Origin of the sequence: Rhodococcus sp. 15-725-2-2b, assembly GCF_002259075.1 — a bacterium.
Taxonomy (GTDB): Bacteria; Actinomycetota; Actinomycetes; order Mycobacteriales; family Mycobacteriaceae; genus Rhodococcoides.
This window is the reverse complement of the sequence record NZ_NPFL01000004.1, coordinates 1-56,441: the sequence shown is the minus strand read 5'-3', so window position 1 is coordinate 56,441 and position 56,441 is coordinate 1. Positions and strand designations below refer to the sequence as shown.

Below are 56,441 nucleotides of genomic sequence, written 5' to 3'. Positions count from 1 at the left end.
TCGGGGTGCAGGTGGTGCGCGGGCCGTCGGTCGTCCTTGTCGACGACGCTGCGGCCGTCGACGGTGCGCACCACCACATCGGGCCGGTAGGCGTCGATCAGGCCATCGAAGTGGGCGGGATTCTCGCCCGGAGCCATCAGCACCGGATGCCCGGCCCGCAACGCCGCCAGATACGTGACGATCACGTCGACGTCGTTGGAACCGGCGATCACCACGAGACGACGCGTCGTTCCAAGTTCCGATGCCCGATGCTCGACGCGTTCGTCGAGGTCACGGTAGGTGAGCGTCTCGTCGGTCGTGATCAGAGCAGGGTCGTCACCGAAGCGGCCGAGGTCGCGCGCGAAGCGCACGCCGGGGCGGTCGAGGTAGGTCATCTCGCTGAGCACCGACGGAGTCTATATAAGGAATGCCGAACCTAACTAGACGGCAGTGCGCAGCAAGCTTCAGGCGTCGGTCGCCGGCTCCAACGTGTCGGCGAGCATGTGCATTGCCGCGGTGGTGGACAGTGCACGCACACTTGCCCGGTCGCCGGGGAGATGAAGAGTGCAGGTGACAGTCGGCCGGCCGGTGGAGGCGATGGCAAAACAGACGGTGCCGACCGGTTTTGCCTCGGTGCCCCCGCCCGGGCCTGCGACGCCACTGGTCGATACCGCGATGTCGACATTCAGTCGGTTCAGCGCTCCCTCGGCCATCAGCGCAGCCACCGGCTCGCTCACGGCTCCGTGTTGCTCGATGACCTCTGCGGGGACGTCGAGCAGGCCGGTCTTGGCCTCGTTGGCGTAGGACACCACCGCGCCGATGACGTACGCCGACGATCCTGCGCGATCGGTGAGACGTGCGGCGATCATCCCTCCGGTGCACGATTCTGCCGTGGCGATGCGATGCCCGGACAGACGGTGTGCCACGATGTCGTCGATCGTGGAACCATCGGTCGAAAAGACCTGTGTGCCATGGATTTTTTCGATGAGACGTTCGAGATCGGCGTAGGCAGTTCTCGCCGACTCGGTATAGCGGGTCACCATTTCGAGCTCGCCGAGGCTCAGACAGGTGGTGATCTCGAGATCGCCGAATCCCGTGATCTCGCTTTCGGCTGTCCGCAGCGTTGCGGCAAGGTCGGCCTCGGACAGTCGATAGCCGCGAATGGTGTCCTGACGCATCTGCGTGCGGCGTGCGAGAACCTCGGCGACGGGTGCGCTGTCGAGTGCCTCCGGCCACATCGCCTGCAGTTCGCGAGGTGGGCCGGGCAGGATGAGGACGGCGGGTAGCGACCTGGAGTCGTCGGCGGGTATCGCTACCCCGGGTGCGGTTCCGGTCGGTGAAATCGACTGCGCGCCTCGAGGAACCATCGCCTGCTTTCGGATACCGGCGCGCAGCGGCTCGGAGTCGGCTGCAGAACTCATTCGGCTTCGCCACCGCTGCACGATCGCGTGGATGCGATCTTCGAGCTCGGTGTCCAGTGTCAATTCGCGACCGTACAGCGCGGCGACGGTCGGGACGGTGAGGTCATCGGCAGTCGGACCCAAACCGCCGGTGGTGACGATCAAGTCGACGCGTTGATCGGCCAGGAACCGAACCTGCGCCGTCAGATCGTCCGGCCGATCACCGCAGACGGTGATGTGTGCGACGTCGACCCCCATCTCCAGAAGACGCTGAGCCACCCACGGGCCGTTCCGGTCTGTGACGCGACCGGCCAGAACCTCGGTTCCCGTGACCACCACACCTGCTCGCACAGTCATCCCTCGACCTTACTGATCGGGGCGCGGGCGGTGACTTTTGCGGTTGGCCCGGGTCCAACACGAGACATCTACCGCTACCGAGGAGACAGCCATGACCACCACCCACACCACAACGCCGGGCAAGATCGCCCCGCGGATCGGCCTCGTTCTACAGATCCTCGTGATCGTCTTTCTTCTGTTCGACGCGATCAGCCATATTCTGAATCTCCAGGTGGTGAAGGACGCGTCGGTCGACCTCGGTCTGCGCGACGAGATGGCGCCGATCACCGGCATCGTCATGCTCGTCATCTTGGTTCTCTACGCAGTTCCCGTGACGTCGATCCTGGGTGCCATCGTGCTCACCGGCTATCTCGGCGGTGCGGTGCTGACCAATTGGCGCGTCGAGAAGCCGCTGCTGAGCACAGTGTTCTTCGCGATCTACGTGGGCATCGCAGCGTGGGGAGCGCTGTGGCTGCGGGACGAGCGGGTTCGCAGCATCATTCCGTTGCGCCGAACATAGAGATCGCCGCAAACGCGCGCGCGTTCGCTCGGGTGGCCGAGCTTCTCCCTGTCCACCGCAAACGCGTGCGCGTTCGCCGAATGCTCGCGGAATCGTCGATGAACCTGCGCGCGCCTGGCGAATGCGCGCGCGTTTGCCGCGACTTCGTTGTCCACGAGTCGAACTCGGGCAAGCCGGCCGTGCAATTCGAGCTCGAATCCGGCCACCGGTCAGGTTGCTTCTTCCGCGCGGCCACCGCCCGTGAACAGATGGTCGTCCATCCGAGCGTCGACGGCGATGATCGTCAGGTCGAGGTCCGGTGCTGTGGTCGATTCGTCGCCAGGAGAGCCGACGTAGGCGCAGATGCCGGTTTGGACGTCCAGTCGCACGGTTTCCGGTGGTCCCGGGACCCAGCGGTCCGCCTCGAAGTCGTAGTGCCCGCTGAGCAGAGCACAGCACTCGCATCGGGCGTCGTATCGGTTCGTCGTGACGACAGTCGCCTGCCAGGCCGGTCGGCCGTGATGCTCGACGGCCCTCACCTCGGACAGTTCCGTGACCGTCTCGGTGGACGAATGATCGTGAGCAGAGCGGGTGAGTTCGATCGGGTTGAGCATGGCGATCCACTGGTAGTTCTCGTAGAACGGATCGTCGTAATCCACGAGCCATGAATTGGTGATGGACGGTAGAGCAGACACGAGGCCGTCGGAGTCGAACGTCGGTGAAGTGTCCGACGGCCAACGCCCCTCCGCCGGACTACATGCACCGTTCGAGTACTGCACGACCGTGTCGGCGAACGGCACACCAGCGCACACTCTTTCGACAACCTTGCCCTTGGCGTCCTCCACGCGCATATTTCCAGGACGACGAATCCATGCGTGCACCGGCAGTGTGTGGCGAGAAGGTAGGAGCTCGAACTCGACGGTCTTCCACCGCCACGGTGACGACTGTGCCAACCTGCGGAACTGTTCGACGGACGGGTTCGTGATCATGTACCGATCATGCCGTCGACTCGCGGTTCAGTTCTGCACGTTTCCGTTCTCGGGAGGGTGTGGCACGTTCTCGTCGTCCACGTGTGCGCCCTCGACCGCGTCCGTTTCGGCGGTGTGCTCGCGTGGGCCGTCGTTGCTGCCTTCGGACGGAACTGCATCGCTTGCGTCGGTCGGCATTGTCATGAAGTCTCCACAGGGTCGGGGCGAGGAGTCGCCATAGGTTGGACAATGTGGGTGTGCCCCAGTGAGCACAGAACTACACCCCGCGACACGCAACGTTCCGAAAATGACAAGGACCGTATGACATCGACAGGCGCACGGGGCTCGGTATGGTCGACGGTTGCAGTGATTGTCGGGATTGTTGCTGTCGGCACGGTTGTTGCCGGACTGCTGCACGAACCGCAGCCCGACCCGATCACGATTCCAGGTTGCGCGGAGGTCATTCAGCCCGAGGACTCCGTGCGAGTGAACTACGCATTCGCCATCGAGGGCGACGCCGACAACTCCGAAGTGCCGTGGAGATTCGACTCCAAAGCACAGTCGATGACCGATGCCCTGATCGCGGCACTTCCCACCGGAGCGACCGTCGAACCCGAACCGTTCGCACCGACCTTCGGTTTCGACGCGGGCGCAGTACGGCAGTCGCTCGACGGCCAGGCCGACGCGCTCGGAACCGTCACCGTCGGCAACCGGACCGGCACGCTGACAGTCACCGTCGGGTTGTCCGATCAGCCCGCTGGTCCGTGCTTCGCGGGCTTCGTCGACCAGCGGTCGACGCAATCAGACGGAACTGTGCTCGACATCCAGGACAGCACGCACACGACTCGCGTCGTTGCGAGCGCGATCGACGGCACCCGAATCGACGTGAACGCCAAGGGTGTACTGACGCTCGAGCAAGTCATCGATATCGCTCTGGCACCCGGACTTCGCGCAAGTACACCTGCCTGACGAACTGGGTGCTCCCACGGGCCGCAGCTGTGTGTTCACTACCGTCACTCACCGGCGGCATCCCGCGGATGACACCCGATGGTGAACAGTCACGTCCGCGCGCGTCCAGTGGCCTATCTTGAGTTCGATGCGAATAGCTGTGGTGGAGGACGACGACGGACTCGGTGATGCATTGGTGGACGCGTTGACCGAGGTGGGGCACACGCCTGTCCGCATGCGCCGCGGTGCCGACGCCCTGCTCGGCTATCACGAGATGGACATTGTGCTGCTGGATCTCGGACTGCCCGACATGGATGGCCTCGACGTTCTTCGAAAGCTCAGGACGCTGAGTTCGGTTCCGGTGGTGGTGCTGACGGCGCGAGACGACGAGCGCTCGGTGGTGCGGGCCCTGCGCGGCGGTGCCGACGACTACGTCGTCAAGCCGGCTCGATTGGGTGAATTGCACGCGAGACTCGAGGTGGCCGCGCATCGTCGAAGCGCGGCCACCGAACCCACGGCCGACAGGCTGACGCTCGGTGACATCGTCGTCGATCTCTCCGGCCGTGCCGTCGAAGTCAGCGGACGCGCTGTTGCGCTGACCACCAAGGAGTTCGACCTGTTGGCTCATCTCGTGACGCGACGCGGTGAAGCAGTGAGCCGGGAACAGTTGATGGACGCCATCTGGGGTGACGCCTACGTCGCGATCTCACGAACGCTCGACGTACACATGACGGCGTTGCGTTCCAAGCTTGCTCGCCCGGGTGCCATCGTCACGATCCGCGGCTTCGGCTACCGCTGGGATACCTGACGTGCGGCGGCGTGTCCTTTTGGTGTTGATGATCTACTCCACCGTGGTCGTGCTTGCTCTGTCGGTTCCCCTCGCGCTGTTGGTCGGTCGCGAACGAGCCCAACGATTCGGCGAGAATCGGGCCGCCGCAGCATCGTTCTTTGCGGAACTCAGCTCGCGAGAAGACGAATCCGGCGTAGCCCGTATCCGAGAATCGTTGCAGCGCTACAACAGTCTGTACGACGAGGGAGTTGCCGTCGTCGATCGCACCGGAGGGGTGCGGGCGGAATCAGGTCTGGACGTGCAGCGTGTCGACGTCCAGCAGTCGGTGGCAGGAGCGCTGCGCAATCAGCGCGGCGACCTACCGTCGAGTCTGACGCCGTGGTCGGATTCCTCGGTGTTGATTGCCGCCCCGGTCGGTGGGGGAACGCAAGTGGACGGCGCAGTGGTGCTAGAGGCGTCCACCGATTCTGCACGCAGGGACGTCGCGATTGCCTGGGTGGTCATCGCTGTCGGTGCCATGCTGATCCTCGCGACGGTCGCGGTGATCGCTGTTGCGTTGTCGCGCTGGGTCGTTCGTCCGCTGAGCGCATTGTCCTCGCGAGTCCATTCGTTCGGCGACAAGTTCCACGATCAGGTGTCGGTCGAGGGGTCGCACCGACTCGAGCCGGTGCCCTACGTCGGGCCACCGGAGGTGCGTGAGCTGTCCAGTGCCTTCGAGGCTATGGCCGACGACGTCGAGGCCGCCACCGCTGCGCAACGTCGATTGGTGGCCGACACCGCCCACGCTCTCCGGAACCCACTGGCAGCATTGCGAATTCGGATGGACGTGCTGGGAATGCGGGTGCCGGATTCGGCGACCGATGCGCACCGGCGGACCACACTCGAGGTGGATCGTTTGAGCTCCGTGGTGGAAGGTCTGCTCGTTCTCGCAGCTGCCGAAACCCCGGCGAGCACCCGGTCTCCCGGCTGCGATCTCGGTGCGGTTGTCGCAGATCGAGTCGAATTCTGGTTCAGCACGATAGTCGTGGCGGGAATGACCGTTCACGTCTCGGAGCCGGATGCCGATGCGGATTGTCGCGTTGCGATGTCGGAGGACGACCTGACTCGAATTCTCGACGCTCTGCTGAGCAATGCAACCAAGTACGCCGGCTCCGGCTCCGGCATCGAGATCGACTATCGAAGCAGTGATGCGGACGTCACGATGTGGTTGTCCGACAACGGACCGGGCGTGCCCACTGACGAACTCGGCAAGGTCGTCGATCGGTTCTATCGAGCGTCCGGTTCGCACGGCGACGGTACCGGTCTGGGTCTGTCGATCGTCCACGCCCTGACCGAGCGAGCCGGCGGATCCCTTCGGGTCATGGAGCGTCGGCCAGTGGGACTGCGGATCGAACTGCGCCTTCCGAAAGTCGTTTCCTAAGGGAGTGTTAGGAAATCCGAAACGGCTTGGTTCCGGGCTGTGCTTGCCGTCACAGTAGGGAGGCTTCGGTTGCCGATCGTTGACCGGCAGCCCAATTGTCCGCTGAATGTGGAAGGACCAAACCATGGCCAACGAGGCCACCTCGATCACCGGTTCGACGCTCCCGAGTCCACCCGTTTCCTCTCGCGCTGCCACCCGCCGTGCCGTCTTCAACACGCTGCGGGGGTCGTCCGGAAATCTGGTCGAGTGGTACGACGTGTACGTTTACACCGTCTTCGCGACGTATTTCGAGAATCAGTTCTTCGACTCCGCCGACAAGAACTCCACCATCTACGTGTACGGGATCTTTGCGGTCACGTTCTTGATGCGACCGGTCGGGTCGTGGTTCTTCGGCCGCTACGCGGACCGCAACGGGCGCAGGGCTGCACTGACGTTCAGCGTCTCGATGATGGCGGCGTGCTCGCTGGTCATCGCGCTCACTCCCGGACGGGAGAGCATCGGCGTATGGGCCGCCGTGATCCTGATCCTGTGCCGGCTGGTTCAGGGCTTCGCCACCGGTGGTGAGTACGGTGCGTCGGCGACGTACATGTCCGAGGCCGCCACGCGCGAGCGTCGGGGATTCTTCTCGTCGTTCCAATACGTCACCCTCGTCGGTGGGCATGTGCTCGCACAGGTGACTCTGCTGCTGATGCAGGTGTTCCTCGAGCGCGAACAGATCGAGGACTTCGGTTGGCGCATAGCCTTCTTCATCGGCGGAGTCGCGGCAGTGGTGGTCTTCTGGCTGCGCCGCAGCATGGACGAATCCTTGACCGAGGATCAACTCGACGCCGTTCGCAGCGGTGCGGACAAAGCCTCCGGTTCCTTGAAGGAATTGGTCGCCAACCACTGGCGGGCGTTGCTGATCTGCTTCATGGTGACGGCCGGTGGCACCATTGCGTTCTACACCTACAGCGTCAACGCACCCTCGATGGTCAAGACCGCGTACGAGGACCGGGGAATGACCGGTACCTGGATCAACCTCGCCGGCCTGGTCTTCCTTATGCTGCTGCAGCCCATCGGCGGAATGATCAGCGACAAGGTGGGCCGCAAGCCGCTGCTCGTCTTCTTCGGTATCGGAGGCGTGCTGTACACCTACGTACTCATCACGTACCTGCCGACGGCGACGTCAGTGGTGCAGTCGCTCGCACTGGTGTGCGTCGGCTACGTCATCCTCACCGGCTACACCTCGATCAATGCGATCGTCAAAGCAGAGCTGTTCCCCTCTCACGTCCGCGCACTCGGCGTCGGCTTGGGATACGCACTCGCCAACTCGGCCTTCGGCGGCACAGCACCACTGATCTACCAAGCCGCGAAGAACGGCGAGCACGTGGGTTGGTTCATCCTCTACGTGACGGTCGTGATCGCCATCTCGCTGCTTGTGTACATCTTCGTACTGCGCAACAAGTCCGAGACCGTACTCGACCGAGAGCAGGGTCGAGCGTTCCAGTGACCTGTGACGCCCTACAGTGACTGACATGGCCGAGCATGCAGCGTCGCTCTCGCGTAGAACGGCGCTGCAGGCCGGTCTGTTGGCACTGAGCGCTGCTTTCGCGGGTGCCTGCGCCTCGGATCCGCCGATGCAGCTGCGCCTCGCTGCAGGCGAGGTCGGTGGCTTCTTCTGGGAGTTCGCCGGACTGCTTTCCGACGCTGCCGCGAAAACCGCTGTAACGCAGATCGTTCCGCTCACCTCGGCCGGCTCCGTCGACAACCTCGAGGCATTGGGTTCTCGGCAGGCCGAGCTGGCACTGACGCTCATGGACGCTGCTTACAGTCATCCCAGCGGAGAGCTGGCGGCAGTCGGGTGCGTCTACGAGAACTACTTTCAAGTGGCCGTGCGAGCAGACTCGACTATCGAATCCGTGGACGATCTGAGAGGACGAAACGTGAGCATCGGTGCCCCGGGATCCGGTGCCACCGAAGTATCTCAGCGAGTCCTCCGCGCAGCGGGTGTTTCGGAAGACGGTGCTGTCGAACAGGTTCAGCTCTCGATGAGCTCAGCGGCAGATGCCCTGACGGCCAACGAAGTCGACGCCGTGATGTGGGCGGGCGGGTTGCCGACACCGGCATTTGCCCAGCCTCGAGCCGCGATTCGTCTACTCGATCTGGGTACCGTCGTCGCTGATCTCAGACGCGAATTCGGTACCGCGTACGAGGCTGTGCTGGTACCGGCAAACGTGTACGGCGAACATCAGGAGGTGACCTCCGTGGGCATTCCGAATCTTCTCCTGGCACATCCGGACGTGCCGGACCGCGTTGTCGCTGCACTGGTGGGTGTGCTTCTCGATCAGTCGTCCGGGCTGGTTCCCAGCCAGGCGATCGGCAGCCAATTTCTCGATGCGCGGTCGCTGGTCATGACCGGCAGCATCCCCCTCCACCCCGGAGCCGAACAGGAATATCGCAGACGACATGGATGATCGCCGACCTCACAACCTCGCTGCGAGTCGGTGATACGCCGCGTTCCATCGCAGTGTCTGTTGGAATCCACGCGTGGTGGTGCCCGCATCGATGGTGAGCAGTTCGACGCCGATCATGTCCGAGAATGCCTCCAGCACAGGCAGACCGATGGCGGTGCTCAGAACCGTGTGGTGGGGCGCACCGGCCGTCAGCCAGGATTCCGCCGACACCGCGAGTGAGGGCTGCGGTTCCCACACAGCGCACGCCACGGGTAGTTTCGGCAGCGCCTCGTCGGGCTCGACGACGTCGATCACGTTGGCTGTCAATCTGAATCGTTCACCGACATCCGAGAGTCCGACGACTACGCCGGGTCCTGGATCGGCGGTGAATCGCAGTCGCACCGGGTCTTCGCGGCCACCGATGGACAGTGGATGGATCTCCAGGGTGGGCCGCGAGGCGGTGATCGACGGGCACACCTCGAGCATGTGTGCGCCGAGGATCTTCTCCGCACCGGGAACGAGGTTGTAGGTGTAGTCCTCCATGAACGACGTTCCACCGTCGAGTCCCTCGGCCATCACCTTCATGCCGCGCAACAACATCGAGGTCTTCCAGTCACCCTCGCCGCCGAAGCCGTATCCGTCGGCCATGAGGCGCTGCACTGCGAGCCCGGGCAACTGACGAAGTCCGCCGAGATCCTCGAAGTTGGTGGTGAAGGCCTTGAATCCGCCGTCGGTCAGGAACTGCCGCAGCCCGGCTTCGACACGAGCACCGTAGCGGAGGGATTCGTGGCGGTCACCGCCCTTGTCGAGGCTCGGTGCGATGTCGTAGGACGAGCGGTATTCGTCGATCAGGTCCGAGATCGCCGAGTCGCTCACTCCGTCCACCACCTCGACCAGATCGTTGACGCCGTAGGTGTTGACGGAGACTCCGAATCGCAACTGCGCTTCGACCTTGTCGCCTTCCGTCACTGCGACGTCGCGCATGTTGTCGCCGAAACGTGCCAGGCGCAGTGACCTCAGCTCCGCTCGGCCGAGGGCCGCTCGCACCCACTGCTCCGCACGCTCCACAACCGCGGGATTGTCGACGTGGCCCGCCACGATCGTGCGCAGAACCCCCACCCGGGACTCGACGTGCCCGAACTCGCGATCACCGTGGGCGGCCTGATTGAGGTTCATGAACTCCATGTCGATCGTGGACCAGGGCAACGACATTCCCGCCTGCGTATGCAGGTGCAGCAGCGGAACGTCCAACGCATCGAGGCCGGCAATCCACATCTTGGCGGGGGAGAAGGTGTGCATCCACGTCACCACGCCCACGCATTCATCGGCGGCATTGGCCTCGCGCATGGTGCCGAGGATGGACGACGCGTCGAGCAGAACCGGCTTCCAGACCACCGAGACAGGAAGTGCCGCATCGAGTTTGTCCGCGATCTCGCGAGACTGGGCTGCGACTTGTTCGAGGGTCTCGGGCCCGTAGAGGCTTTGACTACCGGTGAGAAACCATACTTCGGACATGGGAGTACCTCCGTGGAGAGAAGATTCGGCGCGCCGGTCAGCGCTGGCCGTAGACGTTCTGATAGCGGTCGTAGAGCGCGTCGACCGATGCGCTCGGAATGCGAAGTGGCTGTCCCAGTTGGTAGGACAGATGTACCGATCGCGCGACGTCCTCGCACATGACAGCCGCCTTCACCGCCGATCGAGCGGTGGGTCCCACCGCGAACACACCGTGGTTCTGCATCAGCACGGCGGGAGATCGACTGTCCGCGAGGGTGTCGACGATGCCGCGTCCGATCGAGTCGTCGCCGATCGTGGCGAAGGGTCCGACCGGGATGTCTCCGCCGAACTCGTCCGCGCACATCGTGGTGACCACGGGAATCGGTTCTCCTCGGGCCGCCCACGCTACCGCGTACGGCGAATGTGTGTGCACCACACCGCCGATGTGATCGAGGTGTCGGTAGACGTAGGCCTGCGCTTCGGTGTCCGATGACGGCGCATGGTCACCCTCGACCACCTTGCCGTACAGATCGCACACCACCATGTTGCCGGGCGTGAGATCGTCGTACGAGACGCCACTGGGTTTGATGACCATCAGATCCCGGCCCGGAACCCGCGCCGAGACGTTGCCTGCCGTCCACACGACCAGTCCGTACCGCATCAATTCGGCGTGCAGGGTGCAGACGTCGCGGCGGATCTGCTCGATGGCCTCGCGCACGTCGTCGACGACGGTCATCGTGCATCCACCCTTCGGGTCAGCGCGTCACGTCGCAGTGCTCGCAGACGGCGCATGGTCGGCACGTCCCGGCCGAACCGGTCGTGCAATTCCAGATAGATCTCGAACAGGGAGTCGTAGGCTTTCGATCGCGATTCGTCGGGCACGAAAGCGGCCCGGTGTACCTTGCCCATCGACTTCGAGGCGACGGGCACGTCCGGGTAGCACCCGGCCGCCACCGCCGCGTGGATGGCAGATCCCAGAGCAGGTCCCTGTGCGGAGGCGATGACCGACAACGGCATTCGCAGCACATCGGCGTAGATCTGCATGAGCAGCGCGTTGCGTGCCAACCCGCCGGCGACGACGAACTCCTCGACCGGGACGCCACTGTTGCGGAAGGTTTCCACGATGACGCGGGTTCCGAATGCGGTTGCTTCGAGCAGCGCACGGTAGGTGTCCTCGGGACGCGTGGCCAGCGTGGTCCCGACGACCAGGCCGGAGAGCTCGTGATCGACCAGAACCGACCGGTTCCCGCTGTGCCAATCGAGCGCGACGAGTCCGTGCTCGCCCACGTCCTGCGCCTGCGCGAGGCGGGTCAGGTGCTCGTGCACCGACTCACCTGCCGCAGCAGCCGCCTCGCTGTACGCCGCGGGAACCGATGTGCGCGTGAACCATCCGAAAATGTCGCCGACGCCGCTCTGCCCTGCCTCGTAGCCGAACGATCCGGCGACGATTCCGCCGTCCACCACCCCGCACATGCCGGGAACTTCCTTCAGGACGGTCGAGCTCATCACGTGGCAGGTCGAGGTCCCCATGATGGCGACCATTCGGCCCGGTTCCACCGCTCCGGCCGCGGGTGCCGTCACGTGCGCATCGACGTTGCCGACGGCGACGGCTATGCCCTCGGGAAGTCCGGTCCATCGCGCAGCCTCGGCGGTCAACGTACCTGCACGAGAACCCAACTCGCCCAAAGGCTGATCGAGCTTGTCGGCGACGAAGGAACCGAAGCCCGGTGCCAGTTCGGTGAGGAAGTCCACGGACGGGTAGTGCCCGTCCTGATAGATGCCCTTGTAACCGGCGGTACAGGCGTTGCGTACGTAGTGTCCGCACAGTTGCCACACGATCCAATCGGCGGCTTCGACCCATCGGTCCATCGCGTCGTAGATCTCGGAATCTTCCTCGTGAATCTGCAGTGCCTTGGCGAACTCCCATTCCGAGGAGATCAGTCCGCCGTAACGAGGCAGCCAACTCTCGCCGCGACGCGCGGCGAGTTCGTTGATGCGGTCCGCCTGCCCCTGTGCCGCATGGTGTTTCCACAATTTCACGTACGAGTGCGGTCGATCGGCGAAGCGCGGATCTTCGCACAGCGGAGTGCCGTCGGCGTAGGTGGGCACCATGGTGCACGCGGTGAAGTCGGTGGCGATGCCGACCACCTGCTCGGCCTCGATGCCCGCAGCGGCCAGCGCGGCGGGTACTGCACGACGCAGAACGTCTCGATAGTCGTCCGGTACCTGCAGGGCCCATGCGTCGGGCAATCGGACCGTGCCGTCGGGCAGCGTCTCCTCGAGCACTGCGTGTCGGTAATCATGTACTGCCGAGGCGATTTCGGTGCCGTCGGACACCCGAACGACGACGGCGCGTCCGGACAGGGTGCCGAAGTCGACCCCAACCGTGTATCGGTCAACCGGCATTCAGATCTCCTTCGTGGGTCACCGACTGTGACGTGTGCAACACAGTGTGAGCGCTAACATCCTGTCGAGTCAAGTGCCTGCACCGCGAAGTGGGCGGATCCGACACGATGCGTTCGTCTCGGGTGGTCCTTGCCGCCTATGTCCGGATCGGAGTTACTCGCAGCGCTCGCATGCGCGCCTGTGCATACTGGTGTGATGCGGGCCACATGCGCGATCAGTTCGATGATCTCGGCCCGCCGGTCGCGCAACTCACTCACCGAAGAGGAGAACTCATGGCAGACAACAGAGCAGTGACGTACGCAGGACCGGGCAAGGTAGAGGTGCAGGACATCGCTTTTCCGGGCCTGGAGTTGACCGACGGCCCTGGCGTGAATCCGGCCAACGTCGGACGCAAGTGCGAGCACGGAGTGATTCTGAAGGTCGTCTCGACCAACATCTGCGGCAGTGACCAGCACATGGTTCGTGGGCGCACGACCGCGCCCGAGGGGCTGGTGCTCGGCCACGAGATCACCGGCGAAATCGTCGAGGTCGGACGCGACGTCGAGTTCCTGAAGGTGGGGGACATCTGCTCGGTTCCGTTCAACATCGCCTGCGGGCGGTGTCGAAACTGCAAGGAGCGCAAGACCGGAATCTGTCTCAACGTCAACCCCGATCGACCTGGCTCGGCCTTCGGCTACGTCGACATGGGCGGGTGGGTTGGCGGACAAGCCGAGTACGTCATGGCACCGTACGCAGACTTCAACCTGCTGAAGTTCCCCGATCGTGATCAGGCTCTTGAGAAGATTCTCGACCTGACCATGCTCTCGGACATCTTCCCCACCGGCTTCCACGGAGCGGTCACCGCAGGAGTCAAACCCGGTGCGACGGTGTACATCGCGGGCGCGGGACCGGTCGGCCTCGCTGCTGCGGTCGGTGCGCAGTTGCTGGGAGCGTCGGTGGTGATCGTGGGCGACATGAACGCCGACCGGTTGGCCCAGGCGCGAACGTTCGGCTGTGAGACCGTCGACGTGGGCAAGGGTGCACCGCAGGATCAGATCGAACAGATTCTCGGCGTGCCTGAGGTCGATGCCGCGGTGGATGCGGTGGGCTTCGAGGCCCGCGGTCACGGTGGAGATTCGTCGAAGGAGGCCCCGGCCACGGTTCTCAACTCGCTCATGGACATCACCACGGCAGGCGGCGGCATCGGCATCCCGGGGTTGTACGTGACCGGCGATCCCGGCGGCGTGGACGAGGCTGCTCAGCGCGGAGCTCTGTCGCTCAGCCTCGGCACCGGTTGGGCCAAGTCGCTGTCGTTCGCCACCGGGCAGTGCCCGGTGATGAGCTACCACCGCGAGTTGATGAATGCGATTCTGAAGGAACGTGTTTCGATCGCGAAGGCGGTGAACGCGACGGTCATCACCCTCGACGACGCACCGCGGGGCTACCGCGAATTCGACAGCGGAGTCGCCCAGAAATTCGTCATCGATCCACACGGCATGATCGCGAGCTGACACCAACCCTGCCGGCACGGTCACAGTCGAGAAGAACGCGACGGTGACCGTGCTGCGCCGAGTTCGGCAGATGTCCGTGACACCTATGCTGGGGTGATGTTCCTACTCTTCGGTTTCGGCAGCAAGCGCAAACACGTCGGCCCAGGCTCGACGCGGACCTGCCCGCGGTGCCACAACACCACGCAGTGGGCGCGCATGAAGCAATACCAGCAATTCACGCTGTTCTTCGTCCCCGTTGCTCGGTGGAAGCGGGTCGAGTTCGAGGAATGCGGAATCTGCGGTGCAACGGCCTCGATCTGAAGGCCGTTCCTCGACACTGCTGCGCGAACTGCAGGCTCAGTCGGTGAACCGAACAGGATGCAGGCATTCCTTTCTGGCTCCATGAGCGACGGCCCAACCCGAAATTGCGCACAGCTGAGGGCGGTTCGACGGCTCCAACACGATGGCGTGCGAACCGATTCGCAGCAATCCAGAGATGTAGTTCCACATCGCCCTACCTCATTCCACGAGTGTCCTGTGTCACATCATAGGGCCACATCTGCTGCTCGTACCCGTCTCGAGTGCTCAGCCCGTACGCGAGGACTCGCCGACGTCGCCGACCGTCAGGGCCACTGCGATCTCCATCGCGTGGTCGGGGCGTGCCAGATCCATTCCCGTCAACGTCTGAATTCGGCGGAGTCTCTGACCGACCGTGTTGGGGTGGATGTGCAGTGCGCGAGCGGTATCGCCGGACAGCAGTCCGCACGCGAGGTATGCCCGCAACGTTCCCATCAGATCGGTTCCACGTGCACTGTCATGCCTTCGGACAGGTCCGAGTACTCGGTCCGTGTAACGCAAGAGCTGCTCGGTATCGTCCAGCTGGAGCAGCAATCCGACCAGTCCGAGATCGTCCAGCGACAGCGAGGCACCCGTTCTGCGGGTCAACGCGAGCATCTCGAGCGCTCCCACCGCGGACCGGTGTGCGAGGGCGTAGTCCGCGAGGCCGGACCCTACTCCGATTTCTATCGACGTCGCAGCCGCTTTCGGAGTGGTGGGAGATGCGAGTCCTCGGATCTTCTCGGCGATGTCGTCCCGCGCCCGCCGAGTGAGCCCGATGTCGGGTACCAACACGACGATGCGATCGTGGTGCACCGCGGACAACGGCTGGGGCGTCATGGTCTCGGCCCAATCGTCGATTCGGCCGATCGCCCGTTGAAGGGCCGTGTCGACGAGTGCCCGGTCGATTCCGCTCAGCGCGACGACGACCATCCGATGATCGAGTGTCAGGTCATGGCCCAGTCGCCCGGCGCGTTCGACAACGGTGCCCATCGCTTCGGTCTCGCCGCTGAGTAGATCGCTCAGAAGATCCCCGTGCAACCTCCACCTCACTTCGTCCGCTGTTCTGGTGCGCAGAAGTTCCAGTGACGTGACAAGAGCGGCGTGTTCCACTGCGCGTTCTTCGATGGACGACAGTGGGGACCGCCCCGGCGCAATCCAAATTCGCGCCACCTCCATCTCGGCGAGACGGACCGAGTGGCAACGAAATTCGCTGCCATCGACGTTGTCGGACGTCGTTCGGACTCGATCGTCGGGGAACGGCTCGGTTCGGCTCGACCGGCCGAGTACCGCCCCGTGCGTGTCCTCGATCAGAATCGCGCGGGAGATCAGTATCGACAGTGCCGTCGTGATGCCAGGAACCCCGCCGCCACGCAGCGTGATCTCGGTGAGTCTGCGGTGGATGTCCTCCGATTTCTGTAGCAGGTCTCGCTGCTGGTGGAGCTCGTCGTTGAGGACCACCAACTCGTCCATCCGCTTCGATTCCTCGGACCGCAAGCGTGAGGTCGTGAGTGCGATTGCGGCATGGTCGGCCAACATGGTGAGCAGGGCGATCTCTTCTCCGGCGAAGTCGTGGATGGATCGCCGGTAGCAGTTGAGAGTTCCGATGGCCACACCCTCGGATTCCATCAGCGGCACCGAGATCATGGAGCGGTAGCCCTGCTCGCGTGCCACTCCACCCCATGGGGCGAACTGCGGTGTCGCTTCGATGTCCGAGATCGCCACCGGCGATCCGGTCCGGAACGCTGTACTCGACGGTGCCTCGACTGTCTCGGCTTGATCCAGGCGCACCGGCCGGTCGGCGTTGACCTGCGCTATGTAGTGAGCGGACAGCCCGCTGGACCCTTCGATCACGAGCGTTCGCCGTGTCGGGTCCGGAATGAGAACTCCGCAGAACTCGTATCCCATCAGTTCGGCGGCGGTGTCGGCGATCAGATCCAGCACTTCCGTCAGCGGACGGCCGGTAGCCACGGTCTTGGTGATCCGCTGAACGCTCGCGAGCCACCGGCGTAATTCCGGAAGCTCTCGAACGCCGAGGGAGGCGGTAGGCGCACTGGACGTGTGAATGGGGTCGGTCGGCATGTGTGTCCTGCTTCTCGATGGGCCGATGCACATTGCAGTCGTTCTTTTATGTTTGCACACACATAGTCACGCTGTGATGTGGATCGCACAATAGACGCAGACGGCAGCGGCACAGACGAAACGAGACTCACATGACCAAGCACTCGATGTACATCGCAGGCAAAAGTGTTCCGGCCGAAAGCGGCCGCGAACTCACCATCGTCAACCCGGCTACGGGATCCTCGATCGCAACCGTGCCCGACGGTGTCGGCGTCGACGTCGACAATGCGGTGGCGGTCGCCAAAGCAGCGTTCGAGTCGGGACCGTGGCCGCGGATGAGCCGGACGGCACGAGCGAAGGCGCTCCTGCGTGCGGCCGACGCGTTGGAAGCGGCGAGCGACACGCTGTACACACTGGAGACCCAGAACAACGGTCGACCGATCACCGAGACGCGTGCTCAACTCTCCCGAGTGCCGGAATGGTTCCGCTACAACGCGGGACTGCTTGCCGCGCAGCGTGATGCGGTGCTGCCCAGCGACGGGCCGTACCTTACCTACCAGAAGCGGGCACCACTCGGTGTCTGCGGCATCATCACCCCCTTCAACCACCCCGCCATGATTTTGGCTCGCAGTCTGTCGGCCGCTCTGGCGACCGGAAACACTGTGGTGGTCAAGCCGTCCGAACTCACGCCGCTGACGACCCTCGCCATCGCTCGCATCGTGACCGATTCCGGCATCCCCGAAGGTGTGATCAACGTGGTCACCGGTGGCAGGGACGCAGGCGTCAGGCTCACCGAGCACGAGGACATCGCCAAGATCACCCTGACCGGCGGTACCGAGGCCGGACGTTCGGCCGCGGGTGCCACGTCGAAGCGATTCGCCCGTATCACCGCCGAGCTCGGCGGCAAGACGCCCGTCATCGTCTTCGACGACTACGACCCCACCCGCGCAGCCGAGGGCGCTGCCTTCGCCGCATTCGTGGCTTCCGGTCAATCCTGCGTTGCCGGCGCACGATTCCTCGTCCAGCGTGGACGGTACGACGAGTTCGTCACCGCACTCGTCGCACGGGCCGAGAAGATCCGCCTCGGCGACCCGGCCGATACGTCCACCCAGATGGGCCCGATGATCAGCGACCGCCAACGCCGAAAGGTGCTCGAGTACATCGAGATCGGACGCGGCGAAGGTGCCCGCATCGCTGCGGGCGGCAGTGTTCCCGAACTTCCCGGAGAGCTGAACGACGGCTTCTTCGTGCAGCCGACCGTGCTGGCCGACGCCACCAACTCCATGCGCGTCTCGCAGGAGGAAATCTTCGGGCCCGTGGCAGTCGTCGTCCCCTTCGACACCGAGGAGGACGCGATCGAGATGGCCAACGACAACCGCTTCGGACTCGGTGCCGGCGTCTGGACCCGCGACATCGGACGCGCTCACCGCGTCGCCGAAGCGATCGAGTCCGGAATGGTCTGGGTCAACGACCACCACCGACTCGAACCGTCCCTTCCGTGGGGTGGCGTCAAGGAGTCCGGTGCCGGAAAAGACGCCGGCACAGAGTCGTTCGACGACTTCACCTGGATCAAGACCATCGTGGTGCGGACCGCCGACGACGACGTCGACTGGTACGGCTCCGACGAGCCCGGCCGCCTGAACTGATCATCCCTTCCCTCGACACCCAAGGACTTCATCGTGACAACGAACCGAACGAGCGCGGCCGAACCCGGCTGGCGCCAACAGATAACTCGAGTGCAATGGCTGGTGCTGTTCGGCACCACCATGGGCTGGGCCCTCGACGGTTTCGCAGGCAGCCTCTACGCCCTGGTGCTCGGACCGGCCATGACCGACCTGCTTCCGAACTCGGGGATCGACGTCGACGCGGCGCACATCGGACTCTACGGCGGCATGACCGTCGCACTCTTCCTGGCGGGATGGGCAACCGGCGGAATCCTTTTCGGAGTCCTCGCCGACTATTTCGGACGAGTGCGCGTGCTGTCGATCGGCATCCTCACCTATGCACTGTTCACCGCCCTGGCAGCGTTCGCGGACACCTGGTGGCAGCTCGGAATTCTCCGATTCATCGCCGGTCTCGGATCGGGAGTGGAAGCTCCCGTGGGTGCCGCCCTGGTCGCCGAGGTGTGGCGTAACAAGTACCGCGCTCGTGCCTGTGGCGTGATGATGTCCGGGTACGCAGGCGGATTCTTCATCGCCGCACTCGCGTACAGCATGCTCAGCAGCCAGGGCTGGCGCTTCATGCTGGTCCTCGCCGTCGTCCCCGCGTTCCTGGTCTGGTTTCTTCGCCGCTACGTCCCGGAGCCCGAGGAGATCAAGACTGTCATCGCAAGGCGAAAGCAACGCAAGGACAAGGGCATCGAGCGACCGGAGGATCAGTTCGTTCTCCGCCGCCTGCTTTCTCCACCGAATCTGCGTGCCACCCTGATCTGCACCGCCCTTGCCACCGGATCGTTGCTCGCCTTCTGGAGTGTGTCCACCTGGTACCCGCAGATCATTCGCACCATGGCCGGCGCCGAATCGCTCTCCACCGAGATCGCGAATCATCGAGTGGCCATCTCGTCCATGCTCTTCAACGCCGGCGGCATTCTCGGGTACGCCACGTGGGGGTTCCTCGCCGACGCGATCGGCCGACGCAAGGCCTTTCTCGTCAGCTTCGTGATCTCCGGAGTGAGCATCGCCTATCTGTTCCCCTTCCAGCATTCGTACACCACGTACCTGATCGTCATCCCCATCGTCGGGTTCGGGCTCTTCGGGGCACTGTCCGGCAACTTCGTCTACGGCCCGGAGATGTTCTCCCCGAGTATGAGAGCCAGCGGAATCGCGTTGGCCAACAGCATCGGTCGCTACATCACCGCCGCGGGGCCGCTCGTGGCCGGCGTCATCGCCACGTCGTGGTTCGGCGGCAACCTCGGCATCGCCACCGCGGTACTCGCGTCCACCGGCGTGATCGCCCTCGTCGGGCTGGCGTTCGCCCCGGAGACCAAGGACGCAGCGCTGCCCACCGACGCGCCCCTTCCCACCGATGCAATACATCCACACACCGCCGACACCACGCCGGCACCTTCCGCAGTGAAAGGAACGTCGGCATGAGCGTCTACGCAGGATCACGAGCAGTCGTCATCGGAGGGTCCATCGGTGGATTGACCTCCGCACTCCTCCTCCGAGACCTCGGGTTCGAGGTCGACGTCTACGAACGCACACCGTCGGACCTCGACGGTCGAGGCGGCGGCATCGTGCTGCAGCCCGACACCCTCCGGTGGTTCCGCGAGCGCAGCTCGCAACGCCCCGAGGACGTCAGCACGACGACGGATTGGGTCCAGTACATCGAGGCCGGTAATCGTGTCGTCGATCGGGACGCCCGCTCGTGGTCGCACACATCGTGGGGAACGTTCTACCGCGCGCTGCTCGCCGACTTCGGACGCGATCACTACCACCTCGGCGAATTCGCTTGCGGCTTCGACCAAGACGCGGACTCCGTGACCGTCCGATTCGTCAGCGGTCGCGTCGAGACGGCAGACCTCGTCGTCGTTGCCGACGGCGTGACGTCGGCGAACCGGGCTCGCATCGATCCCGACGTGGAGCTGACCTACTCGGGCTACATCGGGTGGCGCGGAACCGTGGACGAGGCAGTGCTCACCCCCGAAACCGCCGAGCTGCTGCACAATTCGATCACCTACAACATCGTCCCGAACTCGCAGATCACCATGTACCCGATCCCCGGCGAACGGGGCACGGCCGTCGGGGACCGCCTGATGAACTACGTCTGGTATCGCAACGTCGCGGAGGGTCCGGACCTGAACGAGATGCTCACCGACAAGCGAGGTTTCCAGGGCAAAGTGTCGGTTCATCCGCACCAGGTACAGGACCGCTACATCGACGAAATGCGCGACGCTGCGACGCGTTTGCTCGCCCCGGCGGCCGCAGAGGTGGTCACCTCGACCGAAGCGCCGTTCATTCAGGTGGTCTGGGACTCACGAGCGACGAAGATGGCCAGCGGACGCGTTGCCCTCATCGGAGACGCCGCGTGCGGAGCTCGCCCGCACGCAGCCGCAGGAACTGCCAAAGCCGCGGCAGACGCCTGGGCCTTGAGCGACGCGCTCACGTCGTCGGTCGGCAACATCGCCGAAGCGCTGGAGAAATGGGAACCCGGCCAGCTGGAACTGAGCAGCAACCTGTTGGCGCGCGTCAAGGCGATGGGGGAACGTTCGCAGTTCACCAACACCTGGACCCCGGGTGACAAGGACCTGAGATTCGGTTTGTACGGGCCCGGTCGCTAGAGACACGACGCCGAGACACCACGAGAGGAAACACGATGACCACGAACAGCTTTCTCAGCGATCTACCACTGGCGGGAAAACTCGTCGGCGAGAACTTCGAGGGATGGTCCGACGATCTCCGAGCGGAGTTCGACGCCCACGCCCACGACGGCGAGGTGGGATCGAGGCTCCTCAGCGAGAACGATCGCGTCCGGGTATGGGAGATCCGCTTGGCACCGGGTGAGCGGTGGCATGCCCACCGCCACGTTCTGGACTACTTCTGGACCGCGGTGAACGCCGGCACCTCCCGCCAACACACCTTCGACGGAACTACCCGCGACGTCTCCTACTCCGCGGGCGAAACCCGCCACTTCCGCTTCGGTGCAGGCGAATACCTTCTGCACGACATCGAGAACGTCGGCTCCTCCGACCTGGTGTTCACCACCGTCGAACACCTCGACTCGGCCAACGACCCACTGCCACTGGCGGCGTCGTGAGCACCGATCTGGTCGACGTCCACGCCCACTGGCTCCCCACCGAGCTGTTCGGTCTACCACCGAACTCTCCGTTCGGTGCCATGCGCGATCGGGACGGTCACCTTTTCCTGGGCGACGTGCCGTTGTCCATCCGGACGGAGGCGATGAGCGATGTCGATGCGATCGTCGCGGACATGGACGCCTCCGGCATCGGTCTCCGCGCGTTGTCTGCCCCGCCCTTCGCGTTCGCGGTCGACGCCGAGGTTCCGGCGGGGGAGTACACCGACGCGTTCAACGACGCACTCGCCCGCGTCGTGACGGACTCGGCCGGACGCCTGGCCGGCCTCGGGTCGGTGCGGTTGGACGACGCGGATGCAGCCGACCGACAGATCCGAGACATCGCCCGGCGCGGAACGCTTGTCGGCGTTGCCGTTCCACCGGTTCTCCGCGGCGGGTCACTCGACGTCGGTGTGCTGCGCTCGGTCCTACGATCGGCCTCGGCGCATCGGTTGGCCGTTCTGGTCCACCCGATGCAGTTGCCCCGGCCCGAGTGGTCGAAGTACTACCTTGCCAACCTGGTCGGCAACCCGGTGGAGACGGCCACGGCGGTGGCGTCGAGCATTCTCGGTGGTGTCCTGGAAGAGTTGCCCGATCTGCGGATCTGTTTCGTGCACGGCGGCGGATGTGCGCCCGATCTGTTGGGTCGATGGGCGCACGCCTGGGACGCACGTCCCGACGTTCGGGCGGGCAGCACGGCCTCGCCACGAGAGTTGTTTCGCGCGGCCTACTTCGACACGGTGACGCACGATCACGCAGCGCTCGAGCTCCTGCGTGTCCACGCGGGCGAGAACAAGGTCCTGTGCGGTACGGACTACCCGTTCGACATGGCCGAGTCCGACGTCGCACCGTTCGTCGACGACGCCGGGCTCGACCGAGCGGCACTGGCCGACGCCGGGCGAGACTTCCTCGGCCTCGAGATTCTGTCGGAGGTGTCGGGATGAGCGCACTGTTCGAGCCGTTGACGCTGCGCGCGTCGACGATCTGGAATCGTGTCTGGATGTCACCGATGATGCAGTTCGCCTCCGACGCAACGGGTGTGGCGACGGACTGGCACTTCCAGCACTTCGCCGCTCGCGCGCTCGGTGGGGTGGGGTTGGCCATGGTGGAAGCCACATCGGTCATGCCGGACGGACGAGCCAGCGACTTCGATCTCGGATTGTGGAACGACGACCAAGCCGAATCGCACCGTCGCATCATCGACTTCCTGCACGGTCAGGGCACCGCTGCCGGAATTCAACTGGTGCACGGCGGGCGCAAGGCGTCCACCGGCCGGCCCTGGTCGACGGAGCCGGACCGGACGTGGCAGACGGTGGCACCGTCGGCCGTGGCGTTCGGTGACTCGCCGCCGCCCGTTGCTCTGTCCGTCGACGAGATCGCCGAGGTGGTGCGGGCTTTCGCGTCGAGCGCGGGACTGGCGCGCGACGCCGGCTTCGACGTCCTGGAAATCCATGGCGCACACGGCTATCTGATCCACCAGTTCCTGTCACCGGCTGCCAACTACCGCACCGACGAGTACGGCGGGACCCTCGCCAACCGGATGCGATTCGCCGTCGAGGTCGTCGACGCGGTCCGACGGCAATGGCCCGAGGACCGGCCGTTGTTCTTCCGCGTCTCGGCCACGGACTGGCTCGCCGGTGACACCGACGACCCACGGCCGGGCTGGACGCTCGACGACACCGTCGCGCTCGCCTCGACACTGTCCGACCACGGAGTGGACCTGTTCGACGTCTCCACCGGCGGCATCGTTCCCGACGCACGTATCCCGGTGGAACCGGGATACCAGGTACGTTTCGCAGCCGAGGTGCGTCGCCGTGCCGGAATACCGACCGCTGCAGTGGGCTTGATCACCGAGCCGGACCAGGCCGAACGAATCGTCGACTCGGGTGATGCCGACGCGGTGTTCCTGGCACGGGAGATCTTGCGCAACCCGAACTGGGCGCAGCACGCGGCGCGTGCGCTCGGCGAGCCACTCCGGTTCCCGCCCAACTATTCTCGTGCATTCGCCCGAACATCGCCGGCATCGAGTATTCGGAGCTGAGCCCGAATCGAATAGTTCGGGTGTCCGACCGCCCGTGACCGTACGGGCGGCCGGACTCTCGAGCACCACTCACGCCGGTGCCAGCACCACCACCGAGTTGTGTCCGCCCATTCCCAGGGACGATTTGACGGTCAAGCCGGGCTCCGCAGCGGTGAAACCGTCGAGCAGCAACGGGTGCGCATCGGATACCTGCGGGGCTGCGGGCACGAGTCCACGCTCGAATCCCATCACCGCAGAGATGGTTTCGATCGCCGACGCCGCGCCTTGGCAATGTCCGGTCAACGGCTTCACCGAATACACCTGCGCGTGGGAGTCCAGCACCGTCTCCAACATGGTGGTTTCCGCTGCATCGCACTGCGCGGTGCCGGGTCCGTGGGCGTTGAGATACCGCACCTGCTCGGCAGTGACGTCGGCGTCGGCCAAGGCCTGCTCGAAGCAGTCCCGCACCTGGGTGAGCGCAGGGTCGATCGAGGTGGCGTGAAACGCGTCATGTGTCATCGAACCGCCCAGCACCCGTGCGTACGACGCCGAACTGCGCGTCGACAGTACGAATGCCGTTGCGGCCTCGCCCATTCCGAAACCGCGGCTACCTTCTTGGAACGGCCGGCAGCCTTCCTGCGGCTCCACGTCCACGACACCGACGCCGAGCTTGACGAAGTGGTCGATGTTCTCCGGAGTCAGGGACAGATCCGTGGCGACGAACACCACGTCGTCGACGAATGCCGTATCGAGCCACATCTTGGCGGTGAGCAGACCGGCGTTGCCCGACGCGCACATCGCCGAGACGTTCATCGCCGGGCCGTGAAAGCCGTATTCCTGCATCAACAGTGACACCGGGGTAGACGGCATCAGCGTCAGGTAGTCCCGAACACGGCGTTCTCCGCCGTCGCGCAGATAGAAGTTGCGCCACTCGTCCACTTCACCCAGGACGACGGCATGGATCAGACCCACCCGTCGACCCGGCTGCCAGCCACGCGCCAACGCATCTTCGACGGCTTCGCGTGCGGCCCCGCGAAGTGCACGCCCGAATCGACTCGATCCGTCGTTCTCGTCCCCGCCGTCGGGAACTTTCGCGAGCCACACCGGATTGTGCCCGGGTCTGGTCTGGTCGTGGTGCAGGGTGGCCGCCGCCTTGCCGGTGAAGAGGCCGTCCCACAGTGCGGATGCGCCCCAGCCGTAGCCGGACAGTGCGCCGATCCCGGTGATGTCGATGCCATGAGAGCTCATCGTCGAAATCCATTTCTTTTCGAGGTACGCGAACCGGATTCGGCTCACTCCTCGATTTAGCCCGGTAAACCGGCACCGGGTCCAGCCGAGAAAGAGGCATAGCGCCCGAATCGGGCGGTACACTCCAGAGGTGCCTCGGTAGGTGGTTCAATCGGGTGTTGACCGTCCGTCTACGAACGCGAGGACCGAGCATGGAATCAGGGGAGCGCAACAGCGTCGGCGACCCTGATTCACGTGCCGCGTCGCCAGGACTGGCGGATCGATATCGGGTTCTCGTCGAACATTCACCGGATGCGATCGGAGTCCACCGACGAGGCGTGATGGTCTACCTCAACCCCGCCGGACTGAAGTATCTCCGTGCCCGGAGTGCCGCCGACGTCATCGGCCGCCCGATCACGGCGTTCATCGCCCCCGAGTCCGTTGGGCCCATGCTCGAACGGATCGCCGCCCTCGACAGGCACGGCACCGCCAGTGCAGCGTCGGAGGCGACGGTACTGGCCCTGGACGGGACGGTCCTGACAATGGAAGCGGTGTCGGTTCGCACGGTGTGGAACGGCGAGCCGGCGTACCAGGTGATACTTCGGGATCTCACCGAGCACAAGGCTGCGCAGAGGGCGCTGCAGAAGCAAGCTGCACTGGTCGAGCACGTCAGCGACGCCATCATCGGGGTATCCGCCGACGGTCTGGTGTCGAGTTGGAATCCCGCCGCCGAGTCGGTCTACGGACGACCGGCCGAGGACGTACTCGGGCGTAGCGTCTCGCATGCGGTGGGGGTGCCGTGCGATCCGGCGGCCATTCTCGGTCTCGGTGGTCGGCTGTGCGAGTCGCATCGGCACGCGGACGGATCGGCGCTGGCCGTGATGGTCTCCGCAGCCCAGATGCCCGACGGTTACGTGTTGGTCTGTGCCGACCAGAGCGCGGTGCGCAGAGTCGAGGAACACTTCACCGCCGTCGTGGAATCGCTGGAGGCGGGGGTGGTGGTCCTCGATCACTCCGGCCGCATCGAATCGGCGAACCTCGCAGCGAAGACGATTCTCGACATTCAGGTCGGAATGGCGACGGCAGGACAGGCGTCGGTCCTTCCGTTTCGCGTGTACGGCACCGACGAGGGGCCGATCGAGCCGCACGAGCACCCGGTCGCCGTCACCAGCAAGACCGGACAACCCTGCCAGGCCGTGATCGGAATCGAACGGCGCCGGGACGGCCGACACTTCTGGTTGTCCTTGACGGCGACGATGCTCAACGCATCCGACCCGACCCCCTCGGTCGTCGCGACGTTCGTCGACATCACCGACACCTATCGGATGAGCATGAAGCTCGAGCATGCGGCCACACACGACGACCTGACCGGCCTGCCGAACAGGCCGTTGATCCTGGCTCGTCTGGACGAGCAGTTGGCCGAGTCCGATCGCGAGGACTCGATGGCCGTGCTGTTCATCGACCTCGACAACTTCAAGACCATCAACGATCTGTACGGTCACACCGTCGGCGACGCCGTTCTGGGTGTGGTCGCAGACCGTCTGACGCGAGCCCTTCCGGCCGAGGCCTTCGTGGGGCGTATCGGAGGCGACGAGTTCGTGGCCGTCGTTTCGCACTGTGTGGGGACCGAGGCCGACGACGTACGCGCCGAACTCGCCACACCGATCACGGTCGCGGGGCGGGTGTTGACGGTGACTGCGAGCATCGGCGGCGTGACCGTCGACCGCGACGACACCCGAAGTGCCCTGGACATACTCGACGATGCCGATCACGAGATGTACCAGGCCAAGCCGATCACGCAGTACATTTCGCATTCATAACAACATCGGTAGCAATCTGTTGTTTCTGTTACCGAAGGTACGCATGGTGCGTGCGACTCGGGCATACTTCGTCGGTGATATCGACCGCGCGCAGGTTCCTTCTCGTCGTACCCATGGTGATCCTGGCGGTCGCCGGGTTGCTGTTCTCTGCTGCAGGAACCGGTGCCGCTGCACCCTCTGTGTGGCGCTACACGATGGTGGCGTTCGGTAACGACAGCGATCGAGACATGGATGTCTACGAATCCGGCGACGGCACCGATTTCACAGCGCTGCAGACAGCGGCGTACCGACCCCCGTCCGGAGTCGTGCGTGACGCGAGCATATTCCGGCACACCGACGGTATGTACTACGTGACGTACACGACCGGCGGCGGTGCGAACATCGGCTTCGCGCGCAGCAGTGACCGCGTGAACTGGACGTTCCTGCAGAACTTCCCGATTCCGTTCTGCTGCGCTTTCCTCCCGGGCACCGGAGCCGGTACCGGCTCGGCCAGCCCATCCGGGTTCAGCGGATCGGCCGGCTTCTCGGACGGACCGTCGTTGTCTCCGTTCACCACGAAGGCGTGGGCACCGGAGTGGTTCGTCGAGGGAGACCGTGTCAGCGTCATCGTGTCGCTGTCCACCGGCGGTGGGTTCGTGCCGTATCTGATGACGGCCCTGGATCCGGGCCTGAGGATGTGGAGCTTTCCGGTTCCGTTCGTCGGCATCGGAGCCGACCACATCGACACCACTGTGGTGAAAGTGGGGCCGACCTATCACGCGTTCACCAAGAACGAGACCCACAAGGTCATCGAACACTGGACGGCGCCGTCGTCGATCGGTCCGTACACCCTCGTCCCCAGCCGCGATTTCGGGCCACTGAAAGAAGGTCCGACCGTCATCGAATTACCCGACGGTACATGGCGGTTGTACTACGACGACTACACCAACCGAAAGTACTTCTACTCCGACAGCACCGACGGGTTGAACACCTGGTCCGAGCCTCGGGAACTCCCGGGTGTGTCGGACACCGTCCGTCACGTCGGTGTGATGAGAGAGCCCGCCTGACAGTGGTTTTCGCGTCAGTCGGTGGCTCCTGCGAGTGCCCGTAGCCCGGCCGCGATGAACTCCCCGGTGGCCTCCGCGGCATTGCCTGCACCGGCCCCGGTGTCGGAGCCCGACAGCGCGCGGTGGGTGATTCCCTCACCGATCACTCCGAGCTTGAAATTGGCCAAGGCGAGGTAGAAGCCCCAATCATGAAGTTCTCGACCGGATTCCACTGCGTAGTGTTGTGCGAGGTCCGCCGCGGACGGGTATCGATCGCTCGTCCATGCAGCGTCTGCGCCGAGGACCGCATCGAAGACCGGTTGGCGGTAGATGCACATCAGTGCGACGTCGGTCAGGGGATCACCGAGCGTCGACATCTCCCAGTCCACAACCGCAGCAACGGAACCGACGTCATCGGCGTCGAGAATGGTGTTGTCGACACGATAGTCGCCGTGCACGATGGACGACGCAGATCCCGCCGGTACCGCCGCTTCGAGCGCGCGATGCAATCGGTCGACATCGGGCAGGTCGCGAGTCTTGACTCGGTCCCACTGCCGAGCCCACGTGGCGACCTGCCGCGCGACGAAACCGTCGGGTCGGCCGAAGGTACCCAGGCCGACGGCGTCCGGATCCACCGCATGCAGTCGCGCGAGAACTCGAACCAGCTCCGCGGCGTTGGCAGCGACCTGCTCGTCCGTCAGATCGTCGAGATCTTCCCGCGTGCGGACCACTCGGCCGGGGACGAACTCCACGACGGTCATGGGCGCACCCAACGTGGAACCGTCTCGGTCGAACGCGACGGTTCGAGCGACCGGTACATCGGTGCCCGCCAGCGCCTCGGTGACGGCCCATTCCCGGGCCATGTCGTGCGCGGAGGGCGTCAGCCCACTGGTTGGAGGTCGACGGACGACCCAGGTCGAGGTGTCGTCGTACGCCCGGTAGGTGAGATTGGACCGACCGCCGCTGATCATCTCGACCGACAATGCGCCGTCGACGTCGATTCCGTGTTCTCGAAGAAACCTCTCCAGCGCAACGAGATTCATACCGGGCAGTTCGCTCACGCCTGTGCCTCCCGCGCTGCGCGCTTGGCAGCACCGATCGTCCGCTTGGCGATGGCCCACCGGTGTACCTCGGACGGGCCGTCGTAGACCCGGAACGGGCGTACTTCGCGGGAGAGCCTGGCCAACGGAAGATCGTCGGAAACCCCGAGACCGCCGCACATCTGGATACTGCGGTCGACGATACGGAAGATGGCCTCGGCAGCGAACGTCTTCGCGATCGACGTCTCGTTGGCCGCGTGCCCACCTCGATCCAACTCGAAGCACGCCACCGTCAGCAGCGCCCTGGTGGCCGCGATGTCGATCTCGTTGTCCGCGACCATCTTCTGCACCATGCCGAGGTCTCCGAGCTTTCCGCCGAATCCCTCGCGCCGGGCAACCTGCGCGACGGCGATGTCGTGCGCACGGCGGGAGGCTCCGAGCCAGCGCATCACGTGCGTCATCCGGGCAGGGCCCAATCGAACCTGGGCGTACGCGAATCCCTCGTCGACGGCACCGAGCACGTTCTCGTCGGGCACGAACGCGTTCTCGAAGAACACCTCGCAGTGACCGCCGATCATCGCTTTGTCCAAAGTACCGATGTGTCGGCCGACCCTGATTCCCGCGGTGTCGGCGGGTGCCAGGAACATCGTGGCCCCGCCGCGATCGCCGGGCGCGCCCGAGGTGCGGGCCATGATGATGAAGAAGCCTGCGCCGTCGGCTCCGGTGATGAACCACTTGTGCCCGTTGATCTTCCAGCCACCCTCGACTCGCTCGGCGGCGGTGGTGAGTGCCGCGGGATCGGAACCGGCACCCGGCGCGGGTTCGGTCATCGCGAAAGCCGACCGCACGTCGCCGCGCGCGAGCGGAGCGAGAAACTGCTCTTTCTGCGCTGCCGACGCGATGTGAGCGAGCATGTGCACGTTGCCTTCGTCGGGGGCTCCGAGGTTGAGGGCGATCGGACCGAACAGCGAGTATCCGGCTTCCTCGAACACCGGTGCCCGGTCGCTCATCGACAGCCCGTGGCCGCCGTACTCGACCGGCGCGTGCGGCGCGAACACGCCTGCGTCCTTGGCGGCCGCCTGCATCTCGATGCGTAGTTCGTCACCTCCGGCGTCGGCGACGTTGCCCAGGAATCGGTCTTCGATGGGAAGCACATGATTGCGGGTGAACGTGCGTGTCCGATCGATCAGCTTCTCGATGTCGGGGTCGTACGTCAGATCGATGGCCACGATGCGCTCCCATTCCGATACCGACCGAACACTCGCTCGGTCACTGGAAGATTGGCACAATCGGTCGGTCGGGTCAAGGATCCCCGGGTAGCTATCGGTGCCCGCCGGTCGTGGCACCCACCGTGCGACGGGCGATGTCGAGATAGACCGCCACCAGCTCGCTCGGAGTCGACGGCCCGTCCGGTCGATACCACGTCGCTACGCCGACACACATCGTCGTCACGGCTCGACTGGCGTCCCTCGGGTGCGGTGTGTCGAACAGGCCCGCATCGACACCGGCGGCGACGATCGCGTCGAGCAGTCGTTGCTCCTCGTCCCGTTTGGCAATGTAGGCGGAGCGGTTCCCGGGATCCAGGCTGCGGATTTCCGTCGAGCACACGAATGCGGCGTCGCGCCTGTGAATGTGGAACAGCAGTAGCGATTCGACGACGGCGTCGAAACGGTCACTAGGCGACGTACCGGCACCGGCCTCGGCCGATCGAGTTCGCTCCAACAGCTCGTCCATCGCCGCGTCCATGATGCCCACCAGAAGAGCCTGCTTCGACGGAAAGTGGTGGTAGAGCCCGGGAACCGACAGTCCGGCTTCTGCTGCGATCTGCCGCACCGATGTTCCGTGGTAGCCCTGTTCCACGAACGTCTTCAACGCCGACGACAAGGCAGGGGAGAGGTTCGAGCCCTCGTACGTTCGCCAGGTGGATGTCGCGGTCATGCGCCCACCGTAGATGGCCGGGCGGCGGGTGTGGTCCCGGAAGCACCCGGTTGACACTTCTGTTGTGATCCGTAACACTACCGAGTATCGACCGAGCGAGTGTTCGGTCGGTCGATCTCGGTCAGGCCAACGTTCGATGGAAAGAGTCCTCGATGCCCCTCACCATCCTCGATGCCTGGCGCGCCCGGGTGTTCCGGTCGCCCGACCGGCCTGCATTGGCGTACTTCGATGCCGTTCTCACCGCCCGCGAGGTCGACGAGGCCTCCGACGCTCTCGCTGCCGCGTTCGCGGACCGCGGAGTGAATCCCGGTGACCGCGTCGGCATCTACCTGCAGAACGTTCCGCACTACGCACTGACGTTCTTGGCGCTGTGGAAGATCGGTGCCGTAGCTCTGATCCTGAATCCGATGTACCGCAACCGAGAACTGCGACACCTGCTCGACGACGCGGAGCCCGTAGCGCTCGTGTGCGACGAGTCGGATCTCGGCGAGCTCGAAACCTCGTTGCAAGGCAGTACGATTCGGTTCTTCGTGAGCACCAGCGGACTGGATCTGCAGACTCGCAACGATCCGCGAGTGTTCGCCGCGACGACGCGGGTCACGCCCACACCCGAGAACGACATGCTCGGCCTCGTCGAGGCCTACCGCGGTCGAATGCCGGAGGACACCGCACCGCAGCCGGACGATCTTGCGCTGTTGGCATACACCTCCGGAACCACGGGGCCGCCCAAGGGGGCCCGGATCTCGCACGCCAACGCGTTCGCGACGGCCTCGGACTTCGGTGAGCGTGCGGGTACGGAGGACGGCGACGTCGTCTTCGCCGTCGCGCCCCTGTTCCACATCACCGGGGCCATGCTCGATGCTGCTGTGGCTCTGGTGCGCGACTGCGTGCTCGTGTTCGCTCACCGCTTCCACGCAGGCGTCACACTGGACGCTTTCGTCGAGCATCGAGTCACCTACACCATCGGATCCATCACCGTGTTCAACGCGATCTCCGAGAGCCCCGGCGCGGACCGCAGACATTTCGCCTCCGTCAAGGCGCTGTACTCCGGCGGCGCACCCATTCCGCCGGCCACCGTCTCCGCGTTCGAGGCGAAGTTCGGGTGCTACATCCACAACGCGTACGGAATGACCGAGACCACCGCAGGCGTGATCGCGGTACCGCCAGGACTCCGGGCACCGGTGGACGCGTCGAGTGGATCGTTGTCCGTCGGACTGCCCCTCCCTCGCGTGCGGTTGCGCACACTCGATCCCACCGGGCTACCCACCGAAACGGGAGTAGCCGGCGAGTTGGAAGTGTCCGGGCCGCAGGTGGTCTCGGGGTACTGGCAGAACCCGGAGGCGTCGGCGTCGACGATGCCCGAAGGTCGCCTGCACACCGGGGACGTAGCGATCGTCGACGAACAGGGCTGGGTCTATCTCGTCGACCGACTCAAGGACCAGATCAACGTCTCCGGATACAAGGTCTGGCCCCGAGAAGTCGAGGACGCCCTCTACGAACACCCGATGGTGTTCGAGGCAGCCGTGGTCGGTCGTCCCGACACCTATCAAGGGGAATCGGTGGTCGCGTACGTGTCGGTCCGCAGTGGTCCGGCCGTGACCACGGACGAGCTGATGGCCTTCGCGCGCGATCGGCTCGCTGCCTACAAACGTCCGAAAGAAATCCACATCATCGACGAGCTGCCCAAGACGCAGACCGGGAAGATTCGTCGCGCAGCACTCAAACCTGTTTCAGCACAGACTCACTCGAGCGAAAGTGGCACCCCATGACCGTCGGATCACCCCGCGACACCCGCTCGACACCGGACATCTCCTCGCGGAAGAAGTCGTTGTTCGCCAGCACGATCGGCAACGTACTCGAATGGTACGAGTGGAGCGCCTACGCAGTGTTCGCGCCGTTCATCGCCGCGGCGATGTTCAGCCAGAGCGATCCGGTCTCGGCCCTGCTGTCGACGTTGGCGGTGTTCGCCGTCGGATTCCTGATGCGGCCGCTCGGCGGCATCGTGTTCGGCCGGATCGCAGACAAGAAGGGGCGCAAGTTCGTTCTCGTCACCACCATGCTGATGATGGCCGCCGGAAGCCTGCTGATCGGCATCATGCCCACCTACGGAGCGATCGGGGCCTGGGCATCGGTACTGCTGCTGCTCGCCCGCGTCATGCAGGGTTTCGCGCACGGCGGCGAGTCGGCGACGGCCTACTCCTACGTCGGCGAGATCGCGCCACCGAACCGTCGAGGCATGTGGGGAAGCGTCGCGTTCGTCGCGATCTTCGGTGGCTCGGCACTGGCATACACGGTCGGTGGCGTCATCACCTCGACCCTGTCCGAATCTGCTGTCGGTCAATGGGGTTGGCGCATCCCGTTCCTGCTGGGTGCACTCCTGGCGCTGTTCGCTCTGTACCTGCGCAAGAACATGGACGAGAGCGACGTCTTCGATTCGGAACAGAACAAGGTGAAGCAGGCCCCGATCGCACGCAAGACCGTCGTGAAGGCGATCGTGTTGATGATCGGAATGACGTCGGGAATCACGGCGGCGCACTACACCTGGACCTCCTACGTCTCGACGTTCGCCATCACACAGCGTGGGATGAACCCCGACACCGCGTACTGGATGCTGGTCATCGCTCAGTTGATCGCGTTGGTGTCGCTGCCGTTCTTCGGTCGTCTCTCGGATTCGATCGGTCGTCGGCCGATGCTGGCCGCCTTCGCCGTGCTGATGTTCGTTCTGCAGATCCCGCTGACGATGATGATCTCGACGCAGTGGTGGACGTTGCTGCTCCCGTCGACGGTTGCATTGCTCGTCATCGCCGTTCCGGCTTCGATCCTGTCGTCGACACTGTCGGAGAGCTTTCCCACCCGACTCCGCACGCAGGCAATCGGATTCGCCTATTCGTTCTCGGTGGCGGTATTCGGCGGAACTGCGCCCTATCTCAACCAACTCTTCCTCGGCCTCGATCTGGGCTGGGTGTTCGGCGTGTACATCATGTTCCTGGCCGCGATGACCGGTGTCGCGTGCTTCTTCATGAAGGAAACCAAGGGAATTCGACTCGAAGATGTCTGAACCGACTTCGGTCGAGCTTGCTCCTGACGTGACGTGAGGTTCTACCGTCTGATTCATGAACAACAACGGTCCGATCACCTGGGGAATCGGTGACGTCGCGCGTCGAACCGGCGTCACCGAACGTACGTTGCGGTACTACGAGGAACTGGGTTTGCTCGCCCCCGACCGAGACGGCGGGGGCAGGCGTCGGTACGGCGGGGGAGACCTCGATCGGCTGTACCGAATTCGGTTGCTCCGAGAATTGGGTACACCGCTTGCCGATGTCGATCCGGAAGCGATGGACCTCCAGCACCTGACGCGGCAGCATCTGACCGACCTGGACCACCGGATGACACAGCTAGCCCGGGTGCGCGAACGGGTTCGGGCAGTCGAGGACCGGCTTCTGCAGGGCGCTCAGCCGGGAGACGACGCCTTGTTGGACCTGCTGTCGGGCCTGTCGACCGACGAGCCGGCGGTGACCAGGCGTACCACTTTGCTCGTCTATCGAGACATCGCGGCAGCCCATTCCTACCTCGTCGACGTGCTGGGACTCGCACCGGGACCGATCGAATACGACGGCGACCGAGCAGTCCACGGCGAGGTTCACGCCGGTGACGGTGTTGTCTGGTTGCACCGCGAGGCTCCTGAACATCGGATGGTGTCGCCCCTGACCAACGGCATGGTCACCGCCTCGCTCGCTGTCCTGATCGACGACGTGGACACCCATCATGGACGGGTGTCCGCAACCGGCGCAGCAATCGACTACGCGCCCACCGACATGCCCTACGGCGTCAGGGAGTACGGCGTTCGTGATCTCGAGGGTCACCTGTGGTCCTTCCAGACGCCGATCTCGGAACCGGTGGCGTCCTGAATCCGTTTGCCCCTCAGCGGATTCGTCGGTGATCGAGCAATGAGGTCGATGCAGTATCGGCGAGGTCACTGCCTCCCAGAAGACGCATGAGCAGAAGGCCGTCGAGCATCGCCACGGCAGCTGCCGCTTCCGTTCGTCGATGGTGCGCGTCGCCGACCACGAAGCCCCCGAGCCATTCGATCCAGCCCTCGACCAAGTGCGAGGCCACAGATCTGTAGGGCTCGAGTCCTGCTGTTGCTTGTCCGATCGCCTCGAAGTACAGACCGAACAGCGGATCGTACTCAGGCTGTGCCACAACCGGCCACGCCGTCGCGACCAGCGCGCGGTGATCCCTCATCGGCGTCGAGAACGCCGCGGCCAACACGGTTTGCAATCGATCTCCGACTACCGACAGCACAGACGTGACGAGGTCGTCCTTCGTCGGGAAGTAGTAGACGACCGTGCGATCGCTGATCTTCAAGCGCGCTGCGAGTCTGCCGAAGGTCAAGCGGCTCAGGCCCCCTTCCAGGGCGGCCTCCAGTGCCACGGACAGCATCTCCTCGCGTGAATGTCTCTTGACCACTCCTTGATTGTAGTGTCCACTACAGGTAGCTTGAGTTGTAGTGACCACTACAACTCAAGGGAGACGTCATGCGTACACGTTCGACTCCATTGCTCGCACTGTCGGTTCTGCGATCGACCGCCGGAGTGGTCTCGTGGGTGAGTCCAGCGCATTCGTGGCGTGCCTTCGGTCTCGGACCCATGCGTCAAGCCGGAAGCGCGGGGGTGGCGACGCGTCTGTTCGGAGTTCGCGATCTCGCGCTGGGAATGGCACTGCACCACCCATCCGCAGACGTTCGCAGAGCAGCCGTGGAGGCCGGGATCGCGATCGATGTTCTCGACGTCGCGGCACGTGTGATCGGACGTCGTGCGGGCGCGCCCGCGGCGAGTCTGGCCGGAGTGGCCGCCGGCGCAACGCTGTTCGTCGTGCTGGGCGTGACGATCATCGCGGACTCGGATTCCTGGTGATCATCCGGTCAGCGCGTCGGTATCGGTCGCCGCCTGTCGGACATCCTCGGTCGGGGTGACGTATGTCGTGAAGCACGGCTAGCTTGGACGGCATGCGTCGGCTGGGCGCGGTGGATATCCGACAGAAGGGCGAACTCCCATGACCGATGACACGCTGGCCGACTTCGAGCGAACCGAGTTCACCGCGGACGGGCGGACCGCGCCGGTGTATCGCATCGGAACCGGACCGGCCGTGATCGTGATGTCGGAAATGCCGGGCATCACTCCGAGGGTCGCGGACTTCGCGAGAACCGTTGCCGGAATCGGCTGTACGGCCGTTGTTCCGCACCTGTTCGGAGTCGACGGCAAGGATCCGCTGGCCGCCCCGCTGGGACCGCTCGGCACCGTTGCCACCATGGCCCGCGCCATGGTGCCGGCATGCATCAGCCGCGAATTCACCATCCTGGCCACCGGCAAATCGTCGCGCATCGTGGTGTGGTTGCGCGCTCTGGCCGCGCAGGAGCACGAGCGCTGCGGCGGACCGGGCGTCGGTGCCATCGGAATGTGCTTCACCGGCGGATTCGCTCTTGCGATGGCAGCGGACGATCGACTGATCGCACCGGTGCTCTCGCAGCCCTCACTTCCGTTCGCGGCATCGAAGTCTCGCGGTAGGTCCATCGACATCACCCCCGGCGACCTCGACAAGGTGAAGAGTCGTTGTGCAGCAGGCGAGCTCACGGTCCTGGGGATGCGTTTCGAAGGCGACAAGATGTGCCCGCCCGCGCGATTCCAATGGTTGCGCGAGCAGCTCGGCGACGCGTTCGTCTCGGTGGAACTGCCCGACTCCGCCTTCAACCCGGAAGCATTCGGACCGCCGCATTCGGTCGTCACCGAAGGACTGATCGATGCTCCGGGGGAGCCGACACGGCAGGCGTTGGATCAGGTGCTCGACCTGTTCCGTTGTCGGTTGCTCCCGACAGAGTGAGTAGATCGCTGTCTCGCCCCTGCCGAGTACCGAGCAACTCGGTCGGCGAGCCCCGAATTCACGACCACGGAACGGTGGCCTGCAGAACCGCCTCCTTCAACGCGCCGGTCCGCAGTGCCGTCACCGCCTGGTAATCGGGATCGGCCACCATGTCGCTGAACGCCTTGCGCGAGGGGTACTGCACCAGCAGAACCGCATCCCAGGCCTGACCGTCGTCGGCTACCAATGCCGTCGAGCCGTCGCCCGCATACAGCACCGTCGCGCCGTAGCGCGGGAGGAACGTCTCGTCCAGTGCTTTCGCATACTCTGCGTACGAATCGCGGCCACCGTCGGCGAACCGCAGCAGGTTGAGCATCACCACAGGCCCACCGGGGTCTTCTTCCAGATAGCGCCTGAGGTCTCTTCCGCGGGGATCGACAGCCATCGATCGAGTATGCGTCAGCCGACGATCCGATGGAGAGGAAATTGCCACCGCGCACGCACCACCGACGGCACCACGCATCGAAAATCCAGCACGGACGGCGGCGAAGGGCCTCCGAATGCAGATGCAACCGACAGTATCGGTGACACCGCCGGGCAGTTGGCCATGGCGGTTGTCATGGGAGCGCGCTCGATTTCTTTGCCCGGGTGACAGGTCCTCGGGACAGTCGACCGCTCGTTCAGCGAGTCGATCCGCTGTTCGATGCCGAGACGGTGGTTCCATGGTCAGCGGTAGAACTTGTAGAGCGGGAAACCAGTGACTCGATGAATGGGAAGTGTGTCGTCCATGGCCGATGTTGAGAAAGTGACCGTATTCGGAACTGGAGTGCTCGGTTCGCAGATCATGATGCAGGCGGCGTACCATGGGAAAACCGTTGTGGGATACGATATTTCAGACGAATTGTTGGCCAAACTGCCGGATCGCTGGGAATGGATGCGCGGATACTACAAGCGCGACCTGAAGACCTTCGACGAGGCACGTTTCGACGAGGCCATCGAATCCATCACGACCACCACCAGCGTCGCGGAAGCCGTTTCGGACGCCGACCTGGTGATCGAAGCGGTTCCGGAGGATCTCGAGCTGAAGAAACGTGTCTGGTCGGATATCGGCGCGTCCGCCCCGCCGAGAACTATCTTCGTGACCAACTCGTCGTCGCTACTGCCCAGCAGCTTTGCGGAGGCCACCGGGCGGCCGGATAAATTTCTCGCACTGCACTTCGCCAATCTCGTGTGGCGGTACAACACAGGTGAGGTGATGGCAACTGCTGCAACAGATCCCGTTCACTTCGACACCGTACTGAACTTCGCTTCGGAGATCGGTCTCGTTCCCGTTCCGGTCCGAAAGGAAGTACCGGGATACGTGTTGAACAGTCTGTTGATTCCGCTGCTGCAAGCAGGAGCCAACCTCTATGTCGGCGGTGTTGCCAATCCTGCCGACATCGACAATGTGTGGCGAATAGCCACCGGGGCGCCCGCCGGTCCGTTCCAGATATACGACACGGTCGGCTTCAACGTCGCAGCACACATCGCGCGCGCAAGCGGTGGCGAGGATCAAGTGAAATTCGCCGATATGCTGCAGAAGGGCATCGACGCGGGAAAGACAGGCCTCGGGGACGGAGAGGGTTTCTACACGTACGATCCCGACGGCCGGCGACTCGATGCTGTCGAGTCGTGGAACATCAACTGAATTGCTCGATCTGTGTCTCATTCCGATGGAAGAGACTGTTGTCGAGGTATGGCCGGACAGCTTCCCGTCGTAGCCCGTCGCGCACCGCAGCGATGGCCGCCGAGCCGGATCAACCGAGTTGCCGCAGTTGAATCGCGGTGTCGAGCGCCAGCCGATGCCACGCCGATCGCGGATCTCGGCCGGTCAGTTCCTGGGCTCGGCGCAGTCGATAACGCAGCGTTTGCGGATGCACATGCAACTGTGCCGCTGCGGCCGTGGCGGTGCCGGTGGCGATGAAGGCCGAAAGGCCCTCGAGGATATGCGCATTCGCGGCCTCGATGAGCGAGCCGAGTACGGTGCGCACCACCTCGCTCGTGTCCGCGGTGGGCCGCGCGGTCAACAGTGCCAGCAGCTGCCCGTCGCCGGTGTCGAGCACGGCACGATCGTCGAACGCATGATCCGGTGCCGTGTCCAGAGCATCGGAAGCGAGCCTCCACGCGCCGCTGACACCGGCAATGGTCGACAGCTCCACGAGGCATCCACGCACACCGGTCGCTCGGGACGCGCCGTCGGCACGGTCTCGACCGATCGAGGACGGCAGCAGCAGGATCGCCCGCTGCTCGCGTCGGGTGCACAGGTGACTGCGCGTCGTCGACGGCGCGGTGCGATCGGGCGGCGCGAGTCCCAGTGCGAGAACCAGAGATTCGATGGTGTCATCGGTCAGTGCTCTGCCCGCGCTTGTCATTTCCACCACCAGTAGATTCGGGTGACTGGACAGTTCCAGGTCGAGTTCGCGAGCGCGATCGGCCACCGCTCCGGGCGAGTTGTGTCTGTTCGCCAGCAGGTCGTCGAGCAAGAGGGCGTGAGCCTGCGCCCGATTGGATGTGAGTTGTTCGCGCGCAACGATGTACGCGCCGATGATCTCCTCGGATATCGCGTCGATGGCGTCGAGCACGCCCAGGCTGAGATCGGCGATGTCCGGTGGGTCGAGCGCATCGAGGTACTCGGTCGCCACGTGCCGAACGAACACGCTCGATGCAACTCGATAGGCTCTGAGCACGTCGGCCAACGGTCGGCCGTCGGCGGCGCGAGCCGCACCGATCGCGCGAAATCGACTGTGATCACGTCCGTCGAGAGCCGGATCGCCGCCTGCCCACAGCGTCATCAGGCGACGCAGCGACCAGTAGGCGATCGCCTCGACATCGGCCGACTGCGGACCGTCCAGGGTGCGGTAGACCGGAATTGCATCCCGCACGGCCTGCACTGCCGACGCCACCACATCCACCAGTTCCGCTTCGATCTCGGCGACCACCGCAGCCCGGGCTCGGTACACCGCGGCATCGTCTCATATTTGTCGGTGACTGATGAACCGTATTGTCAACGAAGCCGATTTCCTTGAGTTCCGGCGCCCACGACAGCACAGTCGAGGGAGACAGACGGGTCGAGCAGAAGAGTGGGGCAATGGACGCAGACGTGATCGTGGTGGGTGCAGGCTTGGCCGGACTGGTGGCGACCGCCGAACTGGCCGACGCCGGAAAACGGGTGCTCCTCCTCGACCAGGAGCCCGAGCAGAACCTGGGTGGACAAGCGTTCTGGTCGCTGGGCGGTCTGTTCATGGTCGACACCCCGGAGCAGCGACGCATGGGCATCAAGGATTCCGCGGAGCTCGCGTGGCAGGACTGGCTCGGCACCGCGACCTTCGATCGCGGCATCGACGATCCGGCCGGCGAGGACTATTGGGGACACCAGTGGGCGCGCGCGTACCTCGACTTCGCGGCCGGGGAGAAGCGCTCCTGGCTGCACGCGCAGGGGGTGCGGTGGGTACCCATAGTCGGGTGGGCCGAACGTGGTGGCTACCTCGCCGAGGGACACGGGAATTCGGTTCCGCGGTTCCACCTGACCTGGGGTACCGGGCCCGGGGTTGTCGCACCGTTCGAGCGGCGCGTGCGGGAGGCCGCCGACAAGGGATTGGTGCGCTTCGGTTTTCGTCACCGCGTCGACGAGTTCATCGTCAGTGCAGGCACAGTTGAGGGAGTTCGCGGCGCAGTTCTCGAACCCAGTGCCGCGGAACGAGGTTCGGGTAGTACCCGCGTCGAGGTGGGTGAGTTCGAGCTGCGTGCCGGAGCCGTGCTCGTCACCGCGGGCGGCATCGGAGCCAACCACGACATGGTGCGGGAGAACTGGCCGGCACGGTTGGGAACGGCTCCGAAGTCTCTGATCTCCGGAGTCCCCGAACACGTCGACGGCCGCATGCTCGGCATCACCGAAAAAGTCGGTGGACGTCTGGTCAACAAGGACCGCATGTGGCATTACACCGAGGGCATCAAGAACTGGAATCCGATCTGGAAGAATCACGGAATCAGAATCATTCCCGGCCCGTCGTCCATGTGGTTCGACGCGCGTGGTCGACGGTTCCCGGTGCCCAATTTTCCCGGTTTCGATACCCTCGGAACGTTGAAAGCCATCCAGGACAGTGGATTCGACTACTCCTGGTTCGTTCTGACGCAGAAGATCATCGAGAAGGAGTTCGCGCTCTCGGGATCGGAGCAGAATCCGGACATCACCGGAAAGAACCTCAAGCTCGTCCTCGGTCGAGTGCTGCCCGGTGCCAGCGGACCGGTCGAGGCGTTCAAGAAGAACGGAGAGGATTTCGTCGTCGCCGACACCCTCGCCGAACTCGTCCAGGGCATGAACAGGATCTCCGGCGAAAATCTGATCGACTTCGTCGATCTGAAGCGGCAGATCGAGGCCCGCGACCGTGAGGTCGACAACCCGTTCACCAAGGACCTGCAAATCTCCGCAATCCACAACTCGCGTCGTTCGCGCGGAGAACGCATCGCGCGTACCGCCTCGCCGCACAAGATTCTCGATCCCAAGTCGGGTCCGTTGATTGCCGTGCGTCTGAATATCATCACGCGGAAAACGTTGGGCGGCATCCAAACCGACCTGCAGGGCCGGGTTCTCGATGGCGACGGACACGCGATCGACGGGCTGTGGGCGGCCGGTGAGATCGCAGGATTCGGCGGCGGCGGTGTGCACGGGTATCGCTCACTGGAGGGAACCTTCCTCGGTGGGTGCATCTTCGGCGGCCGTCAGGCGGGACGCGCGATCGCCGCGCAGGCGTGACGGTGGCCCTCAGAATCGGTCGTCCCGCGCTGCCGGGTCCGGCGGAGATCGCCACCACTGAGTCGGCGGGTCCCCATTCGCCGGTGACAGTGTCGTTTCTCGGTGTCAGCACCGTGCTCTTCGACGACGGCCGATCGGCGATCCTCACCGACGGCTTCTTCTCGCGACCGTCGCTTCCGAAAACCCTCGTACGACCGCTGCGGTCGGACATGGGGCGCATCGATGCAGCCCTGCGCAGAGCGGGGATCACCACGCTCGACGCGGTGCTGTGTGCCCACTCGCACTACGATCACGCACTCGACTCGGCGGCGGTAGCGCTGCGTACCGATGCAGTTCTGGTCGGCGGTTCCTCGACCGGGTTCATCGGGCAGGGTTCCGGGCTCCCGGACGACCGGATCGTCGTGGTCGCGAACGACGAGACAACGGTGCAGGGCAACTTCGCCGTCTCGTTCGTCGAATCGGTTCACTCGTATCCGGATCGGGCGCACGGCAGGATCGAGCGGCCACTGACCCAGCCGGCTCGGGTGCGCGAGTACCGATGCGGGGAGGCATGGTCGATGCACATCGAACACGTTCCCAGCGGCCGTACGGCACTGGTGCACAGCAGCGCCGGTTTTCGTTCCGGCATGCTCGAAGGCCGCCGTGCCGACGTGGTCTACCTCTCGATAGGGCAACTCGGTCGACGGCCGCGCGTGTTCATCGAGCAGTACTGGCAGGAGACGGTCGTGGCGGTCGGTGCCCGACGCGTGGTGTTGACGCACTGGGACAACTTCTTTCGGTCCCTGGACGAACCACTGCAAGCGCTCGCGTACGTCTTCGACGACATGTCTGCCTCCGTCGATGTGCTGAACGCCTGCGCGCGGAGAGACGACATCGACCTCGAATTGCCGACCCTGTGGCGACGCGCGGACCCGTGGGCGGAACGAGCCTGACACCGACCCTGCACGCGGGCTGACGATCACAGATCGTCGAGGGTGACCAAGCCGTCCTGCAGTGCCCGGGCCACGAGCGACGCTTTGGTCGGTGCCGCACGACCGACGGTGGCATACTTCGCGCGAATTCGAGACAGGTGGGTATTCACCGTGCCGAGTGCGATGTGCAGAACCGCGCACACTTCTTGTTTGGAGTCGCAGCGCAACCACGCACCCAGGACCGCGATCTCGCGGGCGGTGAGGCCGGGATCGGCGAACCTCGTCGCTTCCTGCCGTGACCTGGGAGTCTCGGTACCGGGATTTGCGACGGTCCTGGCGCGCACGGTCGATGCACTGCGGCGCGGCGCGAATCGCTGCCCCGGATGGACCGCGGTACCGGACGCGACCTGAATCGTCGTGGTCGACAGACCTGTACTCGTCACTTGCATTGCATCCGACCCCTGCTGTCCGACTTGGGTGTTTCGGACATCCGACCACGCCGGAGGATATGAAACAACACCAACGGGTTCGAGGCAGAACGCGGCATTGGAGGCTTCTGTCGATCCAGGTTTATCGTTTTGTAAAGTCGGGTCTTCACGGGGCCATTGTTATAGTTCACTGTCCACCGGATCGAAACCGTAGGCGGTCGTCGTTGAGCCCGAAATCCACACCCCGCGAACAACTGCTGCTGGCGGGCTCACGATTGCTGACCGATCTCGATATGTCGGTGCTCGCACGATCGCTGTCTATCGCCTCGGTCGTGGAAGAAGCCGGGTTGTCGCACCAGACTTTCCACAATGCGTACCCCGGGTCCTCCCGTGCCGGGGAGCGTGGTGGCAAGGAAGCGTTCGTCGAGGACTTGCTCGCGCACGTGACTCTGCAGTATACGAAGCCCGGCGATGCAGAGCATGCCTCGTCGGATCTCGCGTCCTACTTCGAGCAACTGACCTCCGGTCTGCTGCGCAGGAGAATGATCGGCGCGATGATCGCCTCCGACCACGCCGGAGGGAGATCGTCGTTGGCACCCGAATTCGATGCCATGGACGCCGCAGTCGAGGATGCCGTCCGGCACAAGCTTCGTGCACTCGGGGGTTCGGTGAGAACGCCGCTGACGGTGACCGGACTGTCCCATGTCCTCGTCGCCCTGCTCGACGGTCTTGCTTTCCGTGAGACGCTGAGCCCGGGAACGGTGCCCACGTCTCGTGCGTCCACGGCTGTCGAATCGCTGCTGGAATGGGCGGTGGACCCAGTTCACTCGGATCGTCGTGAACGCACAGCGGGACCCGCGGACGTGCCCGCTTCTCTCGACGGTTTCGATCATTCGAGGGCCGACATCGAATCCGACGTCATCGCGGCGACCGAGAGGTTGTTCGCGGCACACGGATATTTCTCGGTCACCCTCGCCGACATCGCCACTGCTTCCTCGCTCACCGTTGCCGATCTCAAGCGCCTGTTCCCGAGCAAGGTCGACATCATCGTTGCCGCACTGACGCCCGAGTTCGAGCGCGTCCTCCGGCTGGGTCGTGCGGACGCCCGACTGGAGGTGGAACCCATTGCGGCTCTGGAACGTTCGGTCGGTCGGCTTGCGGAGTTCGTGGCGCGCAACCGCTCGATGAGCTCGGGGATGCTGCTGGCACTGAGCTTCGAGCAGTTTCACGAGCCGAGCACTGTCACCACCATTCGGGAGCAACTCCCGCTGCCCTCGGCGCTCACCCCGATCCTCGAACGTGGCCAGCGTCGAGGCGACTTCGGTACCGAGGCGTCGGCAAGCGAACTTGCGACGATACTCGCCAACAACGTGGTGATCAGGTCCGTCTCACGGTCCGAGGAAGAACCGGAACAAGTCTCCGACTACGTCCTGCGGGTGTTCCTGTCGGGAATACGCGCACGTTGAGCGAGCCTGCGGGCCTGAACTGCTACGCGTCGGCGTCGACCCGGGGTACCTCGAAGGCGAGCAGTGCAACGTCGTCCTGCAGACCGTCTCCGAAGGAAGCCAGAAGTGACGTGAGATCGTCGACGATCTTCGGCGCAGTCGTCGGACCTCTTTCGGCAGCAAAAGATTCGAGGCCACCGTCGTCGTCGAAACGTGCGCGCTCCGGTCCGACGATCGCCTCGGTCAAACCATCGGTGTAGAAGGCCATGACGTCGCCGGGTCGCAATGTCACCGATGCCGACGCGAAGTGCGGCTCGGCCAATGCTCCGACCAACTGACCGCCGGTGGTGTCCACGAAATCCACGCCGGCGTCGTGACCGATACGCAGTGCCGGCGGATGTCCGCCGCTGGCGAGGTCGACCACCGCGCCGTCCGGGCCCGGAGTGATGGTGCCGAAAACCACTGTGCAGAAACGTGGGTCGTCGCCGTGGAACTCGTGGTGCAGAACGGTGTTGAGGTTCTGGAGTACCGAGATCGGGTCGCGGTCGAACACCGCCGCGGCGCGCAGGGTGTATCGGGTCAGCGAGGTGACGGCGGCGGCTCCGGCACCCTTCCCGCTGACGTCACCGAGGAAGAATCCCCATGTCCGATTGTCGAGGGGGAACACATCGTAGAAATCGCCACCGACCTCGTCGATGGATGCGGGGTGATAGTGAGCCGCCACGTTCATACCCGTCGGAGCGGACAGGATCGGGGGGAGCAGGGTGCGTTGCAGGGTCGACGCCAGAATCTGCACTTGCGTTCTCTCTGCCTCGGCCTGCTTGCGCGCTTCCTCCGAGGCGCCCAGTGCATCCTGTGATCTGTCCAGAGCGGCCTCGGCGCTGTCCTGCGCCGCCTCGGCGTTGTCACGGGCGTCGATCAGATCTCTTTCGCGGACGTTCCGCTCGGTCTCGTTGTGCAGCGTCATCGTCACCGTCATGGGACCTGTGGGCGTGCGCAGGGCGTTGGCGAGTATCGACACGGCGATTGCATCGCTCCTGTCGGGTGCGACGGTCAGCTTCGCGGAGGCTCCGATCGGGGAGTCGGCCCGTGAATTCGACGCGACATCGATCAGCGCCGTCAGTACGGGCTCGAACTCGATCGTGAACAGGTCGGTGACCGACGTTCCCACGAGAGCGTCACGACTGCGTGCGGTGATCCGGGCGGCGGCAGCATTGGCGTAGAGGATCCGTGCCGTGGCCACATCGACGGAGAACACCCCGCACGGTGCACTGTCGAGCAATTCAGCAGCAGTGGCAGACATGGGCACTCCCTTCGTTCATGACGAGCGGGTGGCAGAACTGGAGCGGCTTGCCGAGACCGGATCGGTCCACACCGCAGTCACGATGGTCCCGAACCCCGGCCGGTGATCGACGAGGAGGTCGTCCGACACTGCGGCAGCGAGCTGCAACCCATGGCTGCGATTGGTCGTCGGCGTCGGTGGCCGCCACGTTCCGGTGTCGGAAATCGTGACAGTCAGGGTTCGATGTTCGTACGCGGCGGTGACCGTCATCGTTCCGGGCTCGGGCACTGCGTGGTAGGCATGCTCGACCACGTTCGCGAGCGCTTCGTAGACCCCGAGGGCGATGTCGTCCACCAGAGAGTTGCTCACTCCCAGTTCGAGAACCCAGTGATGCAGCCGGCGTCGAAGCGCGGTCGCCACGGCCGATTCGGCCGGTGCGGTGTGGCTCCAACGCTGTGGAGTGGGTCCGGGACTGCTCTCGGTCATCGTCGCTGTCCGAACCGGTACCGGCCGGTCATCGGTCGACTTCCGAGTCGAGAGCTGCCGACCGCACGTGAGCCACCGCGTCGGGAACGGTCGTGAAAGTGGCCATCACCCGATCGATTCCGCTGAGCTGCACGGGCCGAACCACGACTCCATCGACCGCCACGAGCGCCATGAGCGAGGCATCGGGCAGTCGATCGCAGACTCGCACCAGTATGGTGATGGCGCTCGACGACAGGAAGCTCACATCCGTCAGATCCACCACGAGTCCGGCCCGGGCTGTGTCTGCCGCCGGGAACGCAGCAGCCGACAGCTCCGGTATGGTGTCGAGATCGAGTTCGCCTCGGACGGTGAGCACGGTCGTCGCGTCGTGGTCCGCTGCCACGATCTCGAAGGCTGCTCCGGTCGGCTCGTCTGGCATGGGTTCGACGTTACCTGTTGTCGAGTCGAACTCACGACCGAAACGCGTCGACGAACAGGTCGCCTGCGCCCAGTACCTCCAGGACCATACGCACCGATCGTGCAGGCGCGAGCACGGCGATCTTGCCCGGATGCACGTAGGTGGCATCGATGATTGCGTTGGCAACGCCGGAGTACATGAACGACACCGCCGACAGATCGACACAGACCCGATCGGAGGCGGCGGCCAGGCGGTCCAGGCTGTGCACGAACTCGGCTCTGGTCGACATGTCGAGTTCGCCCGACGCTCGCAGAATGTTGTGTCCGTCCGGTCGAACGACGGTCTCGACCCGAAACACGCCCTCGTCGTCGCGAATGGAGCGTTCCATCGTTGCAGTGCTGGTCAACATATCTTTACCTCTTCCCCGAAGCGTTCGTCCCGGTCGGTCTGCCCGCGCGGTGCACAACGCTGAGTTGTTGTGCTTTCAACGATGCCAGTGCCTGATTGCAGGAGACTCCGCCGCACATCTCGAACGAGTAACGAAAGATCTCGTTTCGATAACGCCGTCACCGGGTCAACACGTCGATGAGCGAACCGGTGATTTTCTTCTTCATCCAGCCGTGTACACCTCGCTGGCCCAGCGCTGCCCGGGCAGCGTTGAGGCCGGCGGCTCCGTGCACTCCTCCACCGGGGTGCGCCGATGCCGACCCGAGAAACAGTCCTTCCACCGGCGTTTCCGCCCGCCCCAGCCCCGGCGTCGGTCGAAATATCAACTGCTGCTGCAGCTGCGCGGTTCCGCCGTTCACCGCACCACCGTGCAGATTGGCATCGGCACCGTACAGATCGCTCGGTCGTTGGACGACCCGCCCGACGACCGAATCGGTAAATCCCGGTGCATGGGCGTCGAGGACTTCGTCGACCCGATCCGCCACGGTGTCGGCGGCCGCGTCGTCGACGACGCCCCTCGGCAGATGTGTGTAGGCCCAAGCGCTTTCGGTGCCCTCCGGTGACCTGCTCCGATCGGCAGTGGTCATCTGGCCGAACAGCATGAACGGGCTCTGGGGAAGAACTCCGGTGGTGAGATCTGCCGCCCAGTGCACGAGGCCGTTGTCGTCCGCACCGAGATGGACGGTGCCGGCGTCGGCCAAAGACGGTGAGTTCCAGGGTATTCGACGATCGAGTGCGTAGTTCACCTTGACCACCGGGGTGTCCCACTCGAAGGTGCGCAAGTCGTCGTGCACTCGGCGCGGCACGGCGTCGAACGGAAGCAGTGAACCGTACAGAGCCGGTGCGGACACGTCGGCCACGATCGCCCGACGCGCTCGAAACGTGTCTCCGGCAGCGGTGTGCACCCCGCGAGCGCGGCCGCCGCGTACCTCGATGTGCTCGACCGCCTGACCGCACTCGAGCGCCGCACCCGACGCGGCACCACGACGAATCAACGCGGTCGTCAGCGCAGACGATCCGCCCACAGGGGCCGGAAACCCGACGTCCTGAGCCAGCATCGTGAGCAGCCAGCCCATCATGCCGCTCACCGGGGCATCAGTCGGGACGTCACCGTGCATGGCGTTGCCCAGCAGCAGGCAGCGAGCAGCCTCGCTGTGAAAGAGCTCGTGAGCCATCACCCGGGCGGGAAGGGCCGCGAATCGCGCGAAGCGCAGTGTCTCGGGCACCCCCAAGGTGTGGACGAGTCGAGCCGCTGGGACGACGGGTGGAAACGGTCCGAACAGCGAATTCATGAAGGGCTCGCGAATGCGCTCCCACTGCTCGAAGAGCCGCAGCCAGGTTCGGCCGTCTCGCGCGTCGTGTTCCGACAGCCGCGCAGCGGTGGTCTCGACGTCGTGGTGAACGACCGGAGCGTCGGTGTCCTGCGGTGACCGCGCATGGCCGTACACCGCGGGGGAGTGCGACCACTGCAGCCCGTGGCTTTCCAGGTCGAGTGCAGTCATGGCAGGCGAGGCGAGCGCCAGCGGATAGAAGGCGCTGAAAAGGTCACTGGTGAAACCGGGAACGAGCTCGGCGCTGCGCACAGCGCCGCCGGGATGTTCGGCAGCCTCGAGGACCACGACGTCCCAGCCGGCGTCGGCCATCGCTGCCGCCGCAACCAAGCCGTTGTGGCCACTGCCGATCACGATCGCGTCGACCTCGGTGGTGGTCATGAGACTGCACTCCTCCGGTCGGTATCGGTCTTGTTGGTCAGCAGGTTACCGACGAAGTACAGCGCTACTCCCACGGCGAGGAGCAATCCGGCGCGCAGCCACGTTGCCGCGGACTGCTGGGTCAGTAGAACTGCGCACGTGATCAGTGCCAGCACGGGGAGTGCGGTCGGCGTCCGGAAATGACCGGAGTCGGCCCGATCGCTGCGAAGCACCAGTACCGCCACGTTGGTGCTGATGAAGACGAACAGCAGGAGCAGCACGACCGTCTCCGCAAGCGCAGCGACGGAACCGGTGCTGCACAACACCATCGCGACGACGGTGGTGGCCACGATCGCTGCCCACGGAGTTCTGCGGCCCGGCAGAACCTTGGCCAATGCGCCGGGAAGCAGACCGTCACGAGCCATGCCGAAGGTCAGTCGCGAGGCCATGATCATGGTCAGCAGTGCGCCGTTGGCCACGGCTACCAGTGCGACGAGGCCGAAGACCCACGGCGGAATGCCCGCATCGGCAGCTGCGACGACCTCGAGCAGCGGACCGGTCGATTGCGCCAGGGTGTCGGCGGGCACGACGGTGGACACTGCGAGACCGACGAGCACGTACACCACCCCGGCGACGGTGACAGCACCGAGAAGAGCCCGTGGGTAGACCCGGCGCACGTCCTCGACTTCTTCGGCGATGTTCGCCGACGTCTCGAATCCGACGAACGAATAAAACGCGAGCAGAGCCGCGCCGAGCACCGCGAGCGTCGGAGTCGTCGCGTCGGTGAATTCGAGGACCCTGGACGGCGTGCCGTCACCCCGGCTCAGCACGAGACCGGCGAGGGCGACGATCAGCACCAGACCCGATACCTCGACGACCGTCATAGCGAGGTTCGCCCGCAACGATTCGGTGATCCCGCGAGCGTTGAGCAGCCCGACCAGAAGCAGGAAGACCACTGCGGCGGGGACGGCTGGCACGTCGAGGAACACGCCCAGGTAGTCGCCCGAGAAGGCAAGCGCCAGGCCGGCGGCGCTGGTGACACCTGCGGCGAGCATCGAGAATCCCACCAGAAACGACACGAGCGGTTTTTTGTACGCCCGCTGCGCGAACACGGCTGCGCCGCCTGCTCGTGGGTACTTGGTGACGAGTTCTGCGTACGACGCAGCGGTCAGCAGTGCCATCAGCAGGGCGACGAGCATGGGCAGCCAGATCGCTCCGCCGACCTCGCCCGCTATCTCGCCGACGAGAGCGTAGATTCCGGCACCGAGCACATCGCCGAGAATGAAGACGAACAGCATTTTCCCCGAGACTGCCTGTCGCAGTGGGGACTTGCTCACGGAGCTGTGGACCGCTCTGCGAGCAGGGCGAGCCGACGGAGCGCCTCGGCGTTGCGTGGATGCGCCAACAGATGCTGTATCCGATTCGGCACCAGGGCGAACGGCGCAGTGATCGCGTGCTCGATGATCTCGATGCGGCAGCCGGTGGCAATCGGGTGTAGCCGCACCGTGATCGACGCTTTGCCGAACGGCAGGGCGCGCGCTTCGAGTCGTATCTCTCGTTCGGCGTGAATTCCCACCGAACCAGTCACGTCGCTCAGCACCGCGGGCCAGGTGCCGACGGAATGGTGAATCGTGGAACCCGGTGCGGGCCAGGTGTTGTCGACGGCGCGAATTCGGGATGCACCGACCACCCAGGTTGCGTACGTCCAACCGTCCGCGAGGACTCTCCAGACGTCCTCACAGCTGGCTGTGGTTTCTCTGCTCGTGGGCACGATTCGGCCTCCGGAATCTCTTGTCGTTTTGTGTGAGCACGTGATCCGCGCTCGCCGACACTCCGGGACTGGAAGTGGGGCACTCTGGGTGCTGCGATCGCACGGTAGAACGATCCGACACTGCCGTATGCCCCGAAACGGGCCGGTTCAATCGGTGCGGCAGATCGAGGAGAAGTCATGTCCCACCGCAGCGCTCTGGCCTCGCGAGATCGAATCGGTCAGGCCAAGGGGATCATCATGGAGCGCTTCGACGTCGACGCCATCCGCGCGTTCGACATGCTCGGTGCGCTGTCACAGGAAATGAACGTGCCGGTATCGATGTTGGCGGCGCAGCTGATCAGCCGTGAACACCCGACCGAGCCCGATCTGCCGAGCTGACGTTCGCCCCACCAGGTGCGCGACCACCTGATTTCGGGTCGAAAGGCACTTGTCATACTGAGGTCATGTCGACAATCGCGTACGTGATCGCAGGTTCGGAAGCCACCGGTGGAGCCGGTCTGCAGGCAGACCTCAAGACATTCGAGCGGCTCGGGGTCTACGGAGTCGGCACCATCACGTGCATCGTCTCGTTCGATCCGAAGTCCGACTGGGGCCACCGCTTCGTTCCCATCGACAGCTCGGTCATCGCCGATCAGATCGAAGTCGCCACTGCCGCACACGATCTCGATGTCGTCAAGATCGGCATGCTCGGCACACCCGCTACCGTCGAGACCGTGGCGAGCTCACTGCGTCTGCAGCCGTGGCGGCACGTGGTGGTCGATCCGGTGTTGATCTGCAAGGGTCAGGAGCCGGGCGCGGCGCTCGACACCGACAATGCGCTTCGGCGCGACATTCTTCCGCTGGCCACCGTGATCACCCCCAATCTGTTCGAGACACAGACATTGTCCGGAATGGACGCCATCACCACCGTCGACGATCTGGGCGAGGCGGCCAAGCGAATTGCCGAACTCGGACCGCGGTACGTGGTGGTCAAGGGGGGTGCGGGGTTGCCCGGCGACGAGGCCGTAGACGTCGTCTGGGACGGTTCCGAACTGACCGTGCTGCGCGCCCCCAAGGTGGGCGAGGAGCGGGTATCGGGTGCCGGATGCGTGTTCGCCGCGGCCATCACGGCCGAGCTCGCGAAAGGCGTGGACGTGCTCGACGCGGTCGCCACCGCCAAGAACTTCGCACACGCAGGCATCGTCGGACGGCTGACGAGCCACGCCCCGTTCGCCGCAGTGAGTTGGCACGACTGAACCATCGGCCCGATGTTTGTCGACGGCGCTTTACGGGAACCGCGCTGTGAAGGCGGTGAACGCTCCTCAGGACCGGTCTGCGGTCAGTGGCCGTCACTCATTCATCTCGAGAGGTTCACATGGCGCACCAGAACACGAGCGATTCCGACGCCGGCGCACGCGACGACGATCGGACGACCCGCGGCCACGCGGGTGAGGCGATAGTCGACACGCGAAACTGGCCCGGATACATCTTCATCGGAATTGCATTGGTGAGCCTGGGTCTCACCCTTACCGCCGCCGGCTACGGGTTCTCCGGATGGGTGTGGATCGGTGCGATCGCCGCGCCGGTTCTTCTCGCGGCCGGAATTGCACTGGTTCTACTGGAGCGCAAACGTGTCAAGGCTCGGGAAGGCAAGTCGCTGACCGACCCGGCGGGACACTGATCGTCGCCGGGTAGGCCGGTACAGCCGGCCGACGCATTGGTCGACCGGCTCAGCGGCGTGCGCGAAGAGACTCACGATCCTTCTTGCCCTGCGACTTGTCGGCCCGCCGTTGTGCGAATCGACCGGCCGACTTCAGGCCTCTGGACACGACATTGTCCTTGCCCGTTCGCTTTTCGAGGCTCTGGCCGGCGAGGGCCAACAACCGAGCGAGGACGGGAAGCCCGATCGCAACGATGAGGTAGCGGTACAGGTACTTGCGCGCGAGCAGGGGGATCATCGGACTGCGCGTCGAACCTTGAGCGCAGCGGTGGCGGTCAACGTGATGACGGCTCCGACGACAGCGGCACCGAGCAAGGAGACGCCCTGGCCGAGATCGAAGTTCCAGCCCAGGAAGTTGATGGTGGTGTGCACGGTGTTCTGCAGCACGAAGATCACCAGTGCTGCGACCAGGACGAGCGTGACGAGGAGGGCAAACTTCGAGGCGAATCCGCCGCGACGCTTGGTGGTCTCGGTGTTGCCGGTGGATGTGGTCATGAGGGAATCCGTTCTGTGAGGTGGAAGGGGTGAAAGGCGAGTGCCGCCGATCATCGAGATCGGCGGCACTCGATGCGATTGCGGTGTTACTTGAAGGTGTCCTTGATGTTCTCGCCGACCTTCTTCACGCCTGCCGAACCCTGATCCTTCTTGCCCTCGGCCTCGAGGTCCTTGTTGTCGGTGGCGTCGCCGACAACTTCCTTCGCCTTGCCGATGGCGTCTTCCGCGGCGTTCTTGGCCTTGTCGATGAAGCTCATGAGAGTCCTTCCGGGTGGCTGTGATTGTTGGTAACGGATACTTAGTCGGTTTTCGTCACCGAAAGCAAACGAACGTGTGATGCAGATCACATTCGGGCGGTGTCCGGCCGGAGATTAGGTGAGGGAGACCAGTTCGGTGATGTCGTCCTCGGGGAGCTCGCCGTCGACCACTGCCGTGACCACGGAACTGTTCAGCGTGATGGCACCCTTGTGGTTGTCCAGGAACGCAGTGTCGGCGGCGTCGCGACCGACCGAGATGCGCACCAGCGTCGAGCGCGGGGCGAGGCAGGTGGCATCCACGACGCGCCACTGGCCGCCCACGAATGCTTCGGCGACGGCGTGGAAGTCCATCGGATCGCAGCCGGGTGCGTACACCGCTACCAGGCGGGCCGGAACGTTGACCGCCCGCAGCATGGCCACCACGAGGTGCGAGTAGTCCCGGCAGACGCCCTGTCCGGCGAGCAGTGTGTCGACAGCTCCGTCGATCGGATCACTGCTCCCCGGAACGTAACTCAGGCGGGCTCCGACCCACGCGGAGATCTTGGCCAGCAGTTCCTCGGAATCCGCGTAGTCGCCGAATTCGGTTGCGGCGAAACCGTAGAACTTGTCGGCCTCGGCGTACCGGCTCGGTCGGAGGTAGAGCGACATGTCGTAGTCGGTGACCGGTGCCGGGGTGGTGTTGCCCAAGATGGTGGCGTCGTACGAGACCTGCAGGTTGCCAACGTCGGCGGGCATGACGTGAATTCGGTTGCCGTGCGGCCCGCTCACTTCCTTCGCCTCGATGGGGTTGCCGTCGAGAACGAAGGACAGTGATTCGGTGACCGTCGTGCCCGGATGCGGCGCGATTGCGATCTGGAATTCGAGCGTGGTGGCTGCGGTGATGTCTACATCGAGGCGCGCGGATACGTCGCGTTTGAGCATGGGAACTCCTGGCAGGCGAGGGCGGGTGAACGAGCTGCCAGTACCCGTATCCGCCGATACCAACCCCCTCCCGCTCTGCGAGTGGTCAGCGCCACCCCAACGCGGGAGCGACATCGCGCAACACAGTGCCGAGGACGTGGGCGCAGTAGTCGACGCCCAGCTGGTTGGGGACGGTGAGCAGCAGCGTATCGGCGGCTGCGATAGCTTCGTCCGCGGCGAGCTCTTCGATCAGTCGATCGGGCTCGCCTGCGTACGTCTTGCCGAATCGGGCCTTGCCGCCGTCGATGTAGCCGACCTGATCGTCGCCGCTGCCCTCTCGGCCGAAGTAGGCGCGATCGAGATCGTTCACGATCGGAAAAATGCTGCGACTCACCGAAGTTCGCGGCGCGAAGTCGTGTCCAGCGTCGCTCCACGTCTTGTGGAATCGTTCGATCTGCTCGGCCTGCAATCGATGGAACGGCACTCCGGTGTCTTCGCTCAACAGCGTCGAGCTCATCAGGTTCATGCCCTGTCGCGCGGTCCACTCGGCGGTGTCGCGGGTGCCGGCACCCCACCAGATGCGCTGCCGCAAACCGGGGGAGTGTGGTTCCAGGCGCAGGAGTCCGGGCGGATTGGGAAACATCGGCCGCGGATTGGGCTGTGCGAAACCCTTGCCTTCGAGAAGATCGAGATAGATGCGGGTGTGTTCACGGGCCATGTCGGCGTGATCGGAGCCCTCGGCCGGTGTGTAGCCGAAGTAGCGGTAGCCCTCGACGACCTGTTCGGGCGATCCTCGGCTGACTCCGAGCTGCAGCCGCCCGCCCGAGATGAGATCGGCGGAACCCGAGTCCTCGGCCATGTAGAACGGGTTCTCGTAGCGCATGTCGATGACACCGGTGCCGATCTCGATGGTGCTCGTCTTGGCACCGACGGCGGCGAGGAGTGGGAACGGTGACGCGAGCTGGTTGGCGAAGTGATGGACGCGGTAGTACGCGCCGTCGGCACCCAGTTCTTCGGCGGCGACCGCGAGGTCGATGGACTGCAGCAGCACGTCCGACACGGACCGCGTCTGCGACTGTGGGGACGCCGACCAGTGTCCGAAGGACAGAAATCCGATCTTCTTCATCACGCGCTCTTTCGTTGAAGGATCAACTGTATTCGTTGGGTGTCAGCGCATACCGAGGTCGATTCATTCCCTGCTCCGCGGCTACGCGCCGATGCCCGCCGTCAGCAATTTCGCCAGTTCGAGGTAAGCGTCGCCGTCGCTCAGTCCGGTCAGTCGAAACACCTCGCGAGTCTGAATGCGAACCATGACCGAGGAGGCCACGTCCCCGACGAAGGCCGCGTGCACGTCGCGCACTTCACCGCTGGCCACGCCCTCGCTGATCAACTCCTGGACGCGGCGCGCGGCGATGGCGGTGTTTCGTTCGTATACCGAGCGGGCCGCCTCCAGTGACGCCAGGTCGGTCATGAACTGTTCGGACGCGGACTCGAGAGCTGCCCCCACCGCGGTGAGATAGGTGGTGATGCGATTGCGGGTGCCGTCCACCTCGGCGACCGCGTTCTCCACCTGCGTGGTCATGGACTTGAAATAGTGCACCGTTGCGCCGCCGACCAGCTGATCCTTGCTCGACGCCAGGGTGTACAGCGTGGACTTGGAGCACCGAAGCCGGGCCGCGATGGTGTCGAGGGTCAGGTGTGCGAAGCCCTCTGCCAGAAACAAGCTCACGAGCTGGTCGAAGAGTTCGGAACGGCGTGCCGTGGCATGCAAGGTCACGGGTGCGTTCACATCAGGGATGGTACTGCATCGGCTTGTGCAGTACTGTGCATCAGTACTGCGGATCGTCCGGCAGTACTGATGCGATAGCCCCGGAGGTTTTCACGTGCCCGTCGACCGTCTGTTGCCCACGTCCGAAGCGCGTGATCTGATCGCCCTGACCCGGGACGTGGCAGACAAGGTCCTCGACCCGATCGTCGACGACCACGAACGGCGTGAGACCTACCCGGAGGGAGTGTTCGCCACCCTCGGCGAGGCGGGCCTGTTGAGCCTGCCGTACGCGGAGGAATGGGGAGGTGGTGGCCAACCGTACGAGGTGTACCTCCAGGTCCTCGAAGAACTGGCGTCGCGCTGGGCGGCGGTTGCAGTCGCAGTGAGCGTGCACGGTCTGGCTTGCTATCCCGTGATGGCGTTCGGTACCGAACAGCAGAAAGCCGACAAACTCCCCGACATGCTCGGTGGGGCGCAGATCGGCGCCTACTCACTGTCCGAAGCACAGGCCGGCTCGGACGCTGCCGCACTGAGCTGCAAGGCCACCCCGACCGAGGGTGGCTACACCGTGAACGGTTCGAAGGCGTGGATCACACACGGCGGAGTGGCCGACTTCTACAACCTGTTCGCTCGTACCGGCGAAGGGTCGAAAGGTATCTCGTGCTTCCTCGTTCCGGACGGAACCGACGGCCTGAGCTTCGGCAAGCCCGAAGAGAAGATGGGACTGCATGCGATCCCGACGACCGCCGCGCACTACGACAACGTCCACGTACCCACCGAGTGGCGAATCGGCGCGGAGGGGCAGGGACTGCAGATCGCCTTCAGTGCCCTCGATGCAGGCAGGCTCGGAATTGCCGCTGTAGCCGTGGGAATCGCGCAGGCGGCGCTCGACGACGCGGTGAAGTACGCCCAGGAACGTACGGCGTTCGGCAAGAAGATCATCGACCATCAGGGCCTCGGTTTCGTGTTGGCGGACATGGCAGCGGCAGTGGACTCGGCCCGCGCCACCTACCTCGATGCTGCCCGTCGACGTGACGCCGGACTTCCTTACTCGCGCAACGCTTCCGTGGCCAAGCTGATCGCTACCGATGCGGCCATGAAGGTGACCACCGACGCGGTACAGGTGTTCGGTGGCTACGGGTACACCCGCGACTTCCGCGTCGAGCGATACATGCGCGACGCCAAGATCACTCAGATCTTCGAGGGCACCAACCAGATTCAGCGTCTGGTGATCGCGCGCTCGCTCGCCACGAACTGACGATCTCCGTTTGCCATTCCACACAACGTAGGGGACATCTGCATGACCACAACCGAACCCGATATCCATACCACTGCGGGTAAATTGGCCGATCTTCGTAAACGTCTCGCGGTTGCGGAGATTCCGTCCGGTGAGGCAGCGGTGGACAAGGTCCAC

At 64.5% G+C, this 56,441-nt stretch carries 57 protein-coding genes and 1 pseudogene (1 of these 58 running past the window's edge); 29 read left to right on the top strand and 29 right to left on the bottom strand.

What is annotated here, in order from left to right; genetic code table 11:
* Together CH306_RS01995 and CH306_RS01990 are read right to left on the bottom strand one after the other, a co-directional pair.
* A protein-coding gene (locus CH306_RS01995) for an AMP-binding protein (protein WP_094645790.1) crosses the window boundary here: on the bottom strand, positions 1 to 374 show its 5' portion. Its footprint begins 2,203 nt before the window's first position; the window shows 374 of its 2,577 coding nt (coding positions 1-374); its start codon is at positions 372 to 374; its stop codon lies off the left edge, out of view.
* 69 nt (positions 375 to 443) lie between these two features.
* Complete coding sequence (locus tag CH306_RS01990) at positions 444 to 1,736, bottom strand: competence/damage-inducible protein A (protein ID WP_094645513.1); 1,293 nt, start codon at positions 1,734 to 1,736, stop codon at positions 444 to 446.
* Between the two features lie 91 nt (positions 1,737 to 1,827).
* Here CH306_RS01990 and CH306_RS01985 point away from each other — a divergent pair, with 91 nt between their 5' ends.
* Positions 1,828 to 2,235: a DoxX family protein gene (locus CH306_RS01985; RefSeq protein ID WP_094645512.1), complete on the top strand. Its 408-nt coding sequence runs from the start codon at positions 1,828 to 1,830 to the stop codon at positions 2,233 to 2,235.
* A 209-nt stretch (positions 2,236 to 2,444) separates the two neighbouring features.
* On the opposite strand, the gene CH306_RS01980 is transcribed toward CH306_RS01985, so the two are convergent.
* Positions 2,445 to 3,203: a hypothetical protein gene (locus CH306_RS01980; RefSeq protein ID WP_094645511.1), complete on the bottom strand. Its 759-nt coding sequence runs from the start codon at positions 3,201 to 3,203 to the stop codon at positions 2,445 to 2,447.
* A gap of 27 nt (positions 3,204 to 3,230) precedes the next feature.
* Positions 3,231 to 3,386, bottom strand: coding sequence for a hypothetical protein (locus tag CH306_RS28945; protein ID WP_176459362.1), 156 nt, complete (start codon positions 3,384 to 3,386; stop codon positions 3,231 to 3,233).
* A 117-nt stretch (positions 3,387 to 3,503) separates the two neighbouring features.
* Between CH306_RS28945 and CH306_RS01975 the strand changes: the two genes are divergently transcribed.
* The 5 genes from CH306_RS01975 to CH306_RS01955 all read left to right on the top strand — a co-directional run bounded on the left by CH306_RS01975 (position 3,504) and on the right by CH306_RS01955 (position 8,793).
* Positions 3,504 to 4,151, top strand: coding sequence for a hypothetical protein (locus CH306_RS01975; protein WP_143545341.1), 648 nt, complete (start codon positions 3,504 to 3,506; stop codon positions 4,149 to 4,151).
* Positions 4,152 to 4,278: 127 nt separating this feature from the next.
* The gene (locus CH306_RS01970; RefSeq protein WP_094645509.1) at positions 4,279 to 4,938 is read left to right on the top strand and encodes a response regulator transcription factor; all 660 of its coding nucleotides are present in this window, start codon (positions 4,279 to 4,281) and stop codon (positions 4,936 to 4,938) included.
* Between the two features lies 1 nt (position 4,939).
* A complete protein-coding gene (locus CH306_RS01965; RefSeq protein ID WP_256981009.1) occupies positions 4,940 to 6,340 on the top strand; it encodes a sensor histidine kinase in 1,401 nt (466 codons plus the stop codon).
* Positions 6,341 to 6,464: 124 nt separating this feature from the next.
* A complete protein-coding gene (locus CH306_RS01960; RefSeq protein ID WP_094645788.1) occupies positions 6,465 to 7,829 on the top strand; it encodes an MFS transporter in 1,365 nt (454 codons plus the stop codon).
* A 25-nt stretch (positions 7,830 to 7,854) separates the two neighbouring features.
* Complete coding sequence (locus CH306_RS01955; RefSeq protein ID WP_094645787.1) at positions 7,855 to 8,793, top strand: TAXI family TRAP transporter solute-binding subunit; 939 nt, start codon at positions 7,855 to 7,857, stop codon at positions 8,791 to 8,793.
* 9 nt (positions 8,794 to 8,802) lie between these two features.
* On the opposite strand, the gene araA is transcribed toward CH306_RS01955, so the two are convergent.
* From araA to araB, 3 genes are read right to left on the bottom strand one after another with little or no spacing between them, the layout of a single operon-like run.
* Positions 8,803 to 10,287 (bottom strand): L-arabinose isomerase, encoded by a 1,485-nt coding sequence (gene araA, locus CH306_RS01950; protein WP_094645508.1) that lies wholly within the window; start codon positions 10,285 to 10,287, stop codon positions 8,803 to 8,805.
* Positions 10,288 to 10,324: 37 nt separating this feature from the next.
* Complete coding sequence (locus CH306_RS01945) at positions 10,325 to 11,002, bottom strand: L-ribulose-5-phosphate 4-epimerase (protein WP_045196143.1); 678 nt, start codon at positions 11,000 to 11,002, stop codon at positions 10,325 to 10,327.
* Entirely contained in the window at positions 10,999 to 12,672 is a 1,674-nt protein-coding gene (gene araB / locus CH306_RS01940; protein WP_032394819.1) for a ribulokinase, read from the bottom strand. Before araB ends, CH306_RS01945 begins: the two co-directional genes overlap by 4 nt.
* 272 nt (positions 12,673 to 12,944) lie before the next feature.
* On the opposite strand from araB, the gene fdhA reads away from it, so the two are divergent.
* Together fdhA and CH306_RS01930 are read left to right on the top strand one after the other, a co-directional pair.
* Positions 12,945 to 14,162, top strand: coding sequence for a formaldehyde dehydrogenase, glutathione-independent (gene fdhA / locus CH306_RS01935; protein ID WP_094645786.1), 1,218 nt, complete (start codon positions 12,945 to 12,947; stop codon positions 14,160 to 14,162).
* Between the two features lie 96 nt (positions 14,163 to 14,258).
* Positions 14,259 to 14,462 carry a zinc-ribbon domain-containing protein gene (locus CH306_RS01930; protein WP_094645507.1) on the top strand — a complete coding sequence of 68 codons (204 nt, stop codon included), beginning with the start codon at positions 14,259 to 14,261 and terminating at the stop codon, positions 14,460 to 14,462.
* A 264-nt stretch (positions 14,463 to 14,726) separates the two neighbouring features.
* Here CH306_RS01930 and CH306_RS01925 read toward each other — a convergent pair whose 3' ends face one another.
* The gene (locus tag CH306_RS01925) at positions 14,727 to 16,559 is read right to left on the bottom strand and encodes a helix-turn-helix domain-containing protein (RefSeq protein ID WP_179272781.1); all 1,833 of its coding nucleotides are present in this window, start codon (positions 16,557 to 16,559) and stop codon (positions 14,727 to 14,729) included.
* A 146-nt stretch (positions 16,560 to 16,705) separates the two neighbouring features.
* Here CH306_RS01925 and CH306_RS01920 point away from each other — a divergent pair, with 146 nt between their 5' ends.
* Genes CH306_RS01920 through CH306_RS01895 form a run of 6 tightly spaced genes read left to right on the top strand, consistent with a single transcriptional unit; the run spans position 16,706 to position 23,370 of the window.
* Positions 16,706 to 18,184, top strand: coding sequence for an aldehyde dehydrogenase (locus CH306_RS01920; protein WP_094645785.1), 1,479 nt, complete (start codon positions 16,706 to 16,708; stop codon positions 18,182 to 18,184).
* A 33-nt stretch (positions 18,185 to 18,217) separates the two neighbouring features.
* Entirely contained in the window at positions 18,218 to 19,630 is a 1,413-nt protein-coding gene (locus CH306_RS01915) for an MFS transporter (RefSeq protein WP_306436766.1), read from the top strand.
* Complete coding sequence (locus tag CH306_RS01910; protein ID WP_094645505.1) at positions 19,627 to 20,817, top strand: FAD binding domain-containing protein; 1,191 nt, start codon at positions 19,627 to 19,629, stop codon at positions 20,815 to 20,817. Before CH306_RS01915 ends, CH306_RS01910 begins: the two co-directional genes overlap by 4 nt.
* 35 nt (positions 20,818 to 20,852) lie before the next feature.
* Positions 20,853 to 21,293, top strand: coding sequence for a hypothetical protein (locus CH306_RS01905; protein ID WP_094645504.1), 441 nt, complete (start codon positions 20,853 to 20,855; stop codon positions 21,291 to 21,293).
* Positions 21,290 to 22,273, top strand: a complete 984-nt coding sequence (locus tag CH306_RS01900; RefSeq protein WP_094645503.1) for an amidohydrolase family protein — start codon at positions 21,290 to 21,292, stop codon at positions 22,271 to 22,273. The genes CH306_RS01905 and CH306_RS01900 overlap by 4 nt, the downstream gene beginning before the upstream one ends.
* Positions 22,270 to 23,370, top strand: coding sequence for an NADH:flavin oxidoreductase/NADH oxidase (locus tag CH306_RS01895; protein ID WP_094645502.1), 1,101 nt, complete (start codon positions 22,270 to 22,272; stop codon positions 23,368 to 23,370). Before CH306_RS01900 ends, CH306_RS01895 begins: the two co-directional genes overlap by 4 nt.
* Before the next feature lie 69 nt (positions 23,371 to 23,439).
* On the opposite strand, the gene CH306_RS01890 is transcribed toward CH306_RS01895, so the two are convergent.
* Positions 23,440 to 24,597, bottom strand: a complete 1,158-nt coding sequence (locus CH306_RS01890) for a beta-ketoacyl synthase N-terminal-like domain-containing protein (protein WP_045196137.1) — start codon at positions 24,595 to 24,597, stop codon at positions 23,440 to 23,442.
* A gap of 191 nt (positions 24,598 to 24,788) precedes the next feature.
* Between CH306_RS01890 and CH306_RS01885 the strand changes: the two genes are divergently transcribed.
* Positions 24,789 to 26,396 (top strand): sensor domain-containing protein, encoded by a 1,608-nt coding sequence (locus CH306_RS01885; RefSeq protein ID WP_094645501.1) that lies wholly within the window; start codon positions 24,789 to 24,791, stop codon positions 26,394 to 26,396.
* Between the two features lie 113 nt (positions 26,397 to 26,509).
* Positions 26,510 to 27,442, top strand: a complete 933-nt coding sequence (locus tag CH306_RS01880) for an arabinofuranosidase (protein ID WP_094645500.1) — start codon at positions 26,510 to 26,512, stop codon at positions 27,440 to 27,442.
* Between the two features lie 14 nt (positions 27,443 to 27,456).
* Here CH306_RS01880 and CH306_RS01875 read toward each other — a convergent pair whose 3' ends face one another.
* The 3 genes from CH306_RS01875 to CH306_RS01865 form a co-directional block, all read right to left on the bottom strand.
* The gene (locus CH306_RS01875) at positions 27,457 to 28,482 is read right to left on the bottom strand and encodes a phosphotransferase family protein (protein WP_094645499.1); all 1,026 of its coding nucleotides are present in this window, start codon (positions 28,480 to 28,482) and stop codon (positions 27,457 to 27,459) included.
* Positions 28,479 to 29,690: an acyl-CoA dehydrogenase family protein gene (locus CH306_RS01870; protein ID WP_094645498.1), complete on the bottom strand. Its 1,212-nt coding sequence runs from the start codon at positions 29,688 to 29,690 to the stop codon at positions 28,479 to 28,481. The genes CH306_RS01875 and CH306_RS01870 overlap by 4 nt, the downstream gene beginning before the upstream one ends.
* Positions 29,691 to 29,781: 91 nt before the next feature.
* On the bottom strand, positions 29,782 to 30,399 hold the full coding sequence (locus CH306_RS01865) for a TetR/AcrR family transcriptional regulator (protein ID WP_032394273.1): 618 nt from the start codon (positions 30,397 to 30,399) through the stop codon (positions 29,782 to 29,784).
* 152 nt (positions 30,400 to 30,551) lie between these two features.
* On the opposite strand from CH306_RS01865, the gene CH306_RS01860 reads away from it, so the two are divergent.
* Genes CH306_RS01860 through CH306_RS01850 form a run of 3 tightly spaced genes read left to right on the top strand, consistent with a single transcriptional unit; the run spans position 30,552 to position 34,307 of the window.
* Positions 30,552 to 32,168: a class I adenylate-forming enzyme family protein gene (locus CH306_RS01860; RefSeq protein WP_094645497.1), complete on the top strand. Its 1,617-nt coding sequence runs from the start codon at positions 30,552 to 30,554 to the stop codon at positions 32,166 to 32,168.
* Positions 32,165 to 33,457, top strand: a complete 1,293-nt coding sequence (locus tag CH306_RS01855) for an MFS transporter (protein ID WP_045196129.1) — start codon at positions 32,165 to 32,167, stop codon at positions 33,455 to 33,457. The genes CH306_RS01860 and CH306_RS01855 overlap by 4 nt, the downstream gene beginning before the upstream one ends.
* Positions 33,458 to 33,512: 55 nt before the next feature.
* Complete coding sequence (locus tag CH306_RS01850; protein WP_094631547.1) at positions 33,513 to 34,307, top strand: MerR family transcriptional regulator; 795 nt, start codon at positions 33,513 to 33,515, stop codon at positions 34,305 to 34,307.
* Positions 34,308 to 34,320: 13 nt separating this feature from the next.
* Here the strand turns inward: CH306_RS01850 and CH306_RS01845 are convergent, their stop codons facing one another.
* The gene (locus tag CH306_RS01845) at positions 34,321 to 34,869 is read right to left on the bottom strand and encodes a TetR/AcrR family transcriptional regulator (protein WP_141214760.1); all 549 of its coding nucleotides are present in this window, start codon (positions 34,867 to 34,869) and stop codon (positions 34,321 to 34,323) included.
* A gap of 68 nt (positions 34,870 to 34,937) precedes the next feature.
* On the opposite strand from CH306_RS01845, the gene CH306_RS01840 reads away from it, so the two are divergent.
* Together CH306_RS01840 and CH306_RS01835 are read left to right on the top strand one after the other, a co-directional pair.
* Positions 34,938 to 35,315, top strand: coding sequence for a hypothetical protein (locus tag CH306_RS01840; protein ID WP_143545367.1), 378 nt, complete (start codon positions 34,938 to 34,940; stop codon positions 35,313 to 35,315).
* Positions 35,316 to 35,454: 139 nt separating this feature from the next.
* Positions 35,455 to 36,279 (top strand): dienelactone hydrolase family protein, encoded by an 825-nt coding sequence (locus CH306_RS01835; RefSeq protein ID WP_094645495.1) that lies wholly within the window; start codon positions 35,455 to 35,457, stop codon positions 36,277 to 36,279.
* Between the two features lie 58 nt (positions 36,280 to 36,337).
* Here the strand turns inward: CH306_RS01835 and CH306_RS01830 are convergent, their stop codons facing one another.
* On the bottom strand, positions 36,338 to 36,703 hold the full coding sequence (locus CH306_RS01830; protein ID WP_032394254.1) for a DUF1330 domain-containing protein: 366 nt from the start codon (positions 36,701 to 36,703) through the stop codon (positions 36,338 to 36,340).
* 342 nt (positions 36,704 to 37,045) lie between these two features.
* On the opposite strand from CH306_RS01830, the gene CH306_RS01825 reads away from it, so the two are divergent.
* The gene (locus CH306_RS01825) at positions 37,046 to 37,945 is read left to right on the top strand and encodes a 3-hydroxyacyl-CoA dehydrogenase (protein WP_094645783.1); all 900 of its coding nucleotides are present in this window, start codon (positions 37,046 to 37,048) and stop codon (positions 37,943 to 37,945) included.
* 109 nt (positions 37,946 to 38,054) lie between these two features.
* Here CH306_RS01825 and CH306_RS01820 read toward each other — a convergent pair whose 3' ends face one another.
* Positions 38,055 to 39,257 carry a helix-turn-helix domain-containing protein gene (locus CH306_RS01820; protein WP_094645494.1) on the bottom strand — a complete coding sequence of 401 codons (1,203 nt, stop codon included), beginning with the start codon at positions 39,255 to 39,257 and terminating at the stop codon, positions 38,055 to 38,057.
* 128 nt (positions 39,258 to 39,385) lie between these two features.
* On the opposite strand from CH306_RS01820, the gene CH306_RS01815 reads away from it, so the two are divergent.
* Positions 39,386 to 41,050 carry an FAD-binding dehydrogenase gene (locus CH306_RS01815; protein WP_094645493.1) on the top strand — a complete coding sequence of 555 codons (1,665 nt, stop codon included), beginning with the start codon at positions 39,386 to 39,388 and terminating at the stop codon, positions 41,048 to 41,050.
* 2 nt (positions 41,051 to 41,052) lie between these two features.
* Entirely contained in the window at positions 41,053 to 41,982 is a 930-nt protein-coding gene (locus CH306_RS01810; protein ID WP_094645492.1) for an MBL fold metallo-hydrolase, read from the top strand.
* Between the two features lie 26 nt (positions 41,983 to 42,008).
* Here CH306_RS01810 and CH306_RS28755 read toward each other — a convergent pair whose 3' ends face one another.
* Complete coding sequence (locus CH306_RS28755) at positions 42,009 to 42,404, bottom strand: LuxR C-terminal-related transcriptional regulator (protein ID WP_254924355.1); 396 nt, start codon at positions 42,402 to 42,404, stop codon at positions 42,009 to 42,011.
* Between the two features lie 209 nt (positions 42,405 to 42,613).
* Between CH306_RS28755 and CH306_RS01800 the strand changes: the two genes are divergently transcribed.
* On the top strand, positions 42,614 to 43,855 hold the full coding sequence (locus CH306_RS01800) for a TetR/AcrR family transcriptional regulator (RefSeq protein WP_179272779.1): 1,242 nt from the start codon (positions 42,614 to 42,616) through the stop codon (positions 43,853 to 43,855).
* 22 nt (positions 43,856 to 43,877) lie between these two features.
* Here the strand turns inward: CH306_RS01800 and CH306_RS01795 are convergent, their stop codons facing one another.
* From CH306_RS01795 to CH306_RS01765, 7 genes are all read right to left on the bottom strand, one after another.
* A complete protein-coding gene (locus tag CH306_RS01795) occupies positions 43,878 to 45,137 on the bottom strand; it encodes a PP2C family protein-serine/threonine phosphatase (protein WP_094645490.1) in 1,260 nt (419 codons plus the stop codon).
* 15 nt (positions 45,138 to 45,152) lie between these two features.
* Complete coding sequence (locus tag CH306_RS01790) at positions 45,153 to 45,602, bottom strand: ATP-binding protein (RefSeq protein ID WP_094645489.1); 450 nt, start codon at positions 45,600 to 45,602, stop codon at positions 45,153 to 45,155.
* A 28-nt stretch (positions 45,603 to 45,630) separates the two neighbouring features.
* Positions 45,631 to 46,020 (bottom strand): STAS domain-containing protein, encoded by a 390-nt coding sequence (locus CH306_RS01785; RefSeq protein ID WP_094645488.1) that lies wholly within the window; start codon positions 46,018 to 46,020, stop codon positions 45,631 to 45,633.
* Between the two features lie 31 nt (positions 46,021 to 46,051).
* Positions 46,052 to 46,408, bottom strand: coding sequence for an STAS domain-containing protein (locus CH306_RS01780; RefSeq protein ID WP_032394260.1), 357 nt, complete (start codon positions 46,406 to 46,408; stop codon positions 46,052 to 46,054).
* A 157-nt stretch (positions 46,409 to 46,565) separates the two neighbouring features.
* Positions 46,566 to 48,158, bottom strand: coding sequence for a phytoene desaturase family protein (locus CH306_RS01775; protein WP_094645487.1), 1,593 nt, complete (start codon positions 48,156 to 48,158; stop codon positions 46,566 to 46,568).
* Complete coding sequence (locus CH306_RS01770) at positions 48,155 to 49,474, bottom strand: APC family permease (protein WP_256981008.1); 1,320 nt, start codon at positions 49,472 to 49,474, stop codon at positions 48,155 to 48,157. The genes CH306_RS01775 and CH306_RS01770 overlap by 4 nt, the downstream gene beginning before the upstream one ends.
* A complete protein-coding gene (locus CH306_RS01765) occupies positions 49,471 to 49,908 on the bottom strand; it encodes an SRPBCC family protein (protein ID WP_094645486.1) in 438 nt (145 codons plus the stop codon). Before CH306_RS01765 ends, CH306_RS01770 begins: the two co-directional genes overlap by 4 nt.
* Before the next feature lie 186 nt (positions 49,909 to 50,094).
* Here CH306_RS01765 and CH306_RS01760 point away from each other — a divergent pair.
* From CH306_RS01760 to CH306_RS01750, 3 genes and pseudogenes are all read left to right on the top strand, one after another.
* A pseudogene (locus CH306_RS01760) lies at positions 50,095 to 50,286 on the top strand (ANTAR domain-containing protein); the annotation flags it as partial.
* A gap of 65 nt (positions 50,287 to 50,351) precedes the next feature.
* Positions 50,352 to 51,143 carry a bifunctional hydroxymethylpyrimidine kinase/phosphomethylpyrimidine kinase gene (gene thiD / locus CH306_RS01755; protein ID WP_094645484.1) on the top strand — a complete coding sequence of 264 codons (792 nt, stop codon included), beginning with the start codon at positions 50,352 to 50,354 and terminating at the stop codon, positions 51,141 to 51,143.
* Positions 51,144 to 51,262: 119 nt separating this feature from the next.
* On the top strand, positions 51,263 to 51,568 hold the full coding sequence (locus tag CH306_RS01750) for a hypothetical protein (protein WP_094645483.1): 306 nt from the start codon (positions 51,263 to 51,265) through the stop codon (positions 51,566 to 51,568).
* 49 nt (positions 51,569 to 51,617) lie between these two features.
* Here CH306_RS01750 and CH306_RS01745 read toward each other — a convergent pair whose 3' ends face one another.
* The 6 genes from CH306_RS01745 to CH306_RS01720 all read right to left on the bottom strand — a co-directional run bounded on the left by CH306_RS01745 (position 51,618) and on the right by CH306_RS01720 (position 55,048).
* Entirely contained in the window at positions 51,618 to 51,845 is a 228-nt protein-coding gene (locus tag CH306_RS01745; RefSeq protein ID WP_094645482.1) for a hypothetical protein, read from the bottom strand.
* Complete coding sequence (locus CH306_RS01740) at positions 51,842 to 52,102, bottom strand: lipopolysaccharide assembly protein LapA domain-containing protein (RefSeq protein ID WP_032394280.1); 261 nt, start codon at positions 52,100 to 52,102, stop codon at positions 51,842 to 51,844. Before CH306_RS01740 ends, CH306_RS01745 begins: the two co-directional genes overlap by 4 nt.
* A gap of 86 nt (positions 52,103 to 52,188) precedes the next feature.
* Positions 52,189 to 52,359, bottom strand: coding sequence for a CsbD family protein (locus CH306_RS01735; RefSeq protein WP_008718579.1), 171 nt, complete (start codon positions 52,357 to 52,359; stop codon positions 52,189 to 52,191).
* A gap of 114 nt (positions 52,360 to 52,473) precedes the next feature.
* Positions 52,474 to 53,280, bottom strand: a complete 807-nt coding sequence (locus tag CH306_RS01730; RefSeq protein ID WP_094631563.1) for a transglutaminase-like domain-containing protein — start codon at positions 53,278 to 53,280, stop codon at positions 52,474 to 52,476.
* A gap of 85 nt (positions 53,281 to 53,365) precedes the next feature.
* On the bottom strand, positions 53,366 to 54,385 hold the full coding sequence (locus tag CH306_RS01725; RefSeq protein ID WP_094645481.1) for an LLM class flavin-dependent oxidoreductase: 1,020 nt from the start codon (positions 54,383 to 54,385) through the stop codon (positions 53,366 to 53,368).
* An 81-nt stretch (positions 54,386 to 54,466) separates the two neighbouring features.
* A complete protein-coding gene (locus CH306_RS01720; protein WP_256981007.1) occupies positions 54,467 to 55,048 on the bottom strand; it encodes a TetR/AcrR family transcriptional regulator in 582 nt (193 codons plus the stop codon).
* Positions 55,049 to 55,142: 94 nt separating this feature from the next.
* Here CH306_RS01720 and CH306_RS01715 point away from each other — a divergent pair, with 94 nt between their 5' ends.
* Positions 55,143 to 56,285 (top strand): acyl-CoA dehydrogenase family protein, encoded by a 1,143-nt coding sequence (locus CH306_RS01715; RefSeq protein WP_045196102.1) that lies wholly within the window; start codon positions 55,143 to 55,145, stop codon positions 56,283 to 56,285.
* The last annotated feature ends 156 nt before the right edge of the window (positions 56,286 to 56,441 follow it).

Coding starts and splice junctions, on each gene's coding strand:
- CH306_RS01990 (WP_094645513.1), bottom strand. CDS start 1,736: ATGACTGTGCGAGCAGGTGTGGTGGTCACGGGAACCGAGGTTCTGGCC.
- CH306_RS01985 (WP_094645512.1), top strand. CDS start 1,828: ATGACCACCACCCACACCACAACGCCGGGCAAGATCGCCCCGCGGATC.
- CH306_RS01980 (WP_094645511.1), bottom strand. CDS start 3,203: ATGATCACGAACCCGTCCGTCGAACAGTTCCGCAGGTTGGCACAGTCG.
- CH306_RS28945 (WP_176459362.1), bottom strand. CDS start 3,386: ATGACAATGCCGACCGACGCAAGCGATGCAGTTCCGTCCGAAGGCAGC.
- CH306_RS01975 (WP_143545341.1), top strand. CDS start 3,504: ATGACATCGACAGGCGCACGGGGCTCGGTATGGTCGACGGTTGCAGTG.
- CH306_RS01970 (WP_094645509.1), top strand. CDS start 4,279: ATGCGAATAGCTGTGGTGGAGGACGACGACGGACTCGGTGATGCATTG.
- CH306_RS01960 (WP_094645788.1), top strand. CDS start 6,465: ATGGCCAACGAGGCCACCTCGATCACCGGTTCGACGCTCCCGAGTCCA.
- CH306_RS01955 (WP_094645787.1), top strand. CDS start 7,855: ATGGCCGAGCATGCAGCGTCGCTCTCGCGTAGAACGGCGCTGCAGGCC.
- araA (WP_094645508.1), bottom strand. CDS start 10,287: ATGTCCGAAGTATGGTTTCTCACCGGTAGTCAAAGCCTCTACGGGCCC.
- CH306_RS01945 (WP_045196143.1), bottom strand. CDS start 11,002: ATGACCGTCGTCGACGACGTGCGCGAGGCCATCGAGCAGATCCGCCGC.
- araB (WP_032394819.1), bottom strand. CDS start 12,672: ATGCCGGTTGACCGATACACGGTTGGGGTCGACTTCGGCACCCTGTCC.
- fdhA (WP_094645786.1), top strand. CDS start 12,945: ATGGCAGACAACAGAGCAGTGACGTACGCAGGACCGGGCAAGGTAGAG.
- CH306_RS01930 (WP_094645507.1), top strand. CDS start 14,259: ATGTTCCTACTCTTCGGTTTCGGCAGCAAGCGCAAACACGTCGGCCCA.
- CH306_RS01925 (WP_179272781.1), bottom strand. CDS start 16,559: ATGCCGACCGACCCCATTCACACGTCCAGTGCGCCTACCGCCTCCCTC.
- CH306_RS01920 (WP_094645785.1), top strand. CDS start 16,706: ATGTACATCGCAGGCAAAAGTGTTCCGGCCGAAAGCGGCCGCGAACTC.
- CH306_RS01910 (WP_094645505.1), top strand. CDS start 19,627: ATGAGCGTCTACGCAGGATCACGAGCAGTCGTCATCGGAGGGTCCATC.
- CH306_RS01905 (WP_094645504.1), top strand. CDS start 20,853: ATGACCACGAACAGCTTTCTCAGCGATCTACCACTGGCGGGAAAACTC.
- CH306_RS01895 (WP_094645502.1), top strand. CDS start 22,270: ATGAGCGCACTGTTCGAGCCGTTGACGCTGCGCGCGTCGACGATCTGG.
- CH306_RS01890 (WP_045196137.1), bottom strand. CDS start 24,597: ATGAGCTCTCATGGCATCGACATCACCGGGATCGGCGCACTGTCCGGC.
- CH306_RS01885 (WP_094645501.1), top strand. CDS start 24,789: ATGGAATCAGGGGAGCGCAACAGCGTCGGCGACCCTGATTCACGTGCC.
- CH306_RS01880 (WP_094645500.1), top strand. CDS start 26,510: ATGGTGATCCTGGCGGTCGCCGGGTTGCTGTTCTCTGCTGCAGGAACC.
- CH306_RS01865 (WP_032394273.1), bottom strand. CDS start 30,399: ATGACCGCGACATCCACCTGGCGAACGTACGAGGGCTCGAACCTCTCC.
- CH306_RS01860 (WP_094645497.1), top strand. CDS start 30,552: ATGCCCCTCACCATCCTCGATGCCTGGCGCGCCCGGGTGTTCCGGTCG.
- CH306_RS01855 (WP_045196129.1), top strand. CDS start 32,165: ATGACCGTCGGATCACCCCGCGACACCCGCTCGACACCGGACATCTCC.
- CH306_RS01850 (WP_094631547.1), top strand. CDS start 33,513: ATGAACAACAACGGTCCGATCACCTGGGGAATCGGTGACGTCGCGCGT.
- CH306_RS01840 (WP_143545367.1), top strand. CDS start 34,938: ATGCGTACACGTTCGACTCCATTGCTCGCACTGTCGGTTCTGCGATCG.
- CH306_RS01835 (WP_094645495.1), top strand. CDS start 35,455: ATGACCGATGACACGCTGGCCGACTTCGAGCGAACCGAGTTCACCGCG.
- CH306_RS01830 (WP_032394254.1), bottom strand. CDS start 36,703: ATGGCTGTCGATCCCCGCGGAAGAGACCTCAGGCGCTATCTGGAAGAA.
- CH306_RS01825 (WP_094645783.1), top strand. CDS start 37,046: ATGGCCGATGTTGAGAAAGTGACCGTATTCGGAACTGGAGTGCTCGGT.
- CH306_RS01815 (WP_094645493.1), top strand. CDS start 39,386: ATGGACGCAGACGTGATCGTGGTGGGTGCAGGCTTGGCCGGACTGGTG.
- CH306_RS01795 (WP_094645490.1), bottom strand. CDS start 45,137: ATGTCTGCCACTGCTGCTGAATTGCTCGACAGTGCACCGTGCGGGGTG.
- CH306_RS01790 (WP_094645489.1), bottom strand. CDS start 45,602: ATGACCGAGAGCAGTCCCGGACCCACTCCACAGCGTTGGAGCCACACC.
- CH306_RS01785 (WP_094645488.1), bottom strand. CDS start 46,020: ATGCCAGACGAGCCGACCGGAGCAGCCTTCGAGATCGTGGCAGCGGAC.
- CH306_RS01780 (WP_032394260.1), bottom strand. CDS start 46,408: ATGTTGACCAGCACTGCAACGATGGAACGCTCCATTCGCGACGACGAG.
- CH306_RS01775 (WP_094645487.1), bottom strand. CDS start 48,158: ATGACCACCACCGAGGTCGACGCGATCGTGATCGGCAGTGGCCACAAC.
- thiD (WP_094645484.1), top strand. CDS start 50,352: ATGTCGACAATCGCGTACGTGATCGCAGGTTCGGAAGCCACCGGTGGA.
- CH306_RS01750 (WP_094645483.1), top strand. CDS start 51,263: ATGGCGCACCAGAACACGAGCGATTCCGACGCCGGCGCACGCGACGAC.
- CH306_RS01745 (WP_094645482.1), bottom strand. CDS start 51,845: ATGATCCCCCTGCTCGCGCGCAAGTACCTGTACCGCTACCTCATCGTT.
- CH306_RS01740 (WP_032394280.1), bottom strand. CDS start 52,102: ATGACCACATCCACCGGCAACACCGAGACCACCAAGCGTCGCGGCGGA.
- CH306_RS01735 (WP_008718579.1), bottom strand. CDS start 52,359: ATGAGCTTCATCGACAAGGCCAAGAACGCCGCGGAAGACGCCATCGGC.
- CH306_RS01730 (WP_094631563.1), bottom strand. CDS start 53,280: ATGCTCAAACGCGACGTATCCGCGCGCCTCGATGTAGACATCACCGCA.
- CH306_RS01725 (WP_094645481.1), bottom strand. CDS start 54,385: ATGAAGAAGATCGGATTTCTGTCCTTCGGACACTGGTCGGCGTCCCCA.